Origin of the sequence: Leifsonia sp. P73, from assembly GCF_051059105.1 — a bacterium.
Lineage (GTDB): Bacteria > Actinomycetota > Actinomycetes > Actinomycetales > Microbacteriaceae > Leifsonia.
In genome coordinates, this window is record NZ_CP194931.1 from 2,069,213 (window position 1) to 2,125,614 (window position 56,402).

The 56,402-nt window shown below is 72.3% G+C and carries 52 protein-coding genes and 2 pseudogenes (2 of these 54 running past the window's edge); 37 read left to right on the forward strand and 17 right to left on the reverse strand.

From position 1 onward, the window contains the following. A protein-coding gene (locus tag ACQ86L_RS10505; protein WP_434318830.1) for a hypothetical protein crosses the window boundary here: on the forward strand, positions 1 to 220 show its 3' portion. It extends 89 nt beyond the left edge of the window; the window shows 220 of its 309 coding nt (coding positions 90-309); its start codon lies off the left edge, out of view; it ends in the stop codon at positions 218 to 220. Positions 221 to 255: 35 nt separating this feature from the next. Beyond that, entirely contained in the window at positions 256 to 789 is a 534-nt protein-coding gene (locus ACQ86L_RS10510; protein WP_434318831.1) for a MarR family winged helix-turn-helix transcriptional regulator, read from the forward strand. Positions 790 to 804: 15 nt separating this feature from the next. Here the strand turns inward: ACQ86L_RS10510 and ACQ86L_RS10515 are convergent, their stop codons facing one another. The 5 genes from ACQ86L_RS10515 to ACQ86L_RS10535 form a co-directional block, all read right to left on the reverse strand. Then, entirely contained in the window at positions 805 to 1,416 is a 612-nt protein-coding gene (locus ACQ86L_RS10515) for a uracil-DNA glycosylase (protein ID WP_434318832.1), read from the reverse strand. 27 nt (positions 1,417 to 1,443) lie between these two features. Next, entirely contained in the window at positions 1,444 to 2,055 is a 612-nt protein-coding gene (locus ACQ86L_RS10520; RefSeq protein WP_434318833.1) for a TIGR00645 family protein, read from the reverse strand. Between the two features lie 63 nt (positions 2,056 to 2,118). After that, positions 2,119 to 3,285, reverse strand: coding sequence for an alcohol dehydrogenase catalytic domain-containing protein (locus tag ACQ86L_RS10525; RefSeq protein WP_434318834.1), 1,167 nt, complete (start codon positions 3,283 to 3,285; stop codon positions 2,119 to 2,121). Next, positions 3,282 to 4,307 carry a phosphonatase-like hydrolase gene (locus tag ACQ86L_RS10530; RefSeq protein ID WP_434318835.1) on the reverse strand — a complete coding sequence of 342 codons (1,026 nt, stop codon included), beginning with the start codon at positions 4,305 to 4,307 and terminating at the stop codon, positions 3,282 to 3,284. The genes ACQ86L_RS10525 and ACQ86L_RS10530 overlap by 4 nt, the downstream gene beginning before the upstream one ends. A gap of 63 nt (positions 4,308 to 4,370) precedes the next feature. After that, positions 4,371 to 5,525, reverse strand: a complete 1,155-nt coding sequence (locus tag ACQ86L_RS10535; protein WP_434318836.1) for a TIGR03364 family FAD-dependent oxidoreductase — start codon at positions 5,523 to 5,525, stop codon at positions 4,371 to 4,373. A gap of 296 nt (positions 5,526 to 5,821) precedes the next feature. On the opposite strand from ACQ86L_RS10535, the gene ACQ86L_RS10540 reads away from it, so the two are divergent. The 9 genes from ACQ86L_RS10540 to purQ all read left to right on the forward strand — a co-directional run bounded on the left by ACQ86L_RS10540 (position 5,822) and on the right by purQ (position 13,170). Beyond that, positions 5,822 to 6,886 (forward strand): Vgb family protein, encoded by a 1,065-nt coding sequence (locus ACQ86L_RS10540; protein ID WP_434318837.1) that lies wholly within the window; start codon positions 5,822 to 5,824, stop codon positions 6,884 to 6,886. After that, the gene (locus ACQ86L_RS10545; RefSeq protein WP_434315348.1) at positions 6,772 to 8,001 is read left to right on the forward strand and encodes a cell wall-binding repeat-containing protein; all 1,230 of its coding nucleotides are present in this window, start codon (positions 6,772 to 6,774) and stop codon (positions 7,999 to 8,001) included. The genes ACQ86L_RS10540 and ACQ86L_RS10545 overlap by 115 nt, the downstream gene beginning before the upstream one ends. A gap of 88 nt (positions 8,002 to 8,089) precedes the next feature. Next, positions 8,090 to 8,950 (forward strand): tryptophan 2,3-dioxygenase, encoded by an 861-nt coding sequence (gene kynA / locus ACQ86L_RS10550; protein ID WP_434315349.1) that lies wholly within the window; start codon positions 8,090 to 8,092, stop codon positions 8,948 to 8,950. Next, complete coding sequence (locus tag ACQ86L_RS10555; protein ID WP_434315350.1) at positions 8,947 to 9,621, forward strand: hypothetical protein; 675 nt, start codon at positions 8,947 to 8,949, stop codon at positions 9,619 to 9,621. Before kynA ends, ACQ86L_RS10555 begins: the two co-directional genes overlap by 4 nt. After that, a complete protein-coding gene (locus ACQ86L_RS10560; RefSeq protein WP_434315351.1) occupies positions 9,618 to 9,995 on the forward strand; it encodes a hypothetical protein in 378 nt (125 codons plus the stop codon). Before ACQ86L_RS10555 ends, ACQ86L_RS10560 begins: the two co-directional genes overlap by 4 nt. Beyond that, complete coding sequence (locus ACQ86L_RS10565) at positions 9,992 to 11,329, forward strand: kynureninase (RefSeq protein WP_434315352.1); 1,338 nt, start codon at positions 9,992 to 9,994, stop codon at positions 11,327 to 11,329. Before ACQ86L_RS10560 ends, ACQ86L_RS10565 begins: the two co-directional genes overlap by 4 nt. After that, the gene (locus ACQ86L_RS10570) at positions 11,326 to 12,171 is read left to right on the forward strand and encodes a PaaX family transcriptional regulator (protein WP_434315353.1); all 846 of its coding nucleotides are present in this window, start codon (positions 11,326 to 11,328) and stop codon (positions 12,169 to 12,171) included. Before ACQ86L_RS10565 ends, ACQ86L_RS10570 begins: the two co-directional genes overlap by 4 nt. Before the next feature lie 43 nt (positions 12,172 to 12,214). Further along, entirely contained in the window at positions 12,215 to 12,472 is a 258-nt protein-coding gene (gene purS / locus ACQ86L_RS10575; protein WP_345833585.1) for a phosphoribosylformylglycinamidine synthase subunit PurS, read from the forward strand. After that, entirely contained in the window at positions 12,472 to 13,170 is a 699-nt protein-coding gene (gene purQ / locus ACQ86L_RS10580) for a phosphoribosylformylglycinamidine synthase subunit PurQ (protein WP_434315354.1), read from the forward strand. The genes purS and purQ overlap by 1 nt, the downstream gene beginning before the upstream one ends. 79 nt (positions 13,171 to 13,249) lie before the next feature. On the opposite strand, the gene ACQ86L_RS10585 is transcribed toward purQ, so the two are convergent. Further along, positions 13,250 to 14,041 (reverse strand): helix-turn-helix transcriptional regulator, encoded by a 792-nt coding sequence (locus ACQ86L_RS10585; protein WP_434315355.1) that lies wholly within the window; start codon positions 14,039 to 14,041, stop codon positions 13,250 to 13,252. A 76-nt stretch (positions 14,042 to 14,117) separates the two neighbouring features. Here ACQ86L_RS10585 and ilvD point away from each other — a divergent pair, with 76 nt between their 5' ends. Then, on the forward strand, positions 14,118 to 15,983 hold the full coding sequence (gene ilvD / locus ACQ86L_RS10590) for a dihydroxy-acid dehydratase (RefSeq protein WP_434315356.1): 1,866 nt from the start codon (positions 14,118 to 14,120) through the stop codon (positions 15,981 to 15,983). 72 nt (positions 15,984 to 16,055) lie between these two features. Here the strand turns inward: ilvD and ACQ86L_RS10595 are convergent, their stop codons facing one another. Continuing rightward, a complete protein-coding gene (locus ACQ86L_RS10595) occupies positions 16,056 to 16,442 on the reverse strand; it encodes a TfoX/Sxy family protein (protein ID WP_434315357.1) in 387 nt (128 codons plus the stop codon). A gap of 139 nt (positions 16,443 to 16,581) precedes the next feature. Here ACQ86L_RS10595 and purL point away from each other — a divergent pair, with 139 nt between their 5' ends. Continuing rightward, on the forward strand, positions 16,582 to 18,900 hold the full coding sequence (gene purL, locus ACQ86L_RS10600) for a phosphoribosylformylglycinamidine synthase subunit PurL (RefSeq protein WP_434315358.1): 2,319 nt from the start codon (positions 16,582 to 16,584) through the stop codon (positions 18,898 to 18,900). A 69-nt stretch (positions 18,901 to 18,969) separates the two neighbouring features. On the opposite strand, the gene ACQ86L_RS10605 is transcribed toward purL, so the two are convergent. After that, a complete protein-coding gene (locus ACQ86L_RS10605) occupies positions 18,970 to 19,875 on the reverse strand; it encodes a DMT family transporter (protein ID WP_434315359.1) in 906 nt (301 codons plus the stop codon). A 55-nt stretch (positions 19,876 to 19,930) separates the two neighbouring features. Continuing rightward, positions 19,931 to 22,051, reverse strand: coding sequence for a transglycosylase domain-containing protein (locus tag ACQ86L_RS10610; RefSeq protein WP_434315360.1), 2,121 nt, complete (start codon positions 22,049 to 22,051; stop codon positions 19,931 to 19,933). 180 nt (positions 22,052 to 22,231) lie between these two features. Here ACQ86L_RS10610 and ACQ86L_RS10615 point away from each other — a divergent pair, with 180 nt between their 5' ends. The 4 genes from ACQ86L_RS10615 to ACQ86L_RS10630 all read left to right on the forward strand — a co-directional run bounded on the left by ACQ86L_RS10615 (position 22,232) and on the right by ACQ86L_RS10630 (position 27,162). Next, positions 22,232 to 23,419, forward strand: coding sequence for an LLM class flavin-dependent oxidoreductase (locus tag ACQ86L_RS10615; protein WP_434315361.1), 1,188 nt, complete (start codon positions 22,232 to 22,234; stop codon positions 23,417 to 23,419). 38 nt (positions 23,420 to 23,457) lie between these two features. Beyond that, a complete protein-coding gene (locus ACQ86L_RS10620) occupies positions 23,458 to 24,153 on the forward strand; it encodes a CE1759 family FMN reductase (RefSeq protein WP_345833576.1) in 696 nt (231 codons plus the stop codon). A gap of 64 nt (positions 24,154 to 24,217) precedes the next feature. Then, complete coding sequence (locus ACQ86L_RS10625) at positions 24,218 to 25,606, forward strand: DUF2252 domain-containing protein (RefSeq protein WP_434315362.1); 1,389 nt, start codon at positions 24,218 to 24,220, stop codon at positions 25,604 to 25,606. 77 nt (positions 25,607 to 25,683) lie between these two features. Then, positions 25,684 to 27,162: a glycosyltransferase family 2 protein gene (locus tag ACQ86L_RS10630; RefSeq protein WP_434318879.1), complete on the forward strand. Its 1,479-nt coding sequence runs from the start codon at positions 25,684 to 25,686 to the stop codon at positions 27,160 to 27,162. Positions 27,163 to 27,186: 24 nt separating this feature from the next. On the opposite strand, the gene ACQ86L_RS10635 is transcribed toward ACQ86L_RS10630, so the two are convergent. Continuing rightward, the gene (locus ACQ86L_RS10635; RefSeq protein ID WP_382458030.1) at positions 27,187 to 27,606 is read right to left on the reverse strand and encodes an organic hydroperoxide resistance protein; all 420 of its coding nucleotides are present in this window, start codon (positions 27,604 to 27,606) and stop codon (positions 27,187 to 27,189) included. Between the two features lie 87 nt (positions 27,607 to 27,693). On the opposite strand from ACQ86L_RS10635, the gene ACQ86L_RS10640 reads away from it, so the two are divergent. Then, entirely contained in the window at positions 27,694 to 27,987 is a 294-nt protein-coding gene (locus tag ACQ86L_RS10640; RefSeq protein WP_434315363.1) for a hypothetical protein, read from the forward strand. Between the two features lie 19 nt (positions 27,988 to 28,006). Here the strand turns inward: ACQ86L_RS10640 and ACQ86L_RS10645 are convergent, their stop codons facing one another. Together ACQ86L_RS10645 and ACQ86L_RS10650 are read right to left on the reverse strand one after the other, a co-directional pair. After that, positions 28,007 to 28,930, reverse strand: a complete 924-nt coding sequence (locus tag ACQ86L_RS10645) for an SDR family NAD(P)-dependent oxidoreductase (protein WP_434315364.1) — start codon at positions 28,928 to 28,930, stop codon at positions 28,007 to 28,009. 4 nt (positions 28,931 to 28,934) lie between these two features. Further along, positions 28,935 to 29,248 (reverse strand): annotated as a pseudogene (locus ACQ86L_RS10650) (chorismate mutase). Positions 29,249 to 29,341: 93 nt separating this feature from the next. Here ACQ86L_RS10650 and ACQ86L_RS10655 point away from each other — a divergent pair. From ACQ86L_RS10655 to ACQ86L_RS10675, 5 genes are all read left to right on the forward strand, one after another. Further along, positions 29,342 to 29,782 (forward strand): SRPBCC family protein, encoded by a 441-nt coding sequence (locus tag ACQ86L_RS10655; RefSeq protein WP_434315365.1) that lies wholly within the window; start codon positions 29,342 to 29,344, stop codon positions 29,780 to 29,782. Further along, positions 29,779 to 30,219 carry a MarR family winged helix-turn-helix transcriptional regulator gene (locus ACQ86L_RS10660; RefSeq protein WP_434315366.1) on the forward strand — a complete coding sequence of 147 codons (441 nt, stop codon included), beginning with the start codon at positions 29,779 to 29,781 and terminating at the stop codon, positions 30,217 to 30,219. Before ACQ86L_RS10655 ends, ACQ86L_RS10660 begins: the two co-directional genes overlap by 4 nt. A gap of 42 nt (positions 30,220 to 30,261) precedes the next feature. Beyond that, positions 30,262 to 30,714 carry a GNAT family N-acetyltransferase gene (locus ACQ86L_RS10665; protein WP_434315367.1) on the forward strand — a complete coding sequence of 151 codons (453 nt, stop codon included), beginning with the start codon at positions 30,262 to 30,264 and terminating at the stop codon, positions 30,712 to 30,714. Positions 30,715 to 30,858: 144 nt separating this feature from the next. Next, positions 30,859 to 31,545 carry a sterol carrier protein domain-containing protein gene (locus ACQ86L_RS10670; protein ID WP_434315368.1) on the forward strand — a complete coding sequence of 229 codons (687 nt, stop codon included), beginning with the start codon at positions 30,859 to 30,861 and terminating at the stop codon, positions 31,543 to 31,545. A gap of 132 nt (positions 31,546 to 31,677) precedes the next feature. After that, on the forward strand, positions 31,678 to 32,913 hold the full coding sequence (locus ACQ86L_RS10675; RefSeq protein WP_434315369.1) for a Fic family protein: 1,236 nt from the start codon (positions 31,678 to 31,680) through the stop codon (positions 32,911 to 32,913). A gap of 13 nt (positions 32,914 to 32,926) precedes the next feature. On the opposite strand, the gene ACQ86L_RS10680 is transcribed toward ACQ86L_RS10675, so the two are convergent. Further along, complete coding sequence (locus ACQ86L_RS10680; RefSeq protein WP_345833568.1) at positions 32,927 to 34,213, reverse strand: adenylosuccinate synthase; 1,287 nt, start codon at positions 34,211 to 34,213, stop codon at positions 32,927 to 32,929. Positions 34,214 to 34,351: 138 nt separating this feature from the next. On the opposite strand from ACQ86L_RS10680, the gene ACQ86L_RS10685 reads away from it, so the two are divergent. The 7 genes from ACQ86L_RS10685 to ACQ86L_RS10715 all read left to right on the forward strand — a co-directional run bounded on the left by ACQ86L_RS10685 (position 34,352) and on the right by ACQ86L_RS10715 (position 43,915). Further along, on the forward strand, positions 34,352 to 37,282 hold the full coding sequence (locus ACQ86L_RS10685; RefSeq protein WP_434315370.1) for an MMPL family transporter: 2,931 nt from the start codon (positions 34,352 to 34,354) through the stop codon (positions 37,280 to 37,282). Positions 37,283 to 37,313: 31 nt separating this feature from the next. Further along, on the forward strand, positions 37,314 to 39,230 hold the full coding sequence (locus tag ACQ86L_RS10690) for a YhgE/Pip domain-containing protein (protein WP_434315371.1): 1,917 nt from the start codon (positions 37,314 to 37,316) through the stop codon (positions 39,228 to 39,230). A gap of 45 nt (positions 39,231 to 39,275) precedes the next feature. After that, positions 39,276 to 39,968, forward strand: a complete 693-nt coding sequence (locus ACQ86L_RS10695; RefSeq protein WP_434315372.1) for a TetR/AcrR family transcriptional regulator — start codon at positions 39,276 to 39,278, stop codon at positions 39,966 to 39,968. Then, entirely contained in the window at positions 39,965 to 40,648 is a 684-nt protein-coding gene (locus ACQ86L_RS10700) for a hypothetical protein (RefSeq protein ID WP_434315373.1), read from the forward strand. Before ACQ86L_RS10695 ends, ACQ86L_RS10700 begins: the two co-directional genes overlap by 4 nt. A gap of 34 nt (positions 40,649 to 40,682) precedes the next feature. Then, entirely contained in the window at positions 40,683 to 42,578 is a 1,896-nt protein-coding gene (locus ACQ86L_RS10705) for a YhgE/Pip family protein (RefSeq protein WP_434318880.1), read from the forward strand. A gap of 78 nt (positions 42,579 to 42,656) precedes the next feature. Then, on the forward strand, positions 42,657 to 43,502 hold the full coding sequence (locus tag ACQ86L_RS10710) for a metallophosphoesterase family protein (RefSeq protein ID WP_434315374.1): 846 nt from the start codon (positions 42,657 to 42,659) through the stop codon (positions 43,500 to 43,502). Further along, positions 43,499 to 43,915 (forward strand): DUF3052 family protein, encoded by a 417-nt coding sequence (locus ACQ86L_RS10715; protein WP_434315375.1) that lies wholly within the window; start codon positions 43,499 to 43,501, stop codon positions 43,913 to 43,915. Before ACQ86L_RS10710 ends, ACQ86L_RS10715 begins: the two co-directional genes overlap by 4 nt. Before the next feature lie 76 nt (positions 43,916 to 43,991). On the opposite strand, the gene ACQ86L_RS10720 is transcribed toward ACQ86L_RS10715, so the two are convergent. Then, the gene (locus ACQ86L_RS10720; protein WP_434315376.1) at positions 43,992 to 44,645 is read right to left on the reverse strand and encodes a TrmH family RNA methyltransferase; all 654 of its coding nucleotides are present in this window, start codon (positions 44,643 to 44,645) and stop codon (positions 43,992 to 43,994) included. A gap of 193 nt (positions 44,646 to 44,838) precedes the next feature. Here ACQ86L_RS10720 and ACQ86L_RS10725 point away from each other — a divergent pair, with 193 nt between their 5' ends. After that, entirely contained in the window at positions 44,839 to 45,639 is an 801-nt protein-coding gene (locus ACQ86L_RS10725; protein ID WP_434315377.1) for an HAD-IIA family hydrolase, read from the forward strand. A 13-nt stretch (positions 45,640 to 45,652) separates the two neighbouring features. On the opposite strand, the gene ACQ86L_RS10730 is transcribed toward ACQ86L_RS10725, so the two are convergent. Further along, entirely contained in the window at positions 45,653 to 49,000 is a 3,348-nt protein-coding gene (locus tag ACQ86L_RS10730; protein WP_434315378.1) for a hypothetical protein, read from the reverse strand. Continuing rightward, positions 49,000 to 49,548 carry an orotate phosphoribosyltransferase gene (gene pyrE / locus ACQ86L_RS10735; RefSeq protein ID WP_434315379.1) on the reverse strand — a complete coding sequence of 183 codons (549 nt, stop codon included), beginning with the start codon at positions 49,546 to 49,548 and terminating at the stop codon, positions 49,000 to 49,002. Before pyrE ends, ACQ86L_RS10730 begins: the two co-directional genes overlap by 1 nt. A 64-nt stretch (positions 49,549 to 49,612) precedes the next feature. On the opposite strand from pyrE, the gene ACQ86L_RS10740 reads away from it, so the two are divergent. Next, complete coding sequence (locus ACQ86L_RS10740; protein WP_434315380.1) at positions 49,613 to 50,458, forward strand: exodeoxyribonuclease III; 846 nt, start codon at positions 49,613 to 49,615, stop codon at positions 50,456 to 50,458. A 35-nt stretch (positions 50,459 to 50,493) separates the two neighbouring features. Here the strand turns inward: ACQ86L_RS10740 and ACQ86L_RS10745 are convergent, their stop codons facing one another. After that, a complete protein-coding gene (locus tag ACQ86L_RS10745) occupies positions 50,494 to 51,807 on the reverse strand; it encodes an acyltransferase family protein (RefSeq protein WP_434315381.1) in 1,314 nt (437 codons plus the stop codon). Between the two features lie 173 nt (positions 51,808 to 51,980). Between ACQ86L_RS10745 and ACQ86L_RS10750 the strand changes: the two are divergent. The 5 genes and pseudogenes from ACQ86L_RS10750 to ACQ86L_RS10770 all read left to right on the forward strand — a co-directional run. Next, positions 51,981 to 52,834, forward strand: a pseudogene (locus ACQ86L_RS10750) (ABC transporter ATP-binding protein). A gap of 106 nt (positions 52,835 to 52,940) precedes the next feature. After that, positions 52,941 to 53,972: an aliphatic sulfonate ABC transporter substrate-binding protein gene (locus ACQ86L_RS10755; protein ID WP_434315382.1), complete on the forward strand. Its 1,032-nt coding sequence runs from the start codon at positions 52,941 to 52,943 to the stop codon at positions 53,970 to 53,972. A 93-nt stretch (positions 53,973 to 54,065) separates the two neighbouring features. Then, positions 54,066 to 54,866 (forward strand): ABC transporter permease, encoded by an 801-nt coding sequence (locus ACQ86L_RS10760; protein ID WP_434318881.1) that lies wholly within the window; start codon positions 54,066 to 54,068, stop codon positions 54,864 to 54,866. 119 nt (positions 54,867 to 54,985) lie between these two features. After that, the gene (locus ACQ86L_RS10765) at positions 54,986 to 55,453 is read left to right on the forward strand and encodes an SRPBCC family protein (RefSeq protein WP_434315383.1); all 468 of its coding nucleotides are present in this window, start codon (positions 54,986 to 54,988) and stop codon (positions 55,451 to 55,453) included. A 96-nt stretch (positions 55,454 to 55,549) separates the two neighbouring features. Further along, on the forward strand, positions 55,550 to 56,402 hold the 5' portion of the coding sequence (locus tag ACQ86L_RS10770; protein WP_434315384.1) for a helix-turn-helix domain-containing protein. Its footprint extends 158 nt past the window's final position; 853 of the gene's 1,011 nt are visible here — the first part of the coding sequence; its start codon is at positions 55,550 to 55,552; its stop codon lies beyond the right edge, outside the window.

Sequence of the window (56,402 nt, forward strand, 5' to 3'; positions counted from 1 at the left end):
CAGGCGGGAGCCGTTCCTGCTGTCCTGGACCCCGAGCGACGCCGATCCCATCGGTCGCCACGCGATCTGGATCGACAACGCCATCCCGCTCCGCTACGAGTTCCTCTCCCCCACCCCTGAGCGGCTCGACGAGCAGTGGCTGAACACGCTCGCCGACCAGTCCTCGCGCGCGAGCGGCCTGTTCTTCTCCGCGCAGCCGGCCGAACCCGTCGCGGTCTGACACGCCCGCAGAGCCGCAGGATTATCATCGACAGCATGGCGACGGGCAGACCCGATTCCACTTCACCCGCGTCCGGAGACCCGGGCGTGGATCGTCGGCGCGCGCTGAAGGTCCTCGAAGGCCTCCGGAGCTACCTGGTCGCCGAGTCGGCGATGCAGCGCCGCTCCGAGAAGAGCATGAACCTCACGGTCAACGACATCTCGGCGCTCCGCTACCTGCTGCGCGCCCGGGAGCGCGGCATCGCTGTCGGACCCAAGGAGCTCGGCGACTACCTCGGCATCCAGAGCTCGTCGGTCACCGTGCTGCTCGACCGGCTGGAGAAGGCCGGCCACATCCGGCGCGAGCCCAGCCCGTTCGACCGCCGGGCGCTGATCATCGTGCCCGCGGTGCCTGTCGACGAGCTCCACCGTGCGATCCTCGGCGACGTCCGGGAGGAGCTGGTCAACGTAGCCGCGTCGCTGGACGACGACGAGTCCCGCACGGTCATCCGGTTCCTCGACCGGCTCCGCGACGCGATCGACAGCATCGACGACGTGACGGCGCAGGAGCACAACCGGCCCGGTCGCTGAGGCGCGCGGGAGCGCTCAGAGCCGCAGCGCCCGGTTCAGCTCGATGAGCTGTTCCGCGAAGAGGGCCGCCCCGCCCTGAGCGGGATGCCGGATCGCCGGCGCCTCCAGCCCTGCCGTCGCGATCGCGCCCTGCGCCTTCCTGCCCACCGCCACGACCGTCTCGATCTCCAGCGCGCGGATCAGCTCCAGCGCGACCGGCGCTCCCGCGCGCACTTCGGCGGGCCGCGGCGTGCGGTTGCTGTGCGGCGTGCCCGCGACGAACGGGTGCAGCGGGTAGACCGGCCACGACAACGGGACCGGGCCGCGCCAGTCCTGCAGCGTCGCCCAGACGACCCGACTGGAGGCCTCCCACGGCGCCTGCGGATGCGCGGGCAGCTCCAGCCCGGGCACCACCCCGGCCTCGGCCTCCCGCACCGAGACGAACGGGACGCCGGTCACCGTCATCCCGCGCCAGCCCGGCGCCTCGCCCAGCAGCAGGACCGACGCGTGCGGCATCGCGAAGTACCGTCGCAGGTTGCGCTCGCGGCGCCGGCCCTCCGGATCGTCGCCGTACAGGGCCTCGGCGTCGTCCGGCTCGGGAAGCGCGCGCAGCAGCTCGAAGAAGCGGGCTAACGGGTCGGCGGCCATGCCCCTACGATGCCACGGCCGCGGAGGTCAGTGCTCGGCGCGCACCCGCGGCTTCGACATCCGGTCGATGGCGGCGAGCGCGACGGCCGAGGCGATGAACACGCAGTGGATGACCACCTGCCAGAACACCCCGAGCGACGTGTAACGCTCCCCGTCGATCGACCCGCCGTTGGACGCGCCGAGGTCGCCGACGGCGATGAACGTCTTCAGCAGGTGGATGGAGGAGATGCCGATGATCGCCATCGCCAGCTTCACCTTGAGCACGTTGGCGTTGACGTGCGACAGCCACTCCGGCTGGTCGGGATGACCCTGCACGTTGACCCGGGAGACGAACGTCTCGTAGCCGCCGATGATGACCATGATCAGGAGGTTGGCGATCATCACGACGTCGATCAGCCCGAGCACGGCGAGCATGACGTACGCCTCGTCCACGTGGCTCGGGTCGGAGATCACCTTCTCGGTGAGGTGCCAGAGCTCCACGACGAAGACGTAGACGTACACCGCCTGGGCGACGATGAGCCCGAGATAGAGCGGCGCCTGCAGCCAGCGGCTCGAGAAGATCAGGGCGCTGATGGCGCGGCTGGGCGCGCGGGGAGGCGGCGCTGCGGGCGCGTGCGGGGCGACAGGGGTCTCGATCACGGGGGTCCTCACGGTCGCGCGGCTCCCAGGATAGACGCCGGAGATGTGAGAACGCTCAGGGAATCAGCTCGGCCGCACCGCCACCCGCGGGTGCCCGGTCGCCGTCAGCGCGGCATCCACCTCGGCGAGCGGGAAGACGGCGTCGACCTGCTCGGCGAAGGGGTACGTCGTGCCCACCTCCGCCAGGAAGCGGACCGCCTGCTCCAGGTGCCGCGGCGCGTAGTTGTGGACGCCGCGGACGGTGAGGAGGCGCCGGACGAGCTGCTCCGGAACGAGCGGCAGTTCCGGGCCGTCCGAGAGCGAGCCGGCCAGGACCAGGACGCCGCCGACGTCGACCACCGGCAGCAGCGACCGCACGGCGGACGGGTTGCCGGAGAACTCCAGGGCGATCGTGGGCGCGGCCGCCCGGCCGCCGGCCTTGGCCAGGGCCGCGGGCAGGCCGGCACGGGAGTCCGGCGCGGCACGCGGGTCGGCGACGGCGGCGGCGCCGAACAGGAGAGCCGCCTCCCGGCGCTCGCGGATCGGATCGCTGACGGCGACCTTCGCACCGGCCTCCGTCGCCATCGCGGACGCGGTCAGGCCGAGCATCCCGGCGCCGGTGATCAGCACGAGCGCGCCGTCGAGGGGGACGATCGCGGAGGCGGCCTCCAGCGCAGCGGCGACGGTCGCCGTCGTGCAGGACGCGGGCGCGAGCACGGCGGCGGGGAGCTCGTCCGGCGCCGCGACGATCGAGGTGCCGTCGAGGAGGTGCGTGTGCGTCGCGAAGCCGCCCGACAGCTCCCAGCCGCGCCGCATGCGCTCGTGACCGTACTTCTGGAGGTCGACGCACCGCTGCGGGAGGCCGCGGCGGCAGCGCGCGCAGCGTCCGCACGGCACGGCGACGGACCACACGACGCGCTCGCCGAGCGCGACGCGACGCCCGTCGGTCGTCTTCGCGCCGCCGCGGCCGAACGCGACGACGCGGCCGACCTGCTCGTGACCGAGCACGAGCGGCGTCGGCGCGATGCGGTGACCCAGCGCCGTGTGGATGTCCGAGCCGCACACCGTCGCCAGCTCGACCTCCACGAGCACGTCGCCCGGCGCGAGCCGCACGCCGGGGACGGCCACGGCCTCGTGCCGGTGGCCGACGCCCTGCCAGACCATCGCGGTCGCCGACGGGTACACGCTCACCCCCATCCCCAGGCTCGCGGGCGGCGCGACGACGCGCGGGGTCACTGCCTTGATCGTCACCGCCCGGTCTGCCCCTCCGGCTGGTCGGCTGCACGCAGGGCGGCCTTCGGCGCGGCGGGGATCGTGGCGGCCGCGTCGAGGTCGTCCTCCGCGTCGTCCTCGTCCAGGTCGTCCTCGTCGTCGGCGTCCTCGTCACGGGTGCGCCGGTCGTCCGCCTCCTCGGCGTCGAGGTCGTCGTCGAAGTCCAGCTCGTCCAGGTCGTCGAACTCGTCGTCCAGCTCGTCAGCGCGCTCCAGCTCGTCCAGGCCGAGCAGCTCGGCCAGGTCGGCGACGCCGGCGATGACCGCGTCCGCGCCCGCGGCGGTGAGGGTCCTCTCGTCGTGGGCGCCGGTCAGCACTCCGACGACGAGGCCGGCGCCGGCGGCGAGGCCGGACGTGATGTCGCTCGCGGTGTCCCCCACGACGACCATGCCCTCGACGCTCGACGCCCCGGTGCGCAGCAGCGCCGTGAGAGGGAGGTCGGGGTACGGGCGTCCGCGGCGGGCGTCCGACGCGCTCAGGGTGAGGTCGGCGAGGTCGCGCCAGCCGAGGGCATCCAGCACGGTGTCCTGCGTCGCGCGGGAGAACCCGGTGGTGAGCACGACGGCGACGCCGAGCGACCGGAGGCGCCGGATGAGGGCCTCGGCACCCGGCACCGGGCGGAGGCCCTGGTCGGCGGCGAGCTCGGCGTAGGCGGACTCGAAGACGGCGTTGGCGTGCTCGGCCTGGTCCTCGTCGTCGGCGAGCGCGCGGAAGACGGCGATCTTCGGCTGGCCCATCGTGTCGTGCGCGAACCGCCGGGCGCGGCGCTGCTCGTCGTCGGTGACGGCGAGGCCGGCCGCGTCGACGGCGCGGAGGAACGCGTGCTCGACCAGGCCGTCGTCCACGACGGTGGTGCCGGCGAGGTCGAGCACGACGAGCTCGAGGTCAGCGAGGTCGTCCGGGTCGTCGGCGTCGGCGGCGACGACGGTGGCCGCGTCGACGTCGGTGTCGATGATGGCGGCGTCGTCGAACTCGCTCGTGATGAGGCCTTCAGGAGACATGGTCGGTGCCTTTCTGTGCGGAGCTTCGGTGGGCGGCAGGGGTGCGGTCGGCGGTGTCGGGGATCAGCGTGTGCGCGCGGCGGCGGCGGTCAGCACTCCCGGCCCGGTGGCGAACAGCTCGTCCACCACGCGGTCGGCGAGCCCGAGCCCGGTGGTCATCCCGATGCCGGAGGTCACGGAGACGACCCGGACGGACGGCGCGGGGGACGACACGAGGAAGTCGTCGGCGGCGGACGCGTGGACGCCCTGCCAGCGCTCGATCACGCGCACCCGGCCGAGGCCGAACAACGCCCGCGCGCCGTCTAGCAGCAGCTCGAACGCGGTCTCCGACTGGAACGGCGGCACGTCGTCACCGCTCCGCCTGGCCGCTCCGAGCACGACAGAGCCGTCCGGCCGCTGCGCGAACACCTGGTCGATGTCGAACGCGGCGAGGTCCGGGCGCTCGGCGGCCAGCCGCTCCCGGAGGGCGTCGACGCCGGGGACGTGCGCGAACCCGGAGGCCCGCGTCAGGGATCGCCCGGCCAGCACCGGCGCCGTCAGGGGGCGGTCGAAGTCGGCCTCCACGAGCAGCATGTCGAGCCCGGTGCGCTGGATGCCGTGCGCCTCCGCAATGCCGGGGAACAGCCGGTCGACCTCGTGGTCGACGGCGACCACGACGGCATCCGCGGACACCCGGCCGCGCGACGTGTGCACCCGGCCCGTCTCGACGCCGGTCACGGTGGTGTGCCAGAAGAAGTCGACGCCGTGCGCGTCCAGCCAGCGCGCGATCGCCGGCGCGGCCTCCCGCGGGTCGACCTGGAGGTCGGCGGGGAAGAACGCGCCCCCGACCGCGGCGCCATCTGCCAGAGGGACGCGCTCGCGCACGTCGGCCGGGGTCAGCATCCGCACGTCGTGGCCGCCGCGGGTGTCGCGGAACTCCTCAAGCACGGCCAGCTCGTCTGGCGCCTGCGCGACGACGACGGTGCCGGCTTCGCTGAGCCAGAAGCCGGCCTCCACGGCGAGCGTCAGCCAGAGCTCGCGGCCGAGCTCGGCGTACGCCCTCGCCTCGCCCTCCTGGCCGGTGATGCAGAGGTGTCCGAAGCCGCGGACCGAGGACCCCTCCACGCTGGAGGCGCGATCCACGACGGCCACGGTCAGCCCTCGCCGCAGCGCCGCCACCGCATGCCCGAGCCCGACGATGCCTCCGCCGACGATCGCGAGGTCGTAGTGCCTGCCCATTCCCGTCTCCCGTCCGCAGGAAGTCCCTGCACGACGGTAGGAGCCGGCGACGACGGAGGCGGCAACTCCGGGTAGCCGAACGGTGAACGCGTGGTTGCGGATCGGCGATCCGTGAGAGTTCTGACAGACTCACCCCGGGCCGCCCCGCGGTGTCGCTAGGCTCTGGTCTGCCCCGACCGGTACCCGAGCGCGGGTGCCGGCGCCGACGCTCATCCCGACCTCGTGCGCTGCGCACGATCCCGTGCCTCGGGTGGAGTCGGGGGAGACCTATGCGTACCGTGCCGGATGGTCGGACGATGAAACGCTTCGGTGCGCGGGCGGGCGCGGTGGCTGTCGCCGCCGCAGCCGCCGTGTTCGTCACGGGCCTGGCGGCGCCGTCGGAGGCGGTGACCGCGACGCCGTCCACGGCAGCGGACCACGCGATCGCGTTGCCGGGGGCCCCGACGTCGTTCCGGACCACCGGTCCCGTCGCCGACGCCTCAGGGGACGTCTGGATGCTCGTGACCACGGGCGTCGAGGAAGTCCGCGCTGATGGCACCCTGGTAAGCTTCCCCACCACCGCCGGCCGGGTGGCCCAGGGCGGGCTCACCGTCGACACCGCAGGCGACGCCTGGTACATCGACACCGACAACCACGGGGCGTGGTACGTCAGCGAGGTGACTCCGGCGGGCGCGGTGCACGACAATCCCACACCCGTCGCGATCGGCACGCTCGTGAGCGGCCCTGACGGCACAGTGTGGCTGCTTGGAACGATGGGCGGCACGTTCGGTGGCGGCATCATGCGCTACTCGCCGTCCGGCGCGATCACCCAGTTCTCCTCGCCGCAGGTGGTGTCGCACGCCTTCCTGCCGGACGGCACCCTGTGGTTCGGCGGCGGATCGACGGTCGGATGGATCACCCCGACCCAGACCAGCACCGTGGTCGGAAGCGTCAGCGCGCCCGGCGTCAACTCGGGCATGGTGGTGGACGCGGGTGGCACCGTATGGTTCGGCGAGACAGGAGCGATCGGAGCGATCGCGCCCGACCACTCGGTCTCGAGCTACCCCGTCCCGGGCGGCAAGACCCCGACGTCGCTGGTCCTCGGCTCCGACGGAGACCCGTGGTTCACCGACACGGGAAGCGCCGGGGCCGCTGGCACCGCTCCGCTGGAGTACACCGTCCGCTCGGGCGCGCTCACGCCCGTGTCGTTCGGCCTCGGCAACGACGCCACGGTCGACGAGCCGCTCGTGGGTCCGGACGGACGCCTGTGGCTGTCGGCGCACGAGCAGGGCCAGACGTCCGGAACCTCCCCGTCGACCTGCTGCGGATCGCCACCGACGGAACGGTCACCCGCACGTCGGAGGCCGGCGACTACGCGCTGATGCTCAGCACCTCGCCGAGCGGGACGGTCTGGTTCCAGACTGCGAACTTCGGACCCACGCCTGCCTCCCAGCTCACGGGCGTCATCGCCGCGGACGGCAGCATGCAGACCCTGGCGAGCCAGTCGGGTCAGGAGTTCGGTGCGGTCTTCGACACGGCCGGGCGCGCGTGGGGCTACGACCCCTCCACGAACACGCTGCACGAGTACTGGCCCGTCGCGACCACGCGCGTGTCCGCCTCCGACCGGTTCGCGACGTCGGTCGCCGTCGCGCAGCGCGAGTACCCGAACACGGCCCCGACCGTGGTCGTCGCCTCCGGCATGAACTTCCCGGACGGCCTCTCGGCCGGACCGGTCGCCGCTGCGGACGGCGGCCCGCTGCTGCTGACCGGACCTACGGCCCTCCCCCAGGCCGTCTCCGCGGAGATCAGCCACCTCGCGCCGACCAGGATCCTGGTGATCGGCGGCCCCGCTGCCGTCTCCGACGACGTGGTGGCCCAGCTCAATGCGATCGCCCCGGTGACCCGGCTCTCCGGCGCCGACCGGTACGCGACGTCGCGCGCACTGGTGTCCTCCGCATTCGGGAGCGGCGCGGCGACGGTCTATGTCGCGACCGGCGCGAACTTCCCCGACGCCCTCTCGGCCGGCGGCGCCGCGGGCTCGCAGGGCGCTCCGCTGCTCCTGGTCGACGGCACGGCGTCGACCCTCGACGATGCGACGGCGCAGCTCCTCCAGAGCCTGCACGTGCAGCACATCGAGCTCGTCGGCGGGACCAGCGTGGTGTCGCCGGGTGTCGCTGCGGGACTCGGTGCGATCGCGCCGGTGGCGCGGCTCGCGGGCGCGGACCGGTACTCGACGGCCGTCGCCGTGAACCAGCAGGCGTACGCGGGCGCCCCGGCCGGCGCGTCGGTGCTCATCGCGACCGGCTCCAGCTTCCCCGACGCGCTTTCCGCGTCGGCCTGGGCGGCCGCGGCGAAGTCTCCGCTCTACGTCGCGGCTCCCGGGTGCGTGCCCCAGCCGGTGCTGGGCGCGATCGGGACGATGCAGGCGGGCGGCGTGAGCGTCGTCGGCGGCCCGAGCGCTCTCAGCGACGGCGTGCTCCGACTGACGAGCTGCTGATCGCGAAAGGCCGCTGATCGCGACGGGCCACTGACCACGGGGTCGGTGGCCCGTTGCACTTCTGTGACGATCGGCGCAGAATCGCAACATGACGTCGAACCAAAACACGCGCGAGTTCGATCCGGACATCGTCACGGACTTCCACGACCGCATGTCGTACGGGTCGTATCTCGACCTCGGCACCCTGCTCAGCGCCCAGAAGCCGGTGAGCGTGCCGGAGCACCACGACGAGCTGCTGTTCATCATCCAGCACCAGACCACCGAGCTCTGGCTGAAGCTCGTCCTGCACGAGCTGGAGTCGGCGCGCGACCTGCTGCGCGCCGACGAGCTGCAGCCGGCCCTCAAGCGGATCGCGCGCGTCAAGCACATCCAGAAGACGCTGACGGAGCAGTGGTCGGTGCTGGCGACGCTCACGCCGACCGAGTACGCCCAGTTCCGCGGCTTCCTCGGCAACTCGTCGGGGTTCCAGTCGTACCAGTACCGCGCGGTGGAGTTCGTCCTCGGCAACAAGAACCGGCGGATGCTGTCGGTCTTCCGCGACGACCCGGACGCGCTCGGGCTGCTCACCGAGTTGCTGGAGGCGCCGAGCGTGTACGACGAGTTCCTGCGCTACCTGGCGCGCGCCGGGCACGCCGTGCCGCAGGCGGTGCTCGACCGCGACGTCACGGAGGCCCACGTGTTCAGCCCGGAGCTGGTCCCGGTGTTCCGCGACATCTACGAGCACGCCTCGGAGCACTGGAGCGAGTACGAGGCGTGCGAGGAGTTCGTGGACCTGGAGGACAACTTCCAGCTCTGGCGGTTCCGCCACCTCAAGACCGTGCTGCGCACCATCGGCATGAAGACCGGCACCGGAGGCTCCACCGGCGTCAGCTTCCTGCAGAAGGCGCTGGACCTGACGTTCTTCCCCGAGCTGTTCGCCGTGCGGACGGAGATCGGGGCGCCGGAGTGAGCGACGCCCGCTCGCAGGGCCCCACCATCCGGGTGGACGCCGTCTGGAGCGGTGCGGGCTTCGACGGCCCGGCGACGTTCCACGTCGACGGCGAGCGCCTCGTGACCCCGCCCACCGACGACGGCGCGCCCATCCACGTGGGCGGCACGCTCTTCCCGTCGCTGACCGACCACCACACGCACCTCGGCCTCACCGACCCGGCCGCGCTCTTCGCCGGCGGCATCACGCACGCGGTCGACCTCGGCTGGATCCCGGGCGTCGCGGCCTCCTGGCTCACCGACCTCCCGGGCCGGCCCGCCGTCTCGATCGCGGGCGCGCTGATCACCGCCCCCGGCGGCTACCCGGTGGCGTCCGGCTGGGCGCCGGACGGCGCAGCGGAGGAGGTCGGCGGCCCACGTGAGGGCCGGGACGCGGTGCGGAGGCAGCTCATGATGGGAGCCTCCCGCATCAAAGTCGCCCTCAACAGCGACGCGGGCGAAACCGTGGACAACCCGACGCTGGCCGCGGTTGTGGAGGAATCCCACGCCGCCGGGCTCCCCGTCGTCGCGCACGTACAGGGCGCAGGCCAGACCGCCCGCGCCATCGCCGCAGGGGTGGACCAGCTCGCGCACACCCCTTCACCGAGCGGCTGGACGACGCGCTCGTCGCGGAGGCCGTCCGCCGCGCGATGACCTGGGTCAGCACCCTGGACATCCACGGCTGGGGCACCCGCACCGAGCACTACCGCATCGCCGTCGACAACCTCCGCCGGTTCGCCCTCGCCGGCGGACGCGTGCGGTACGGCACCGACCTCGGCAACGGCGACCTCCCCATCGGCGTGAACGCACGCGAGCTCGCCGCGCTGCAGGAGGCCGGGCTGACCGGAGCGGCTCTCGTGCGCACGATCGCGGGCGGCCCGACGGCCTCCCTCGGCCCTCGCGTCGCCTGGATCCCCACCCCGCCTCCCGCCGACGACGGCGACCTTCCCGTCTGGCTGGCCACCGCCCGCGGCGTCCGCATCCCCGACCTCCTCCCCTCCCGCCCGCTTCGACAGGACACCCCATGACCGACATCCCCGACGACCTCTTCGCCTACGACCCGCTCGACGACGAGGCCGCGGCGGCCGATGCCGACACCCTCGCCGGCGATCCCCTCGCCGCCGCCCGCGCCCTCGATGAGGCCGACCCGCTCGCCGCCTACCGCGACCGGTTCGTGGGCGTCAGCCCGATCGCCGGCGCCGACCTCGGCACAGCCTCGCCCGTCCTCGCGTACTTCGACGGCAACTCCCTCGGCCGCCCGGTCCGCGCGAGCGTCGAGCGCATCCAGCGGTTCCTCGTGGACGGATGGGGCGGCCGGCTGATCCGCGGCTGGGACGAGGAGTGGATGGAGCTGCCGTTCCGGATCGGCGACACGCTCGGCGAGACCGCGCTCGGCGCCGCGGCCGGGCAGGCGTTCATCGGCGACTCCACGACCGTGCTCCTCTACAAGCTGGCGCGCGCCGCCGTCGACTCGCTGCCGGAGCGCAGCGAGATCGTCCTCGACACCGACAACTTCCCGACCGACCGCTACGTGCTCGACGGCATCGCCCGCGAGCGCGGGCTCACGCTGGTGTGGATCGAGGCGGACACCGAGTCGGGCGTGACTCCCGAGCAGGTCGCGGCGGCGGTCGGACCGCGCACGGCGCTCGTCGTGCTCAGCCACGTCGCGTACCGCTCCGGGTTCCTCGCCGACGCCCGCACGATCACGCGCATCGTCCACGACGCGGGGGCGCTCGTGCTGTGGGACCTCTGCCACTCCGCCGGCTCGGTGCCCGTCGAGCTGGACGAGTGGGACGCCGACCTGGCCGTCGGCTGCACCTACAAGTACCTGAACGGCGGCCCGGGATCGCCCGCGTTCGGCTATGTCAACAGCCGCCTCCAGCGCCGGCTCGTGCAGCCGATCCAGGGCTGGATGGGCGTGCGCGACGTCTTCCTGATGGGGCCGGAGTACCAGCCCGCCGACGGGGTCCGCCGCTTCATCTCCGGCACGCCGCCGATCGTGGGGATGCTCGCCCTGCAGGACACCGTCGCGATGATCGCGGAGTGCGGGATCGACGCGGTGCGCGCCAAGTCGGTCGCGCTCACGACGTTCGCCGTCCGGCTCGCCGACACCTGGCTGACGCCGCTCGGCGTCACCCTCGCGAGCCCGCGCGACCCGTCCCAGCGCGGCGGCCACGTCACCCTCAGCCACCCGGCGATGCGTGAGGTCACCGCGCGGCTGTGGGAGCGCGACGTGATCCCCGACTACCGCGACCCGGACGGCCTCCGCATCGGGCTCTCGCCGCTGAGCACGAGCTTCGAGGAGGTCGCGGTCGGGCTGGCGGCGGTGCGGGATGTGCTGGGCGAGCTGATCACGGAATGAGCGGGGTGGAGGTGCGGGAGGACCTCGAAGCCAGCAGCGGCTCCGCCACCGCCGTGCTCCGCACCGTCGTCGGCAGCACCCTGCGGCCACTCGGCGGCTGGATGAGCGCCGCCGGAGCGGTGGAGCTGATGGCCGCCCTCGGGGTGCCGGCGACGACGGCGCGCTCCAGCCTGGCGCGGCTGTGCGCGCGGGGCGTGCTGGTCCGCGAGCCGCGGGACGGGGTCGCCGGCTACGCGCTCGACCCGGCCGCGGTGCCGATGCTGGAGCGCGGGGACGCGCGCATCTTCGGCGAGCGCGCCGCGCCGGCCTCCTGGTGCCTGGTGTCGTTCTCGTTCCCCGAGCACCAGCGCTCGCAGCGCCACCGGCTGCGTCGGGCGCTCGCCGCGCTCGGCTGCGGGACCGTCGCGGACGGACTGTGGATCGGGCCCGACGCCCTGGAGGCCGAGCTCGCGGAGGTCGCGCACGCCTTCGGAGCCGACCTGTTCACCGGCGCGCACCTGGCCGAGACCCCCGCCACGCCCGACCTCCCGTCCGCCCTCGCCCGCTGGTACGACCTCCCGGCCATCCGCACCCTCCACGAGGCCTTCCTCGACCGCTTCCAGTCGACGCCGACCCCGGCCGACGACCGCGACGCCTTCGCCCTGTGGATCCGCGTCCTGGACGAGTGGCGCGTCATCCCGTACCGCGACCCGGGCCTCCCCGCGGCCGCCCTCCCCGCCGACTGGCCGGGCGCCGCCTCCGCCGCCCTGTTCGCGCGCCTCGACGCCGCGCTCGCCGGCCGCGCGCTCGCCTTCGCCGCCCGGACCGCCCACGCGGACCGAGGGGCCTCCGCCCCACGGTAGAATCGCTGTGGCCCGGATGCGCGAGTGGAGCGGAGATCACCCTTTGTCGACGATCGTTGTGGAAGTCATGCCCAAGGCTGAGCTGCTCGACCCGCAGGGGAAGGCCGTCGCCGGCGCCCTCGCGCGCATCGGCAAAGGCGAGTTCTCGGGCGTCCGCGTCGGCAAGCGGTTCGAGCTGACCGTCGACGGCCCGATCGACGACGAGATCAAGGCCGCGGTCGCCGAGATCGCCTCCGAGATCCTCTCCAACTCGGTCATCGAGGACGTGGTGGGCATCCACTACCCGGGCGAGGACGCCTGATGCGCATCGGCGTCATCACCTTCCCCGGCTCGCTGGACGACCGGGACGCGCTGCGCGCCGTCCGCATGGCCGGCGCCGAGCCGGTCGCGCTCTGGCACGGCGACCACGACCTCCAGGGTGTGGACGCGCTCGTGCTCCCCGGCGGCTTCAGCTACGGAGACTACCTGCGCTGCGGCGCGATCGCCTCCCTCTCGCCGATCATGACCGAGGTCGTGGACGCCGCGGGCAAGGGGATGCCGGTGCTCGGCATCTGCAACGGCTTCCAGATGCTCGCCGAGGCGCACCTCGTCGCGGGCGGCCTGATCCGCAACGACCACGGCAACTTCATCCGCCGCGACCAGCATCTGATCGTCGAGAACGCGGACACCCCCTGGACCAACGGCTTCGAGCAGGGCCAGGAGATCGTCATCCCGCTGAAGAACGGCGAGGGCGGCTTCATCGCCTCGGCCGAGGAGCTGAAGCGGCTGGAGGGCGAGGGCCTCGTCGTCTTCCGCTACACCGGCGTGAACCCCAACGGCTCGCTGGACGACATCGCGGGCGTCCGCAACGAGCGCGGCAACGTGGTCGGCCTGATGCCGCACCCGGAGCACGCGGTCGAGGCGGGCTTCGGTCCCGACACGGCGGTGGCCATGCGCTCGGGTGTCGACGGGCTCACGTTCTTCACCAGCGTCATCCGCTCCACCCTCGTAGACGCGTAGCCGTCGCCGCAACCTCTTCCGGACTTCTGTACGCGACACGCCGTGTTCCGGCGTACACAACTCCGGAATCGATGGCTGGTCAGCCGAGCGCGGTGTAGACGACCACGCGGAGGGCAGGGTGGTCGGTCGGGGTGAGCTGGTGGTGCTCCAGCCGCACCTCTCCGTCGCGCGGATGCCGGAAGCGCCGCTCCCGCGAGGCGAACCCGCGGATGTCGTAGCGTTCCCAGGCCTCCCGGAACTCCGGGCTCGCCGTGCGCAGCCGCTCCACGAGCGCGCGCACCGCGGGGTCGCCCGCGCGCGTGCCCGTCTCGGCGCGGAACTCCGCCAGGAAGCGCGCGCTCGTCTCCTCCCAGTCCGGCAGCAGCTCGCGCACCGCCGGGTCGGTGTAGACGAGCCAGAGCAGGTTGCGGTCCTCGCGCGGCACGCGCGCGACGTTCGGGTACAGCCGGGTGTATGCCCGGTTCCAGCCGGCGATCCCCCAGTCCGGCGCGAGCGCGAAGGCCGGGTTGTCCCCGAGCGCGTCGAGCAGGCGCTGCACGTGGGCCGGGGCGTCCTCCACCAGCCGGGTGCGATCGGGCGCCGGGAGGCCGAAGCCGGCGAGCGACAGCAGGTACTCGTGCTCGGAGGACGACAGCCGCAGAGTGCGCGCGACCGCGTCGAGCACCGAGCGGGAGGGGTTGATCGGCCGGCCCTGTTCGAGCCAGGTGTACCAGGTGACGCTGACGCCGGAGAGGTAGGCGACCTCCTCGCGGCGCAGGCCCCGGTCACGCGACCTGCCGACCGGCGGGAGCCCGTAGTCGGCGCGCGGCGCCTGCTCGCGGCGGCTGCGCAGGAAGCGGCCCAGCTCCGCGCGTGCTCCCTCGGCGTCCACGTGTCGATACTAGTGCTCTCACTACTAGTAGTGACGCCGTCTTCCACCCCCGCCGGCACACCCGGAGCATGGGAGCATGCCCGCTCTCCGCTCCCGCACTGTCACCCACGGCCGCAACATGGCCGGCGCCCGCGCACTGCTGCGCGCCGCCGGCGTCGCCCGCGAGGACTTCGGCAAGCCGATCGTCGCCGTCGCGAACAGCTTCACCGAGTTCGTCCCCGGCCACACCCACCTCCAGCCGGTCGGCCGCATCGTGTCGCAGGCGGTCCAGGCCGCCGGCGGCATCCCGCGCGAGTTCAACACGATCGCGGTGGACGACGGCATCGCGATGGGCCACGGCGGGATGCTGTACTCGCTGCCGTCGCGCGAGCTGATCGCCGACTCGGTCGAGTACATGGTCAACGCGCACTGCGCCGACGCCCTGGTCTGCGTCTCCAACTGCGACAAGATCACGCCAGGGATGCTGCTGGCCGCGCTGCGGCTGAACATCCCGACCGTGTTCGTCTCCGGCGGCCCGATGGAGGGCGGCCGCACGGTGCTCGTGGACGGCACGGTCCGCAAGCTCGACCTCATCTCCGCGATGGCCGACTCGGCGAACGACGCCATCTCCGACGAGGACCTGCTGCGGGTCGAGGAGGCCGCCTGCCCGACCTGCGGCTCGTGCTCGGGCATGTTCACCGCCAACTCGATGAACTTCCTGGTCGAGGCGCTCGGCCTCGGCCTCCCCGGCAACGGCTCCACCCTCGCCACCCACACCGCGCGCCGGGCGCTCTACGAGAAGGCGGGCGCGACCGCCGTCGAGCTCGCGCACCGGTACTACGACGGCGAGGACGCGTCCGTGCTGCCCCGCTCGATCGCCACCCGGGAGGCCTTCGGCAACGCGATGGCGCTCGACATCGCGATGGGCGGCTCGACCAACACGATCCTGCACCTGCTCGCCGCCGCCCGCGAAGGCGGCATCGACTACGACCTGGACGACATCGACCGGCTGTCCCGCCGCGTCCCGTGCCTCAGCAAGGTCGCGCCGAACGGCGCGGCGCTGGTGGAGGACGTTCACCGGGCGGGCGGCGTCCCCGCACTGCTCGGCGAACTCGACCGCGCCGGACTGCTCGACCGCGGGGTGCACAGCATCCACGCGCCGTCGCTGGAGGAGTGGCTGGCGGACTGGGACATCCGCGGCGGCTCGGCGACGGCGGAGGCGATCGAGCTCTTCCACGCGGCCCCCGGCGGGGTGCGCTCGGCACAGGCGTCGTCGCAGTCCGAGCGCTGGGAGTCGCTGGACACCGACGGCGCGACCGGCGTGATCCGGGATGTCGCGCACGCGCACTCGGCGGACGGCGGCCTCGCCATCCTCCGCGGCAACCTCGCGCCGGACGGCTCGGTGGTGAAGACCGCGGGCGTGGACCCGAGCATCCTGGTCTTCTCCGGCCCGGCCGTGGTGGTCGAGTCGCAGGAGGAGGCGGTCGACGCCATCCTGACCAAGCGCGTGCAGGCCGGCGACGTGGTGGTCGTGCGCTACGAGGGTCCGCGCGGCGGGCCGGGGATGCAGGAGATGCTGTACCCGACCTCGTTCCTGAAGGGCCGGGGGCTCGGCGCGAAGTGCGCGCTCATCACGGACGGCCGGTTCTCCGGCGGGACCTCGGGCCTCTCGATCGGGCACGTCTCGCCCGAGGCGGCCGCGGGTGGCGCGATCGCACTGGTGGAGGACGGCGACACGATCACGATCGACGTCGCGGCGCGCAGCATCCGGCTGGAGGTCTCCGACGCCGAACTCGACGCGCGGCGGGAGGCGCTGGCATCGGGCCGCGGGTTCCGTCCGCTGGACCGGGAGCGGCCGGTGTCGGCGGCGCTGCGGGCGTACGCCGCGATGACGCTGTCCGCGGACCAGGGCGCGGCACGGGACGTCGACCAGCTCACCCGCGCGGCCGTCCCGACCGCATAGCCCAGCCGCCGAAGGGCACGTGAACGCCCCTAGAACGCGCTTTTAGGGGCGTTTACGTGCCCTTCGATCGCGTCAGTCCTTCGGGACCCGCGGCTTCGCCGGCTTGCGCGGCTTCTTCTCCTTCGGCGGCATCCGGCCGACCTGCTCCAGGGCGACGCCGATCCACTCGCGGAGGCGGTCGGGGTCGTCGCGCCAGGCGTCGGGGAGGGAGACGTAGCCGCCCATCGGGCGCTCGGCCGGGCCGTATGGTCCGGTACCGTCGATCGCCTGCAGCTCCTCCCGCACGGCGTCGTCGGGCAGGCGCACGCCGACGCTCTCGCCGAACAGCCCGGCGAACATGTTGCCGTTCACGAACGCGCCCAGGTTGGCGAACATCGGCTTGACCTCGACGCCGCGAGCGTCCGGCACCACCGAGCGGAACAGCTCCATCGTCTCCTGCGACGGTCGTGGGATCTGCATGGTCGTGCCTTTCGTCCGGCAGCGGTCTGTGCACAGCGGCACCCGTCCACATCCTGCCACCCGCCCGGGACAGCGTGCCCCTGAGCGCCGGTAGACTGGATTCCATCCCCCGCCACCGCCAGCAGCCTGGAGTGCCCGCGTGACCGACACCACCGTCCAGCATGTCGTCGACACCGTCGCGAACGCCGCCGCGACTCCGGAGAAGGAGCAGCCGTTCGCGGCGCTCGGCCTCAAGGAGGACGAGTACGCGCAGATCCGGGAGATCCTCGGCCGCCGCCCCACCTCGGGCGAGCTGGCGATGTACTCGGTGATGTGGTCGGAGCACTGCTCCTACAAGTCGTCCAAGATCTACCTGCGCCAGTTCGGCCAGAAGGTCTCGCCGGCGATGAAGAAGAACCTCATGGTCGGCATGGGCGAGAACGCGGGCGTCGTGGACGTCGGCGAGGGCTGGGCGGTCACCTTCAAGGTGGAGTCGCACAACCACCCGTCGTACATCGAGCCGTTCCAGGGCGCCGCGACCGGCGTCGGTGGCATCGTCCGCGACATCATCTCGATGGGCGCGCGCCCGGTCGCGGTCATGGACCAGCTCCGGTTCGGCCGCATCGACGACCCGGACACCGCGCGCGTCGTGCACGGCGTCGTCTCGGGCATCTCGTTCTACGGCAACTGCCTCGGCCTCCCGAACATCGGCGGCGAGACCTACTTCGACTCCGTGTACCAGGGCAACCCGCTGGTCAACGCGCTCTCGGTCGGCGTGCTGCGCCACGAGGACCTGCACCTCGCCAACGCGTCTGGCGCGGGCAACAAGGTCGTCCTGTTCGGCGCCCGCACCGGCGGCGACGGCATCGGCGGCGCGAGCATCCTGGCCTCCGACACGTTCTCCGAGGGCGGGCCGACCAAGCGCCCTGCCGTGCAGGTCGGCGACCCGTTCGCCGAGAAGGTGCTCATCGAGTGCTGCCTGGAGCTGTTCCGCGACAAGCTCGTGGAGGGCATCCAGGACCTCGGCGCCGCGGGCATCTCGTGCGCGACCAGCGAGCTCGCGTCCAACGGCGACGGCGGCATGTTCGTCGAGCTCGACAAGGTCCTGCTGCGCGACCCCACGCTCACGGCGGAGGAGATCCTCATGTCCGAGAGCCAGGAGCGCATGATGGCGGTCGTCAAGCCCGAGCTGCTCGACGCCTTCCTCGCCGTCACCGCCAAGTGGGATGTCGAGACCAGCGTGCTGGGCGAGGTCACCGAGACCGGCCGCCTCGTCATCAACTGGAAGGGCGAGGAGATCGTCAACGTCGACCCGCGCACCGTCGCCGTGGACGGCCCGGTGTACGAGCGCCCGGTCGCCTACCCGACCTGGATCGACGCCCTCCAGGCCGACACCGCCTCCGTCCTGGCGCGCCCGACGACCGGCGACGAGCTGCGCGAGCAGGTGCTCGCCCTCCTCGGCAGCGCCAACCTGGCCGACAAGAGCTGGATCACCGACCAGTACGACTACTTCGTGGGCGGCAACACCGCCCTCTCCTTCCCGGACGACTCCGGCATGATCCGCGTGGACGAGGAGAGCGGCCTCGGCTTCGCCATCGCGACCGACGCCAACGGCAGGTACTGCCAGCTCGACCCCAAGCAGGGCGCCAAGCTGGCGCTCGCGGAGGCCTACCGCAACGTGGCGGCCTCCGGCGCGGTGCCCGCCGCGGTCACCGACTGCCTGAACTTCGGCAGCCCGGAGAACCCCGAGGTCATGTGGCAGTTCTCGCAGGCGGTGGAGGGCCTCTCCGACGCCTGCCTGGAGCTGGAGGTCCCGGTCACCGGCGGCAACGTGTCGTTCTACAACCAGACCGGTGACACCCCGATCTTCCCGACCCCCGTCGTCGGCGTGCTCGGCGTGATCGACGACGTCGCCCGCCGCATCCCCGCCGGCTGGCAGGACGAGGGCGAGAACATCTACCTGCTCGGCATCACCCGCGAGGAGCTCGACGGCTCCGCGTGGGCCGGCACGATCCACGGCCACCTCGGCGGCCGCCCGCCCGCGGTCGACCTCGCGGCGGAGCGCACCCTGGCCGAGACGCTGCACGCGGCCTCGGTCGAGGGCCTCGTCTCGTCGGCGCACGACCTCGCGGACGGCGGCCTCGCCCAGGCGCTGGCCGAGAGCGTGATGCGCTTCGGCGTCGGCGCCCGCGTCTGGCTCGGCGAGGTGCAGGAGCGCGACGGCGTGGACGCCGCGACCGCGCTGTTCAGCGAGTCCACCGCCCGCGTCATCGTCTCGGTTCCGCGTGAGGACGACGTGAAGTTCCGCGGGCTCTGCGAGGGACGCGGCGTGCCGCTGCTCCGCATCGGCGTCACCGACGCCGAGGTCGGCGCCCAGCCCGTGCTGGAGGTGCAGGACCTCTTCACCGTCGGGATCGAGGAACTGCGCGGCGTCCACCGCTCCACGCTCCCCGAGCACTTCGGCCCGACGGTCGCGTAGCCGCGATCCAACTGACAGAACACGCCGCCTCGGCTTCGTCCCAGGCGGCGTGTTCTGTCAGTTCGTTCGTCAGTCGGCGACGAGCTCGGCCTGGCGGCGGGTGAAGAGGCGCACGCGCTGCTGGGTCAGCAGGATGCCGCACAGCACGATGGCGGCGCCGACGGGCTCGTTCCAGCTCAGGTGCTCGCCGAGCACCAGGATGCCGAGCGCGACGCCGACCACCGGCGTCACGTAGGTCACGCCCGACGTCGCCGTGGGTCCCCACGCGCGCAGCACGTTCATGTTCCAGATGTAGACCACGCCCGTCCCGAGCGCGCCCAGCGCCAGCAGGCTGAGCAGCACCGGCCAGCTGAACACGATGGGCGACAGCGCCACGACCGGTGTCAGCAGCAGCATGATCACGGCCGCGAGCCCGATGTTGAGGAACGCGACCGACGTCGCCGGGATGTCCCGGTGGCTGATGAACCTCCGGATGTACCCGAAGCTGAAGCCGTAGCAGGTGACGGCGCCGAGGCACGCGAGCTGCCCCCACACACTCCCCGACAGCGCCGCGATCGACCACGGGCCGACCACGACGACCACACCGACGACGCCCACGAGCACGCCGAGCACCTGGTCCCGGTTGAGCTTCTCGACCCGGAACGCGGCGGTCGCGAGGATCGCGGTCGTGATCGGGGTGACCGCGTTGTAGATGCTGGCGAGGCTGGAGGACACGTACTGCTCGGCCCACGCGAACAGCAGGTACGGCACGACGCAGTAGGTGACCGCCACGACCGCGAAGTGCAGGTAGACGATCGGCTGCTTCGGGAGCCGGCTGCGCGTGACGAGCACGATGACCCCGAGGGTCAGCGCCCCGAACACGAGCCGCGCCCACGCCACCTGCCCGAACGAGACGCCCTCCAGCGCCACCTTCATGAACAGGAAGCTGGCGCCCCAGACGAGACCCATGGCGACGAACTGCAGAGCGACCTTCACTCGTCGAGGCTACTGCCCGCCACCGACGCCGACCGGCGGAAATCGGACGCGGCGGCTAGTCCCTCACGGGACGCCCGGTCGCCTCGGGGAAGCCCTCCCCCGGATGCACGGTGTTCGCGGCCGTCATGTACTGCTTCCAGACCCGGTGGCGGAGCTGGTCGGCTTGGATGCCGCCGACCTTGGTCCGCCGCAGCGACACGTCGCCGGTCACGTTGCCGACCCAGACCGCGGTGGTCAGGCGAGTGGTGGAGCCCACGAACCAGGTGTCCTTCTCGGAGTCGGTCGTGCCGGTCTTCCCGAACACAGGGACACCGTCGTTCGGGTTCGACGCCGATCCCGTGCCGCCGCGCGTGACGCTCTGAAGCGCGGACGCCATCGTCGCGGCGACCTCCGGGCTCACGGCCTCCGAGCAGGAGGACGCCGGCACAGGGACCTCGGCGCCGTCCGGCGCGACGATGCGGTCGATCGCGATCGGGGCGCAGTAGACGCCCTCGTTCGCGATCCCCGCGAAGGCGGCGGCCATCCGCACCGGCGCGACTTCATTGGTGCCGAGGACATCGGAGACGAAGGAGGTCAGCGGCTTGCCGTCGGCGCGCTTCACGCCGAAGGCCTCCGCCGTCTTGCGGATCTCGCACTGGTCGAGTTTCTGCGCCATCGAGAAGTAGGCGCCGTTCACCGAGCCCGCGGTCGCCGCGCGCACTGAGATGTTCCCCGGCTTCTGGCCGCCGTCGTTCTTCGGGGAGTACGTGCCGGAGCCCGATCCCTGGCAGGAGTCCTTGAAGGACGACAGGTTGAGCGCGCGCGAATCGCCGTTCACGACGTCGTTGAGCGAGCGCCCGTCCTTCAGCCACTCGGCCAGGGTGAAGACCTTGTACGTCGAACCGGCCTGGAAGCCGTTCGACCCGCCGTAGTCGAAGTCGGTGCTGTAGTTCACGGCTGTGTTCTCCGGCGACGTCTCGTCCGGGTCGGCGTTGAAGTCCTTGTTCTGTGCCATCGCGAGGATGCGGCCGGTGCCAGGCTCCACCGTGACCAGCGACGAGCCGAGGTCGAGGACCTCCGTCGCGTGCGGCACGTAGGCGTCGACGGCCGCGACGGCGGACGCCTGGAGGTCGAGGTCGAGGGTCGTATAGATGTCGTAGCCGCCCCGCTTGAAGCTGCTGTACGTCGGGTCCGTGGCGTCCGGCAGGATCTTCTCGTTCTCGATCACGCGCTGCACGTAGTCGCAGAAGAAGCCGGCGCCGAGTGGGTTCGCGGTGACGCAGCCGGTGGACGGCGGTGTGATGTTCGGCTCGATCGGGGCGGCGACCGCCTCGTCGTGCTGCGCCTGGGTGATCCTCTTCTCCTCCAGCATGGCGGCGAGGACGTCGTTGTCGCGGCGGAACCTGTTGTCGCCGATGTTGTCCGGGTCGTCGATGCGGAGGTCGTTGGGCGCGTTGACCGTCGCGACGAGGGCGGCGGCCTGGGCGAGCGTCAGCTCTGCCGCCGTCACGCCGAAGTAGTACTCGGCGGCGGCCTCGATGCCGTACACGGAGCCCCCGAAGTGCGCGATGTTGAGGTAGCCCAGCAGGATCTGGTCCTTCGGGAGCGACTTCTCGAGCCCGATGGCCAGGCGCATCTCGCGAAGCTTCCTGTCCATGCTGGTCTTGGTGGCCTCCTTATAGGCGGCCGTGCGCTTGTCCTTGTCGCGGATCGCCTCCGCACGCTGCATCAGGATGTTCTTGACGTACTGCATCGTGATGGTCGACGCCCCGGAGCCCACCGTGCCGGACGACGCGTTGCCGATCGCGGCCCGCAGTGCGGACGGGATGTCGACGCCGCCGTGCGTGTAGAACCGCGGGTCCTCGGTGGCGGTCAGCGCGTCCTTGACGAACGGGGAGATGTCATCCCAGCCCACGTTCTTGCGGTTCTGCTCGTAGACCGACGCCAGCAGCACCGGCGTGCCGTCGCGGTCCTTCGCGTAGATGTCGGTCGTCTGCGCGAGCGCGTCCACGGTCAGCGCCTCGGGCATCGTCTCGAAGAGATGGATGCCGGTCTCCGTCGCGACCCCCGCGACGGCGACCACCGGCGCCACCATCGCGCTGACCAGCACCCCGGCCATCATCACGCTGAGCCCGACGAAGGCCGCCGCGGACGCACCGCGACGACGTGAACGATTCGATTCTTCCTGCTCCCCCATAGCAGCCAGCTTGCCCGATCCAACTGAGAAAAGCCTGGCGTGTGATATACGCCTCACCGCGATCCTGGCTCGCTTCCGTCCGATGCGCCATGCTGGTCCCACCCGCCGGGAATACTTCCAGCTCGGCGTCGTTATATGCGTTTGCATAGATACGGCGAGAACGAACCTGAGGAGCCAGCAATGCAGTACGGAATCTTCTCCGTCAGCGACATCACCCGCGACCCGGTCTCGGGCGAGACCCCGAGCGAGGCGGAGCGCATCGACGCGATCGTGAAGATCGCCACGCACGCGGAGGAGGTCGGCCTGGATGTCTTCGCGATCGGCGAGCACCACAACCCGCCGTTCTTCTCCTCGTCGCCCACCACCCTGCTCGCGCACATCGCCGCCCTCACCGAGCGGCTGATCGTGACGACCTCCACCACCCTGATCACCACGAACGACCCGGTGCGCCTCGCCGAGGAGTACGCGATGCTGCAGCACCTGTCGAAGGGCCGCATGGACCTCATGCTCGGGCGCGGCAACACCGGCCCGGTGTACCCGTGGTTCGGCCAGGACATCCGCCAGAGCCTGCCGCTCGCGCTCGAGAACTACAACCTGCTGCACCGGCTGTGGCACGAGGACGTCGTGGACTGGGAGGGCAAGTTCCGCACGCCGCTGCAGGGCTTCACCTCCACCCCGCGCCCGCTCGACGACGTGCCCCCGTTCGTCTGGCACGGCAGCATCCGCACCCCGGAGATCGCCGAGCAGGCCGCGTACTACGGCAACGGCTTCTTCGCGAACAACATCTTCTGGCCGAAGGAGCACTACCAGCGCCTGATCGCCTTCTACCGCGAGCGCTTCGAGCACTACGGCCACGGCACCGCCAAGCAGGCGATCGTCGGGCTCGGCGGCCAGGCCTACATCGCGAAGACCTCGCAGGAGGCCAAGAAGGAGTTCCGCCCCTACTTCAACGAGGCCCCGGTCTACGGCAACGGCCCGACGATGGAGGAGTTCACCGAGGCGACCCCGCTGACCGTGGGCAGCCCGCAGGAGGTCATCGACAAGACGCTGACCTTCCGCGAGTGGGCCGGCGACTACCAGCGCCAGCTGTTCCTGATGGACCACGCCGGCCTGCCGCTGAAGACGGTGCTGAAGCAGCTCGACCTGCTCGGCGAGGAGGTCATCCCCGTGCTCCGCAAGGAGACCGAGGCCCGCAAGGACCCGGAGACCCCCGAGGCGCCCACGCACGCGTCGCTCGTCGCGGCCAAGTACGGCGACGCCGCGCCGCGCCAGCCGCGCCCGAACGCCAACCGCGGCGACAACGTGACCGGCGCCTCCCCCTACCAGGACTCCTCCGAGGAGTTCCAGGCGGACTACCCGGCGCTCTGAGCGACCGGTTCACGCTTCGATTGCGAGAGAAGGACACCATGACCAGCACCGACCAGCGCCCGTTCCGGGTGGTCGTCGTCAACGCGGGCGTCAGCGACCCGTCGTCCACCAAGATGCTCGCCGACCGCCTCGCCCTGCGCGTGGAGGCCGCCGCCCAGCGCGACGGCCACACGGTCGAGACGCAGAACCTCGACCTGCGGGAACTGCTCCCCGAGTTGTCCGGCGCGCTCGCGTCCGGCCACCTCGGCCCGCGCTTCACAGCGGCCATCGAGGCGCTCGCGGCGGCGGACGGCATCATCGCGACCGCGCCGGTCTACAAGGCGGGCCCGAGCGGGCTGTTCAGCTCGTTCTTCCAGGTGCTCGACAACGACCTCCTGATCGCGAAGCCGGTCATCCTCGGCGCGACCGCCGGGACGGCCAGGCACGCGCTGGTCGTCGACGAGCAGATGCGCTCGATGTTCGCCTACCTGCGGACGATGACCGCGCCGACCTCGGTCTTCGCTTCGACCGAGGACTGGCAGGACAACTCCCTCGGCAAGCGGATCGACCGCGCGGCGCGCGAGCTGGTCGTCCTCATGGAGACCGGCGTGGAGGCCCGCATCAAGGACACGTCGTGGAACAGCTACCAGCACGAGTTCGGCTCGGCCGGCGGCAACGAGCTGGGGATCGACCTCGGCTCCGATCTGATGCGGCTGGCGGCCGGCGGGACTCTCGGAGGCCCGGCGCGGAGCTGACGCAGCGGCGGTCGCTCCTCCCTCTAGGCTTGTGCCACGCACGACCGATGGGAGGGGCGCCGCCGTGACTGCCGTAGAGGGCCATCTCCGTTTCGATCACGACGCTCTCCGAAGCGCGGCCGACCTCCACCAGGCCGGCAAGGACGCCCGGTCGCGGGTGCCGCGCGGCGTGCACGGCGAGTACTCGCCCGCGACCGGCCGCGACCCGGTCGGCATCCTCAAGCGGCAGCACGAGCACCGCGTCGCCGAGCTGATCCCGCTGCGGCTGGAGCGGATGACCGCGAACCCGTTCGCCTTCTACCGGGGATCGGCGGCCATCCAGGCGGCGGACCTTGCGAACGCTCCGCGGACCGGCGTCGACGTGACGATCTGCGGCGACGCGCACGTCGCCAACTTCGGGATCTACGCGTCACCGGAGCGCACTCTGGTCTTCGACCTCAACGACTTCGACGAGTCCGCCTACGGCCCGTGGGAGTGGGACCTGAAGCGCTTCCTCACCAGCGTGGTGCTGGCAGCGCGCCAGCGCGGGTTCCCCGACCCGAAGGTCAAGGCCGTCACGCTGGAGGCCGCCGCCGCCTACCGCACCGCCCTGCGGCAGATGACCGGGCTCGGCGTCCTGGAGCGCTACTACCTCCGCGCCGATGTGAGCAGGGGCCGGCGTGCCTCGTCGTCGCAGCGGGTGATCGACCGCGCGGTCGAAGCGGCGGCTCGGCGCACCTCCGCACGGGTCGCGCGCAAGATCATGCGTCGCGCGGCGGACGGCGCGATGACGATCGTCGAGGACCCGCCCGTGCTCGCGCATGTCCCGGACGCCGCAGAGCAGAACGTGCTCGAGATCATCCGCGCCTACCTCGAAACGGTCCCCGCGGACATCGCGGTCCTGCTGTCGCAGTACGTCGCGACGGATGCGGCCCGCCGCGTCGTCGGCGTCGGCAGTGTGGGAACGCGCTGCTACATCATCGTCCTGACCGGGCCGGCCGGTGAGCCGTTGGTGCTCCAGGTGAAGGAGGCGACCGAGTCCGTCGCGGTCGAGTTCGGCGGTGCGACCGCCGGACGTGCCCCGGCGTTCGACGACCGCGCGCACCGTGATGAGCACGGTCATCGCGTCGTCGCCAACCAGCGGGTCCTGCAAGCGGTCAGCGATCCGTTCCTCGGGTACGTGAACGCGGGCGGCCACGCGTACTACGTCCGGCAGTTCCGCGATCAGAACGTCTCGATCGAGACCGAGACGCTCGGCTTCCGGCCGTTCGCCGACTACATCGATGCGTGCGCCACCGTGCTCGCACGTGCCCACGCGCAGTCCCCGGCCGCATCGTTCATCGCCGGCTACCTCGGCAGCGGTGCGGCGTTCGACACGGCCGTGGTCGAGTGGGCCTTCTCGTACGCCGACCAGGCCCACGCGGACTACCTGACGGTGCGCCAGGCCGTCGAGGACGGCGAGTTCGCCGCATAGACACCGGAGGCCTGCAGGGGCAGAACCGCCGAGTATTCTGATCGGAGACGAAGGGGAGCGGCGTGGACGTGCTGGGCGTGCTGGAGTGGATCGGCGTCGTCGTCTGCCTGATCCTGGCGCTGACCGGGCTCGTCCCCGTGATCGCGGCAGCGGCGACGTTCGTCGTCATCCCGTTCCACGCCTGGATCAACCACTACAAGAAGGCCGCGCCCTACCTCCCGCGCGTCGCCATCGTCGTGCCGGCCTGGAACGAGGGCGCGGTGATCGGCGCCTCCATCGACCGGTTGATGAGCCTCGACTACCCGAAGGACGCGCTGCGGATCTACGTGGTGGACGACGCGAGCACCGACGACACCCCCGTCGTCGTGCGCGCCCGCGCCGAGCAGTATCCGGGCAGCGTGTTCCTGCTGCGCCGGGACCAGGGCGGCCAGGGCAAGGCGCACACCCTCAACCACGGCATCGAGCGCATCCTGGCCGAGGACTGGATGGAGGCGCTCCTCATCATGGACGCCGACGTCATCTACCTGCCCGACTCGCTGCGGCGGATGACCCGGCACCTGGCCGACCCCGAAGTCGGCGCCGTGTCGGCGTACATCCGCGAGGGCAGCCGCGACCGCAACTACCTCACCAAGTTCGTCAGTGTGGAGTACGTGCTCTCGCAGCCCGCGGCCCGGCGCGCGCAGAACGTGCTCGGCGCGCAGGCCTGCCTCGCCGGCGGCGCCCAGCTCCACACCCGGGAGAACCTGGTCGCCATCGGCGGCCGCGTGGACACCTCCACGCTCGCCGAGGACACCATCACCACCTTCGAGACGCAGCTCCACGGCAAGAAGGTCGTGTTCGAGCCGCACGCGCACGTCCTGGCCGAGGAGCCGCGCGCGGTCGACGCGCTCTGGAAGCAGCGGCTGCGGTGGGCGCGCGGCAACGTGTCGGTCACCTCGCGCTACTCGAAGGTCTGGTTCCGTCCCTCTCGCGAGCATCACCTCGGCGCGTGGACGTTCGGCATCGTCTGGTTCAGCCTGTGGCTGCTGCCGCTGATCATGGTCACCTCGGCCATCGGGCTCGCCGGGCTGCTCTTCCTGCAGAACGAGCTGGCTGCGACCGTCTTCCGCGTCCTCTGGATCTCGGCGTCGCTCGCCTACCTGTTCGTGCTCATCCTCGGCTCGCTCACGGACGCGAAGACGAGTCGCAAGGAGCTCGGCCACATCCTGCTGTTCCCCGGCATCATCAACATGCTCGTGATGATCACGGCGCTGTTCCCGCCGATCACCCTGGTCTGGCTGCCCGGCCTGTTCGGGATCACGCTGAGCACCGAGGCGCTGTTCATCCTGACGCTCGCGATCTACATCTGGATCCCGTTCTCGATGGTCGCCGCCTGGCTCGCCCGGCGGGCGGAGCGCACGCGCGCGGGACGCTGGCTGGCGCCCACGCTCATCTACCTGGCGGGATACGGGTCGCTGCTCTGCGCGATCACGTTCGACTCCTACCTCAAGGAGCTGGCCGGCGCCGAGGCGCGCTGGGACAAGACCGAGAAGGTCGGGCGGGTCGCGGCGGGCTGACGCCGCGACCGGAGCGGGACGCGGTCAGTCGACCAGCGTCAGCTTGACCGGAACGTTGCCGCGCGTCGCGTTGGAGTAGGGGCAGACGTGGTGGGCCTTCTCCATCGTCTCCTCCGCCGTCTCCCGGCCGAGGCGCGGGATGTAGACGTCCAGCTCGACCGTGAGGCCGTAGCCGCCCGCGCCGTTGTCGCCGATGCCCACGCTCGCCGAGACGGCGGAGTCGGACGTGTCCAGCTTGTGCGCGCGGCCCACCGCGTGGATGGCGCTCAGGAAGCACGCCGCGAAACCGGCCGCGAAGAGCTGTTCGGGGTTGGTGCCCTCGCCCGAGCCGCCGAGCTCGCGCGGCGGGCGGGTGTCCAGGTCGAGCAGGTCGTCCTCGCTGCGGACGTGGCCGTCGCGACCGCCTCCGGAGGCGTGCGCGATGGCGGTGTAGGCGATGTCCATGAGCACAGCCCAGTCGACCGGACTGAGCGTCCGCTGGGAGCGCGCCCAGGATACTGATGTACAGGGATTCGGGTAGCGTTGCGTGCGATGAGAGTGCACGGCCTGACGCAGACCACCGAGACCCGCGACCTGACCGCCGAGGCGGACGACGCCGAGACCGCACGCGCGCTCGTGGAGGAGCAGGTGCCGGACGGGTTCGAGCTGCTGCAGGTGCACAACGCGATGCCCCGCGGCGGGCGCGTGATCGCGACCGCGGTCATCCGGGCGTCGGCGACGCAGCTCATCGAGGCGGACGGGGCCGACTATCCGGCCGCGCGTGACGCCCTTCGCGCCAAGGTCCCGGAGGGGCAGCGGCTGCTCTCCATCGTGGTCGACGACTGAAGCGCGAACCGTCCGCCCGTCAGCGGACCGTGAACTCCTGACCCGACGCGGCCTCCAGCAGCGGCCACAGTCGCGCCCCGGTCCGCGGCGAGCGTGACGACCGCGTCGCCCGGCCGGCCGCCGGGGCGCCCTTGGTGAGCCCGGCAGGTCCGAGGTAGCCGTCGGCGGTCAGCGTCGGGTCGAGCACAGCACGCACCGGCACCCACGCACCGTGGTCCTTGCCCTGCGTCCACGCCGCCTGGAGGTTGTCGGCGAAGCGCTTGGCCCGGCTCGGCTGGTTGACGCCGTGGACGCCGGGCGTGCGGCCGGAGGTCGAGTAGCCGGGGTGCACGACCAGGCTGGTCACCGCGCTGCCGGCGGCCCGGAGCCGGCGCTCCAACTCGAACCCGAACACCTGCGCGGCGATCTTCGAACCGGAGTACGCCCGCCACGACGTGTACGACCGTTCGAGCTGGAGGTCGTCCAGTCGGAGCGTTCCCAGCCGGCTCGCGAGCGACCCGAGCGAGACGATCCGCGCGCCCTCGCCGCGCTCCAGGGCGGGCAACGCGCGGGCGACGAGGCGGAAGTGGCCGAGCACGTTCGTGGAGAGGACCAGCTCGTTGCCGTAGCGGTCGGTGCGGCGCTCGCGCGGCGGGTGCACCATCCCCGCGTTGAGCACGAGGGCGTCCACCCGCTCGCGTTCGAGCAGGGCGTCGGCCAGGGCGTCGATGGAGGCGTGATCCGTCAGGTCGAGCGGGGTGGCCTCCACCCTTGCGCCGCGGACACGCCGGCGGATCGCCGCGACGGCGGCCTCCGCTCGCTCCTGGTCCCGGCAGGCGAGCACAACACGGGCGCCGGCCCGGGCGAGCTGCTCACCCGTGAAGTAGCCCACGCCGGCGTTGCCGCCGGTGATGACGACAGTCGTGCCGTGGGCGTCGGGGAGCTCCGCGGGGTCCCAGGCCACCGCCCTAACGGCCGTTCTCGGAGGCGATGCGCTCGTGGTGGTGGATGACCTCCGCCACGATGAAATTGAGGAACTTCTCGGCGAACGCGGGATCGAGATGGCTCTCCTCGGCGAGCACCCGGAGGCGCTGGATCTGCTCGCGCTCACGCTCAGGGTCGGCCGGGGGAGGCCGTGCTCGGCCTTCAGAGCGCCGACCTGCTGGGTGAACTTGAACCGCTCGGCGAGCATGTGGATGACGGCCGCGTCGATGTTGTCGATGCTCTGCCGGATGCTCCGCAGCCGCTCCAGCGCCTGCACGGTCGACTCGTTCTCAGCCATGCTCCGACCCTACCGGGCGGAGGGTTGCGGGAACGACGATCCGGGTTTACTCTATGCATAGATTATCTACACGCAGAGCAAAGGAGACACCTCATGTGGACCACCCAGGAGACCGCCGTCACCACGCTCCCCCGCGACCGGGTCTGGGAGGCCGTCCGCGACCTCCACACCGGGACGCTGAGCTACGACGGCGCCGACCGGTTCGAGCTCCACGGGCCGTTCGCCGTCGGCACCGAGCTCACGGTGACGCCCGCCGGGCAGGACCCCATCCGCTCCCGCATCGACGTGCTGGAGGAGGGTCGCGTCTACGCCGACGTGACCGATGTGGGCGACGTGCGGCTGACCTTCCGCTACGACCTGGAGGACGACGCCGCGGGCACGCTCGTGCGGTACTCGCTCACGATCGACGGCGCCGCAGCCGACGCGGTCGCCCCCGAGCTGGGCCCGCAGATCAGCGCCGACTTCCCCGAATCGCTCGCCGCCCTGCTGGCCGAGGCGGAGCGCCGGGCGGAACAGAGCAGACTGGACGCATGACGGACTTCCCCGAGGGCCCGGCGACCAGCCCGGGCTTCCTCCTCTGGCACGCCACGCTCCGCTGGCAGCGCGCGATGGTGGAGGCGCTGCGGCCGCACGACCTCACGCACGCGCAGTTCGTGCTGCTGGCCTCCGTGTGGTGGCTGAACGGGCAGTCCGAGAGCCCGAGCCAGGCGCGGCTGTCCGAGCAGACCGGGTCCGATCCGCGGATGACCTCGGAGGTCGTGCGGCGGCTGGTCGCCAAAGGGCTGCTGGAGCGCACGCCGGACCCGGCGGACAGCCGCGCGAAGGTGCTGCGCGTGACGGCTTCGGGTGCCGCGGAAGCGGAGGCGGCCATCGGGTCGGTGGAGGCTGCGGACGCGGCGTTCTTCACGTCGGCGCTGGAGGCCGCGCCGGGCGCGCTGCTGCCGGTGCTGCACGCGATGGCCGGGCGCTGACGGTCCTATTCGCCCGTCACACCGCCCCGATACGGTGGAGCCATGACCCAGACGCACCTCACGGCACCCCTGGACGAGCGCTCGGCGGCGGACCTGGCGGAGGCCGGCCTCCGGCTCGCCCTGGTCGACCTCGCCGACACCGCCGCTCTCGACGCGTGGATCGTCGCTGACATGCGCGGCTTTCACGGGCGCCGGCCGTCGGCGGAGGTCCTGGAGGAGGCGCGGACGAACTTCGGCGGGCGGCGCACGACCGCCGTCTACGACGAGCGCGTCAGCACGCCGGTCGGCACGGTCAACTCCTGGGTCGCGCCGCTCACCGTCCCGGGCGGCGGCAGCCTCGACTCCTGGGCGATCAGCTCCGTCACGGTCGCGCCGACCCACCGCCGCCGGGGAGTCGCGACCGCGCTGCTCGGGGCGGAGCTGCGCACGGCGCACGCGCTCGGCGTCCCCGCCGCCATCCTCACCGTCTCGGAGTCCACGATCTACGGGCGCTAGGGTTTCGGGCCGGCCACGTTCGCGACCGGCTGGAGCGTCGACGCCAAGCGGGTCCGCTGGACCGGCGCCCCGACTCCCGGACTGCTCTCGTTCACCACGCCCGACGAGTACCGCGAGACCGGCCGCGCCGTCCTCGCCGAGGCCATGGCCTCCCGCCCGGGCGAGATCGGCCTCGAACCGTACCTCGCCGACCGCCTCCTCGGTCCGCTGAAGGGCGACGACGACGCGGCGCGGTACCTCCTGGTGCGCTACGACTCCCCGGACGGGCGGCCGGAGGGCTTCGTCAGCTACGTGGTGCGTGGGGGTGAGGAGGACTTCTCCCGGCACGTCGTGGAGGTGAACTACCTGGCGGCCGCGACCGACGCCGCGCTCACGGCCCTCTGGCGCTACCTCCTCGAACTGGACCTCGTCGCCGAGGTGAAGGCCTGGACGCGTGGCGTGGACGAGCCGGTGCAGCTTCTCGTGCAGGACATCCGCGGCGCACGCATCACGAGCGTGCAGGACCATCTCTGGGTGCGCATCCTGGACGTCGCGGCGACGCTCACCGCCCGCCGCTACGAGAGCGACGGCGACCTCGTCCTGGAGGTGACCGACGCGCTCGCCTTCGCCGATGGCCGCTACCGGCTGATCGTGGAGGACGGCGAGGCGCGCGTGGAGTCGACCACCGACGCCCCGGACGTCACCCTGCCGGTCGAGACGCTCGGCAGCGTCTACCTCGGGCACGACCTGGCGCGCGGGCTGGCGCTGGCTGGTCGCCTCCACGGCGACGCGGAGGCGCTCGACCGGTTGTTCCGGACGGCGGTGCCGCCGCGGCTCAGTACGTGGTTCTGAGGGGTAGGGAGGCCGGAATAGCGCGGTCGTTATTCCGGGTTGCGGGGTGAAAACCGGAATAGCGCTCGCTTATTCCAGGTTGTGGTGCTTGAATCGGAATAACGACGTCACTATTCCGGGATCGGGGGCACGATGGGCGATGCGAGCGATTGGGCTTCGCACGGCGTCGAGACCGTTCCGTGGCGCAGCCGGAGCGGGCGCGGCTCGCGCGCCGACCGGACGCTCACGTCCGTCGATGCGACCATCCCGCCGTTCATCGCCGACCGGGTGTACGCCGGAGACCCGTCCGTCCAGGTCGCCCAGGAGTCCGCCATCCGCGCCCTCACCGCGCTCGACGCCGACACCGGCCCGGGAGTCGGCGCGATCTCCGCCTTCCTGATCCGCACCGAGTCGATCGCCTCGTCCAAGATCGAGCACATCGAGGCCACCCCCGAGGACTTCGCCCGCGCGCTCGCCGGTGTCCGGGCGAACACGAGCGCCACTGCGATGGTCTCGGCGTCGCGCGCCATCATGCGGATGATCGACGACGCCGGGACTACTGGGCGCATCACGCTCGAGGCGATGCTCGACGCGCACAGGACGCTGCTCGCCGACGACCCGAGCGAGGCGCACTACGCCGGCCGGGCCCGCGACATGCAGAACTGGATCGGCGGCAGCGACTTCTCGCCGATCGACGCCGATCACGTCCCGCCTACCCCCGAGCGGGTCCTCCCGCTCCTCCACGACCTCGTCGCCTTCGCGAACCGCGACGACATCCCGGTCATCGCGCAGGCTGCGATCGCCCACGCGCAGTTCGAGTCGATCCACCCGTTCACCGACGGCAACGGGCGCATCGGCCGGGCACTGATCGGCGCGATCTACCGCCGCCGGGGCATGACATCCGTCACGACGCCACCGATCGCGTCCGCACTCGCCGCCGACCAGGACGGCTACTTCGACCTCCTGACCGCGTACCGCCGCGGGGCAGCGACGCCGATCGTCCGCGAGCTCGCCGACGCCACCAGGATCGCGGCCGAGGAGGCGCTGGAGTCCGTTCGCGTCATCCGCGCACTCCCCGACGAGTGGACGGCCGCGCTCTCACCGCGACCGGGCAGTGCCCTGGCGGCGGTCGTCGACGGCCTGCTGGACACCCCGGTGTTCGACGCCGAGTCGGTCGAGGCCCGGATCGGACGGTCGACCTCCGCCACTTACGAGGCGCTGGAGCGCGTGGAGAACGCGGGGATCACGCTTCGCATCACGAACCGTCAGCGGAACCGCGTCTGGGCCGTCACCACGATCATCGACGAGCTCGGATCGCTCGACTGGCGGATCGCCGCACGGGCACGCCGGCGCAGCGACCCGGAGCTCCAGGCGCTGCTCGGCGCCTGACCGCCCCGCGCCCCTAGTCCACCAGGTCGTGCCGCACGACGATCTCGTCGCGGGCCGGCCCGACGCCGATCGCCGAGATGCGGGCCCCGGAGATGGCCTCCAGGGCGAGCACGTAGTCCTGCGCGTTCTTCGGGAGGTCCTCGAACGTGCGGGCGCCGCTGATGTCCTCGGTCCAGCCGGGGAACTCCTCGTAGATCGGCACCGCGTGGTGGAAGTCGGTCTGCGAGGACGGGACCTCGTCGTGGCGCACGCCGTCGACGTCGTAGGCGACGCAGACCGGGATGCGCTCGATCCCGGTGAGGGTGTCGAGCTTGGTGAGGACGAAGTCCGTGACGCCGTTGATGCGGGCCGTGTAGCGCGCGACGGGCGCGTCGTACCAGCCGGTGCGGCGCGGGCGGCCGGTCGTCGTGCCGAACTCGAAGCCGCGCTCGCGGAGGAACTCGCCCCACTCGTCGAACAGCTCGGTCGGGAACGGGCCCGCGCCGACGCGCGTCGTGTACGCCTTCACGATGCCGATCACGCGGTCGATGCGGTTGGGCCCGATGCCCGAGCCGGTCGCGGCGCCGCCGGACGTGGAGCTGGAGGAGGTGACGAACGGGTAGGTGCCGTGGTCGACGTCCAGCATCGTGGCCTGGCCGCCCTCGAAGAGCACGTACTTGCCGTCCTCCAGAGCCTGGTGCAGCAGCAGCGACGAGTCGACCACCATCGGCCGCAGCCGCTCGGCGTAGCTCAGCAGCTCCTCTACGACCTCGTCCACGCCGATGGCGCGGCGGTTGTAGACCTTCACAAGCAGGTGGTTCTTCTGGTCGAGGGCGCCCTCCACCTTCTGCCGCAGGATGTTCTCGTCGAAGAGGTCCTGGATGCGGATGCCGACCCGGTTGATCTTGTCGGCGTAGGTCGGGCCGATGCCGCGGCCGGTCGTGCCGATCTGGCGCTTGCCGAGGAAGCGCTCCGTCACCTTGTCGATGGTGCGGTGGTACTGCGTGATCACGTGCGCGTTGGAGCTGACCTTGAGGCGGGACACGTCGACACCGCGCGCGATCAGTCCGTCGAGCTCCTGGAACAGCACTTCGAGGTCCACGACGACGCCGTTGGCGATGACGGGCGTGACGCCCTCGGTCAGGATGCCGGAGGGGAGCAGGTGCAGCGCGTACTTCTCGTCGCCGACGACGACTGTGTGGCCGGCGTTGTTGCCTCCGTTGAACTTGACGACGTAGTCGATGCGGCTGCCGAGCAGGTCGGTGGCTTTGCCTTTGCCTTCGTCGCCCCACTGGGCGCCGATGATCACGATCGCGGGCACGTTTCGTCCTCTCGATGGTCGGGAGCGCGTCGGCGCCTCGCGGACGACCGTCGCACTCGATCCTATCGCGACGGGTTTTGCCGGGCCGCCGAGGGCGGGCATTGTCTCGAAGCTGAGCAACGCTCTACATTGGCCCCGATGTCGTCCCTCCTGTACCTGCTGGGCCGCGCCGCCTTCCGGGCGCGGAGACGTGTGCTGGTCATCTGGCTCGCAGCGCTGGTGCTGTTGCTCGGCGGGGCGGCGCTCCTGAGCAACGGGACCGACAACACGTTCAGCATCCCCGGGACCGAGTCTCAGGAGGCGCAGGACGCCCTCGCGCGCACCTTCCCGCAGGTCAGCGGCACGTCCGCGCAGCTCGTCGCGGTCGCGCCCACGGGGACGGACGTGCACGATCCGGCGTTCCAGTCCGCGGTGGAGTCGTCGGCGGCGGCGATCGCCAAGATCCCGCAGGTCACGTCCGCGTCCTCCCCGTACAGCGGGCCGTCGACGGGCAACATCGCGGCGGACGGCTCGGCCGTCATCGTGCCCATCCAGCTCTCGGTCGCGCAGACCGCAGTGCTGCCGTCGACGTCCGACGCGATCCAGAAGGCGGGCAGCGACCTGGAGGCCGCCCTTCCGAAGGGGTCACAGGTCGCGGTCGGCGGCCAGCTCTTCTCGCAGACGGTCGCCGGGATCAGCGTGACCGAGCTGCTCGGCATCGTCGTCGCGTTCGCGGTGCTGATCGCGACCTTCGCGTCGGTGATCGCGGCGAGCCTCCCGCTCATCACGGCGCTGCTCGGAGCCGGGCTGTCGCTGTCGCTGATCTTCGCCGCGACGCACTGGCTGACCATCGCCTCCACGACGCCGCTCTTGGCGCTGATGCTGGGCCTGGCGGTGGGGATCGACTACGCGCTGTTCATCATCTCCCGCCACCAGGAGCAGCTGAAACACGGGATGACGCCGGAGGAATCCGCCGCCCGCGCGGTCGCGACGGCGGGGTCGGCGGTGGTGTTCGCGGCGGTCACGGTGATCATCGCGCTGGTGGGGCTGAGCGTGGCGGGGATCCCGTTCCTCACGACCATGGGGGTCGCTGCGGCGCTCGCGGTGACGATCGCGGTGCTCATCTCGATGACGCTGACGCCGGCGCTGCTGGGGTTCGCGGGGATGCGGGTGGTGGCGAAGCGGTTCCGGGCCCCTGCGGCGAAGACCGCACCTCCTGTCACCCACCCCGTCGCGGGCTTCTGGGTGCGCCTGGTCACCCGCATCCCGATCCTGACCGTGGTGCTCGTCGTCGCTCTGCTGGGCCTGGTCGCGCTCCCGGCGGCCACCCTCCGGCTCGCTCTGCCGGACGCCGGCTCGCTCGACGAGCACGAGCCGGCCCGGATCGCCTACGACCTGATCGGCGAGCACTTCGGCCCGGGCTACAACGGCCCGCTCATCGCGACCGGCTCCGTCATCGGCAGCACCGACCCGGTCGGGCTGATGAACGACCTCGGCGCCGAGTTGAAGACGGTGCCCGGGGTCGCGGCGGTCCCGCTCTCCACGCCGAACGAGTCCGGCGACACGGGCATCGCACAGGTGGTCCCGACCGGCGCTCCCGACTCGGCGGCGACGCAGGAGCTCGTCGCGAAGCTGCGCTCGATGCACGACCACTTCCAGCGCGAGTACGGGATCGACCTCTCCATCACCGGGTACACGGCGGCGGGGATCGACATCTCGTCCCGGCTCGGCGGTGCGCTGCTGCCGTTCGCCCTCCTCGTCGTCGGTCTGTCGCTGGTACTGCTGGCGATCGTGTTCCGGTCGATCGTGGTGCCGGTGACGGCCGCGCTCGGTTACCTGCTCAGCATCGGCGCGGCGTTCGGCGTGACCAGCCTGGTGTTCATGAGCGGCCGGCTCGCGGGGCCGCTGGGCGTCGCGCACGTCGGCTCGGTGATCAGCTTCATGCCGATCATCGTCATGGGCGTGCTGTTCGGGCTGGCGATGGACTACGAGGTGTTCCTGGCGAGCCGGATGCGGGAGGAGCACATCCTCGGCGCGGCCACGAAGGACTCCGTGCACAAGGGCTTCCAGGGGTCGGCGAAGGTGGTCACGGCCGCGGCGGTCATCATGTTCGCGGTGTTCGCGGCGTTCATCCCGGGCGGTGACGCACAGATCCAGCCGATCGCGCTCGGCCTCGCGGTCGGGGTCGCGGTGGACGCGTTCGTCGTCCGGATGACGCTCATCCCGGCCGTGCTGGTGCTGTTCGGGAGGGCGACGTGGTGGATGCCGCGCTCGTGGGACCGCGCGCTGCCGGTGCTCGACATCGAAGGCGAGGGCGTGCAGGCGGAGCTCGACGCGGCCGGGTGGCCTGCGCCTGGGACGGTGTACGCGCTGGCGGCGGACGGCGCGCGGGCCGGAGGGTCGGGGGCGCTCGACGCGCTGGTCCCGCCGGGCGGGGCGATCGTGGTCACCGGGCCGGGGCACACGGCGCTCGCGCTGGCGATCGCCGGGCGCGCGCCGCTGACGGCGGGACGGATCAAGGTGGACGGGCTGCTCCTGCCGGTGCGTCGGTCGTCGGTGCGGGCGCGCGCGGGCGTCGCGCGGCTGGGCCGGGCGGCGGACCCGGTGACGGCGGTGCGGGATGCGGCGGAGGGGCGGCCGGCGGTGGTCGTGGTGGACGGGGCAGAGGCCGTGGTCGGGGAGGAGCGGCAGCGGCTCGCGGAGGAGCTGCAGCGGGTGGCGGACGCGGGGGTCGCGGTGGTGCTGGCGGCGACGGCACCGGAGGGGTCGCGGAGTTGCTGCCGGTCGTGGCGGGGGTGCCGGCCACCGCCGAAGCACCCGCCCTCGACGCGTCCAGCTTCGAAGCTCCCTCCGCCGACGCGCCGATCCCGGAAGCACCCATCGCCGACGCGAGCACCCCAGACTCCCCCACCGTGGAAGGAGCCGCCACCGAAGCACCCGCCACGGAAGCACCCACCCAGGAAGCACCCGCCGCGGAAGCACCCACCGCCGAGGCAACCATCGCCCACCCCGACCCCGACCCCGCCCATCCCCGCCACGCCCAGCCCCAGCCCCCCACCCCCGACGAGCGCGGCGACTACGCCTCGCTGACTCGCACCTTCCCTCCTGACGGGAGCGCACCATGACCGATCCATCTGCCGGCCGGGCGCCGTTCGGCGCGCGCGCCGGGACCGAGCGCACGCGCGTGATCACCCTGGTCGGGCTCGCTCTCGCGCCGCTGCTGGTGGTGACGGTGCTCGGCTGGGGGCTGTTCTCGCCCGTCCAGCACCTCGACCGGGTGACCGCGGCGGTCGTCAACAATGACACCCCGGTGACCCAGAACGGCAAGACCATCCCGCTCGGGCGGCAGTTCGCCGGGTCGCTCATCGCGGGGACCTCCACGGTGTCCGCCTCCGGGAGCACCACCCCGACCGAGGCGCCGCCGTCCACCGACGCCACCGACTTCACGTGGGTGCTGACCAACGACAAGGACGCGGCCTCCGGACTGGCGAGCGGTCAGTATGCGGCGGTGCTCACCATCCCTTCGTCGTTCTCGGCGGACGCGACCTCGATCGGAGGCGCCGCAGCGAGCGCGAAGCAGGCGAAGGTGACCGTGCAGACCAGTCCGGCGTCGGCGCTGGTCGATCCTGCTCTGGCCGCGGCGGTCACGCAGGCGGCGACGGCCGCACTCGACCGGCAGCTCACCATCCAGTACCTCCAGAACGTGTACGCGGGCTTCAACACGATCGACCAGCAGATCGGGTCGGCTGCGTCGGGTGCGGCCTCCCTCTCGTCCGGCGCGGCCACGCTGGCGCAGGGGACGCAGTCGCTGGCGAGCGGAGCGGCCACCCTCGCGTCGGGCACCCAGTCGCTGGATGCCGGCGCCCAGTCGCTCGCATCCGGGCTCGACACCCTGAGCGCCACGACGCAGCCGCTTCCGGCGCAGACCCAGCAGCTCGCGGCCGGGTCCGCGACGCTCGCGGGCGTGGCGGACCAGGCGTCGGCGGGGGTGGGCTCCGCGACCGACCAGTTCGCGCAGGTGGTCGCGCAGCTCTGCGCGACGGGTCCGGCCGTGCTGTGCGCGCGGGCCACGGCCGCCCTCGGCACGCTGCAGCAGGCGAACAGCGGGCTGGCGGCCTTCGCGCAGGGCTCGGACGCCGTCGCGTCCGGCAATGCCGCCCTGGCGAGCGCGATGCCCTCGCTGGTCGACGGGATCGACGCCTCCGCCTCGGGAGCGGCGCAGGTCGCCTCCGGAGCGGCGCAGACGGCCTCCGGCGCAGCGTCGGTGAGTTCGGGCGCCGCGTCGGCCGCGACCGGTGCGGAGCAGACGGCGCAGGGCGCGGCCCAACTCGCCTCGGGCCTGGCGCAGGCGACCCAGTCCATCCCGACCTACAGCGACAGCGACATGACGACGCTGTCCGCGGTCGCCGCGCAACCCGTGGTCGCGGTCCAGAAGGCTCCGCCGACGGGGGTCGGGACGCTCCCGCTCTACGCGGTCCTCGCGCTCTGGCTCGGCGGGATGGTGACCGCGCTCGCCCGGCGGGCCGTGCCGTCCCGGAGGCTGCTCACGACGACACCCTCGGCGTCGATCGCGTTGCGGTCGGCAGGGATCGTGGCGCTCGTCGGGGCGGCGCAGGGTGTCGTGGTCGCGGGTGCCGTGCAGTTCGGGCTCGGCCTGCGGCCGGACGTGTGGCTCGGCTTCGCGCTGGCGGCGGCGTTCATCGGGGCGGTGTTCGGCGTGCTCAACCAGGCGCTGGCGGCGGCGTTCGGGGGTGTCGGCCGCCTGGTGGCGCTGGTGGTGGGGATCGTGGCGCTGACCGCCGGACTGTCCTCGACCGTGCCGGCGGCGCTGACGTCCCTCGCGGCCTCCCTGCCGACCACGCCGGCGCTGGCGATGCTGCGCGCGGCGGCGAGTGAGGACGTGGGGGCGGCGTTCGGCGCGTCCGGGCCGCTGTTCGTGTACGCGGTCGGGGCGCTCGCGCTGACGCTGGCGGCGGTCGCGACGCGGCGCAGCGTTCGGCTGCCGAAGGTCGCGGGAGGGCGGGCGGTCGCGGCCTGAGCGCTTAAGTTGCACACTCGTGTGCAAGAAGAGTACGATCGTCGTATGCCCACCACCCCTGCGCCCGACTCCGGCGCGCCCACCCGCGCGCCCCGCCGCGACGCGGCCGCGAACCGGGAGGCCCTCCTGGTCGCCGCCGCCGCCGCGCTCAACGAGGACATCGACGCCTCCCTGGAGGCCATCGCGGCCCGCGCGGGGCTCAGCCGGCGCGCGGTCTACGGCCACTTCGCCAACCGCGACGAGCTGCTGATCGACGTCTTCACCCGCGGAGCCGCCCGCCTGGCCGCGCTGCTCGACCCGGTGTCGCATCCCGACACCCGCGTGGAGATCGCACTGTTCGGCGCGACGCTCTGGGCCGAGGTGGAGCACATCCGGGTCAGCGCCGCCCTCGCCGTGCGCGGGCCGCACCGGGAACTGGTCGGCAGCGCGCTCGACCCGGCCCGCGAGCGGCTGCGCGACACAGTGGGCCGCGGGATGGCGGACGGCACGATCCGCACCGACCTGGACCGGGAGACGGTGACGCGGCTCATCGAGCACGCGGCCGTGTCGGTGCTGGACGAGGCGACGCGCGCGAAGCTCACCCACCGCGACGGGCACCGGCTGGTCATCCTGGCCGCGCTGTCCGCCGCGGGCATGGGCTGGCGGGAGGCCGGCGAGCTGCTGGCGGGGACGCCGGAGCTGGCGTTCGACGCGGTGCAGGGTGCGTCGCAGGCCAGCACGGAGGCGACCAGCCGATGAAGATCACCCTCGACTCCGTCGCCAAGGGGCCGCGCGACGCCGCCCTCCCCGCGACCTCCGTCAGCTTCGAGACCGGACGGGCCACGCTGTCCCGCGCCGAGACCGAGCAGCGGCCGACCGTGCTCGGGCTGATCGCGTCCGGGCGGATGCGACCCGACTCCGGCACCGTCACGATCGACGGCCGCGCCGACTCCGGGGCCATGCGCCGGCGCATCGCGCTGGTCGACGCCCCCGACGTCTGCGAGCCGGCGCCCGACGTGACCGTGGCCGGGATCGTCGCGGAGGAGCTGATGTTCGCCGGCCTCGCCTCCCACCCGCTCGCCGTGCGCCGGCGGCTGGCCGAGCTGGGCGCCGCCGAGTACGCGCGGTACGCGATCGGGACCGTGCCGCCGACCGTGCGCATCCGCCTCCTCACCGAGCTGGCGCTCCTCCGCGCGGGCGTGGAGGGCGTCGTGATCGTCTCCCCGACCGCCACGGCGGCGACCCCGTGGAGTGGTGGCGGTTCGCGCGCGAGCTCGCCGGGCGCGGCATCGCGGTGCTCGTCGTCGCTGGCGACGCCTCCGCCGCGGCGATCGCGGCGTCCGCGCTCGTGTCGCGGCAGTTCGGCGGCGACGACGACGCACCTCAGACCTTTGACGAAGACCCGGCGCGGGACGACACCGACGAACTCCCTGACCTGATCGTGACCGAGCCGTCCGTGGAGAACGCATGAAGATCCGCATCCCCCAGATGATCGCGGCGGAGTTCCGCCGCCTGACCGCCAGCCCGATGTCCATCGTGGCGCTCATCGCTCTGATGTGCGTCCCCGTGCTCTACGGCGGCCTCTACCTCTGGGCCAACCAGAACCCGTACGCGAACCTCGACCGCATCCCCGCGGCGATCGTCGTGGACGACACCGGCACGACCGTCGACGGGAAGACCGTGAACTACGGCGACCAGGTCGCCGACCAGCTCATCCAGGACGGCTCGTTCCAGTGGCACCGGGTCGCGTCCGGCTCGGCCTCGGCGGGGGTGGACGACTCGAAGTACGACTTCAGCATCACCTTCCCGTCCGACTTCTCCACGGCGCTCGCCTCGGCCTCCGGAACGTCGCCGCAGCGCGCGATCGTCACGCTGACGACCAACGACACCAACAGCTACCTCGCGTCCACGATCGGGACGCAGGCGGCGGAGAAGATCCGCACCTCCATCGTCAAGCAGGTGAACGAGGAGGCCGCCCAGCGGTTCCTGCTCGGCCTCGCCGACATCCGCTCCAGCCTGGTGAAGGCGCAGGACGGCGCGGCCCAGCTCGTGGACGGCAGCGCCAGCGCGCAGAGCGGCGCCTCGCAGCTCGCCGACGGGACCGCCCAGCTCGCCGCCGGCTCGCAGACGCTCGCGAGCAAGCTCGGCGACCTCTCCTCCGGCGCGGCGCAGGTGCGCGACGGGGCGGCGCAGGTCAGCGCGGGCGCCGCCCAGGTGTCGGCGGGCAACGACCAGCTCGCCGCGAAGGCGACCCAGGCGAGTCAGGCCGCGGCACAGCTCGCCGTCCAGGCGCCCGCCGCGGGGCAGCAGCTCATCGCGCAACTCCAGGCGGCGCACGTCGACCCGGCCGTGATCGCGCAGGTGGAGGCCGGCCTCAGCGGCATCGACCAGAAGGTCCAGGCCGGCAACACGCAGATCCAGTCCGCCGTCGGCCAGGTGAACCAGCTCGCCGCGGGTTCGGACCAGGTCGCGGCGGGGGCGGCGCAGGTGTCGTCGGGCGCGTCGCAGGTGGCCGACGGGGCGTCCCAGGCGCAGGCCGGGGCCGCGCAGCTCGCGAGCGGCGCCTCCACGGCGGCGACCGGCTCGGCGCAGCTCCGCGACGGACTCACGACCCTGCACGACGGCACGACCCAGCTTCACGACGGGCTGACGAAGGGCGTGGCGCAGATCCCGGACAACTCGCCCGCCCTGCAGAAGAAGCAGGCGTCGACGATCGCCGACCCGGTGAACCTGAAGAACGACTCCGTCACCTCGGCCGGCACCTACGGCGCGGGACTGGCGCCGTTCTTCGTCGCGCTCGCGGGGTGGATCGGCATCTACGCGCTGTTCCTGATCATCAAGCCGGTGTCCCGGCGGGCGATCACCGCCCTCCACTCGCCGGTGAAGATCACGCTCGCGGGCTGGCTCACGCCAGGCCTGCTCGGCGCGGTCCAGATGATCGGGCTGTTCGCGATCGTGTCGGGGGCGCTCGGCTTCGGCATCCACAACCCGCTCGGCATGTTCGGGATGATGGCGCTGGCGTCGGTGACGTTCGCGGCGATCATCCTCGCGCTCAACGTCTGGCTGGGCAGTGTCGGGCAGTTCCTCGGGCTCGTGCTCATGGTGCTCCAGCTCGTCACGGCGGGAGGCACGTTCCCGTGGCAGACACTGCCCGGGCCGCTCGCGGCACTCCACCACGTGCTGCCGATGTCGTATGCCGTGGACGGCATCCGCCAGCTGATGTATGGCGGCAACCCCGCGACGGCGTGGGCGGACGCGGGCGTGCTCGCGGTGTGGATGCTGATCGCGCTGCTCGTGTCGGCGGTCGGCGTGACGCGGATGACGCACTTCCGGACGCTGCGTGACCTGCGCCCGTCGCTGATCGGCTGAGGCGCGCCACGGCGGGGGCGTCGGCGCGAGGCGGGGCGCCTGCGCGAGGCGTCGGCGCCCGGCGCTAGGGTGGGCGGCGTGACCGATCGACTCCGGATCCTCCACCTCAGCGACACCCACCTCTACGGCGACGGCCGCCTGCAGTACGGGCTGGTCGACACGCTGGCCGCGCTCGATCGCGTCCTCGCTCGGGCCGGGGAACTGGAGGCGGCGGACCTGGTGGTGGCGTCGGGCGACCTGTCCGACGACGGGAGCGCAGCCTCGTACCGACTGCTGCGGGAGCGGCTGGAGCCGTGGGCGGCGGAGCGCGGCGCGGCGGTCGCGTACGCGATGGGGAACCACGACCTCCCCGACGCCTTCGAGGAGGTGCTCGGCGAGCGGGAGCGGGTCTTCTCTGTCGGGGGTTTCCGGGTCGTGACCGTGGACACGACCGTCGCCAGGGCGGGCTACGGACTGGTCGGCGAGGAGCGGCTCGATCGGCTCCGGAGGGTGCTCGCCTCGCCGAGCGCGAACGGGACGGTCGTGGTGCTGCACCATCCGCCGGTCCCGCCCACGACCGGGTTGTTCGAGACGCTGCGGCTGGTCGACCCCGACCCGCTGCTGGACATATGCTCGGCGGGGGATGTGCGGCTGATCCTGGCCGGCCACTACCATCACGCGCTCGTCACCCCGGCGGGCGAACGCGGCATCCCGGTCGTCGTGGCGCCGGCCGTCGCCAATACGACGGACGTGCTCTGGCCGCCGCCGCGCGAGCGGGCCGAGCGGGGGGCCGGGTTCGCCCTGGTGGAGCTGTCCGGTGAGGGGACGGTGCGTGCCCACTTCGTGCGTGCGCCCGCCGACGACGACGGCGACACGGTCTACGACCTCGACGCGGATGCGATCGCGCGGATCGCGGCGGACGCGGGCTGGAAGGGCGAGGCATGAGCGCCGGCTCCGGCTACTCGGGCACGCCGCTCTGGAAGAAGCTCGGGCTGAAGCCGGGGATGCGCGCGCAGCTCCTGCACGCCGACCCGGGCTGGGCGGTGCCCGTGGAGGACGGCCCGGTGGACGTCGAGTGGCTTGCGCCCTCCTCGGTCGAGCCGGCCGGGCTGATCGTCGCGTTCTACCGGGAGGCCGCCGACTACGTCGCCGAGCTCGACGCGCTGGCGCCGCGCATCCACCCGGCCGGGATGATCTGGGCGGCCTGGCCGCGGAAGGCCGCCGGCCACGTCAGCGACCTCGACGAGAACCTCATCCGCGACACCGCGCTCGCCCGCGGCCTCGTGGACGTCAAAGTCGCCGCGATCTCCCACGACTGGTCCGCCCTCAAACTCGTCCACCGCCGCGCCAACCGCTGACCGCAGCCATCTCTCCCGGAGTTGTGTACGCCCCAGCACGGCGTGTTGCGTGCATAACTCCGGAACTGATGAGTGGTCAGGCGAAGGGGACGTGCTGGAGGATCCAGGCGTGCATGGCGACTGCGGCCGCGGCGGAGGCGTTGATGGAGCGGGTGGAGCCGAACTGGGAGATCTCCACGACGACGTCGGCGGCCTCGAGAGCGGCGTCGGAGAGGCCGGGGCCCTCCTGGCCGAACAGCAGCACGCACTCGCGGGGCAGCGCGTACGTCTCGATCAGCACCGAGCCCGGCACGTTGTCGACGGCCACGATCGGGAGGCCGGCCTCCCGCGCCCAGGCGACGAACGCCGCCACGTCGTCGTGGTGGGCGACGTGCTGGTAGCGGTCGGTCACCATCGCGCCGCGCTTGTTCCAGCGACGCCGGCCGATGATGTGCACGGTGTCGGCCGCGAACGCGTTGGCGCTGCGCACGATCGAGCCGATGTTCATGTCGTGCTGCCAGTTCTCGATCGCGACGTGGAACGGGTGGCGGTGCTGGTCCAGGTCGGCGACCACGGCCTCCATGCGCCAGTAGCGGTAGCGGTCGATCACGTTGCGGGTGTCGCCGTGGCGCAGCAGCTCGGGATCGTAACGGTCGTCGGTCGGCCACTCACCGGGCCAGGGGCCGACGCCGTGCGTGGTCAGCTCGGCGGACGGCGGGAGGTCGCTCGGCTGCGGGGTCTCGGGACTCACCGACTCAGAGTAACGGGACCAGCATCACGGCATCCCGACAGCCGCCCGAAACCCTCCCGCAACCCCCGGGTAATATGCAGCGCACGGGCACAGTACGTCACTCCGACAGCGGAGCGAAAAGAGGCCCGAAACCCTCCTGCAACCCCCGGGCAATATGCTGGGGACGTCACTTCACCATCGGAAGGGGTCCTGCGTGGCGCGACGCGACGAGATCGAATGCTGGCTGACCGACATGGACGGCGTCCTCGTCCACGAGAACTCCGCGCTCCCCGGCGCCTCCGCGCTGATCCAGCAGTGGCGCGACCAGGGCACGCCCTTCCTGGTGCTCACCAACAACTCGATCTACACCCCGCGCGACCTCGCGGCCCGGCTGCGCGCCTCCGGCCTCGACGTGCCGGAGGAGTCGATCTGGACCTCCGCGCTGGCGACGGCCGACTTCCTGAAGTCGCAGAAGCCCGGAGGCAGCGCCTACGTCATCGGCGAGGCCGGACTCACCACCGCCCTGCACGAGGCGGGCTTCATCATGACCGACACCAACCCGGACTACGTGGTCGTCGGCGAGACCCGCAGCTACTCGTTCGACGCCATCACGAAGGCCGTCCGCCTGATCGGCGCCGGGGCGCGTTTCATCGCGACCAACCCGGACGCCACCGGCCCGAGCGCCGAAGGCCCGCTGCCGGCGACGGGCGCGGTCACGGCGATGATCACCAAGGCGACCGGCGGCATGGAGCCGTACGTGGTGGGCAAGCCCAACCCGATGATGTTCCGCTCCGCGCTCAACCGCATCGGCGCGCACTCCGAGAACACGGCGATGATCGGCGACCGGATGGACACGGACGTCGTCGCCGGGATCGAGGCCGGCCTCCACACCATCCTCGTGCTGACCGGGATCAGCGACCAGGCCGAGATCGACCGCTACCCGTTCCGCCCAGACGAGATCCTGTCGGGCGTCAAGGAGCTGGTCGAGCCGGCGCCGGTCGAGTCGGACCTCTGAGCCGGCGCGGCCGTCAGCCGGTCGGACCGGGCCCCGCCACCGACGACGTCAGCGGCTGGCCGCTGGAGCGGTTCGCGAAGCAGTAGTAGGACCGCTGCCCGCTCTTCCACTGCGCCTCGGTCGCCGGGAACGCGCCCTGGACCTGGAGGTCGGGGTACGCGGCGGCGGCGTTCAGGTCGATCACGCCGGTGGCCGTGCACAGCGTGTTGATCTGCTGCGCCAGCGCGTCGGTGCCCGGGTAGGGCGCGGCGGGGTCGGCGGAGATGAGGTTCGTGTAGACGAGCTGGGCGGAGTGCCCGGCCGTGCAATCCACGACGGTGAAGGTCTCCGCCCACGGACCTGTGTACGGCTGGACGCACTCGCCGCCGCCGAGCGTGTCCCACGCGTGGGTGCCGGGCCCGACCGCCGCTGCGGGCTTCGGGCTGACCGTGGGGGTCGGTGTGGGCGTCGGCGTCGGGGTCCGCGATGGGGTCGCGGACGCCGAGGTTTTGGGGGTGCCGGCGGACGCGCCGAACAGCGACGGGAGGCGGGTGCCGAGCGCGAACAGGCCGACCAGGACGAGCAGGACCGCGAGGACGCCGAGGATCAGGAAGAGGCGGCGGTTGATGGGGGGTCGCGGGGACGCGGGAGGGGCGGGGGGTGTTGGTGGGGTGGAGGTGGGGGGCGACGCGGGAGCGGCCCCGGCGGTAGCGGCGTCTGCCGCAGGGGCAGCGGCGGCAGCGGCGCCGGCGGCAGCGGCGCCGGCGGCAGCGGCGCCAGCGGCAGCCGAATCAGAACCGGACGTCGGCTGAGCGTCGCTGGGCGGAGTCGTGTCTCGGGCCGCCGCGGCGGCGTCGAATGCGACGGTCGGCGTGTCCAGGGCGTCGAAGGCCACCGTCGGCGTCAGGAGGGCGTCGAATCCGCCCGTCCCGGAGCCGACCTGCGGACCCTCCAGCCCGGCCGACGGCTCGTCGAATGCGAACCCTGCGGAGTCCTGTGAGGCCGGGGTGGCGGGATGGCCTGCGGCTTCGTGCCGCGGCAGTGCGTCGGACTCCGGCTGAGCCTCCGGCTGCTGTTCGGCCGCGAGCTCGGGAAAGAGGATGGCGTCGATCCCCAGGGCGGAGGCGGGGAGCAGCCCGTCGGCCCCGCCCGGCGCCGGCGCGTGGTCGGCCGACTGCGAGGGCTCACCCGAGGGAGCGGGCGCATCGAGTCCGCTGGACTCGCCGAACGGGGACGGCTCGGTGAAGGGTGACGGCTGCGCACGCTCAGTCTCAGGCGCCTGATCGAGTGGCGCAGGCAGAGCCTGGTCGGCGGCTTCGGCGGCTTCGGCGGACGAGGCGAGGCCGGGGGCCGCGGCGGCCGGGCGCTGGGCGTGGTCGGCGCCGTCGCGGGCGTCCTCGGGCTCTTCGTCACGGCTGAAGTCGCCGAAGAGCGCGGCGATGCCGTCCTGCTCCTCGTCGGCGTCCGGCTCGTTTGCGGCTTCAGACGAGGGAAGGTCGGCACCCACCGGTGTCGAGTCGGGGACGGGCGCGAAGACCTCCGGCCCGGCCGCCGAGGCCGCAGCGAGCGCTTCCGCGTCGAACGGGCTGGTCGCGGGAGACGGCGGCGCGCCGAGGACCGCCTCGGTCTGGGCGGCCCCGTCGTAGGCGGCCGGCGCGGCGCCCGGTTCCACGAGGGGAGGCGGGGTCGGAGCGACATCGCGGGATTCGCCGGCACCGCCGGCCGCCGCCCAGGCGCGTGCTTGCGCCTCGGCCTCGGCACGCGCTGCTGCGGCCTGTTCCTCGTCACGGGCGCGCTGGGAGGCCTCGGCCTGTGCCTGGGCTTCGGCCTGCGCTTGCGCGGCCTGAGCCTGTGCGGCAGCTTCAGCCTGTGCGGCAGCTTCAGCCTGTGCGGCGGCCTCGGCCCGCGCCTGCGCGGCGGCCTGCGCCTGCGCGGCAGCTTCAGCCTGCGCGGCAGCTTCAGCCTGCGAGGCGGCCTGCGCCTGCGCCGCGGCCTGCGCCTGCACCTGCGCCTCGGCCTGAGCCTGCACCTGCGCCTCGGCTATCGCCTGCGCCTGGGCATCCGTTTCGGCCTGCTCCTCCACCTGCGCCTGTGCGCCCGCGTCAGCCTGCGCCTGAGCGTCGGCTTCGGCCTGGAGCGCGTCCTTGCGTGTCAGCGGAGCCGCCTGGATCGGGATGATGCCCGTGGTGTCCCCGAGCAGCGGACGCGGAGCAGGGCGCTCCTCCTCGAACATCCCGAGCAGGGCCGCCAGCCCGTGGCCCTCGATGGGGCCGGTCGGGGTGGGGTCGGACGCCGCGGGCGCGGTGGCGGTGGGCTCGGCAGCGCTCGGGTCGAACGCTGCAGGCTCGGACACAGCCGGTCCGGAGGCCACGACGTCGGAGGCTGCGGGTTCGGGGGCTGCGGGTTCGGGGGCTGCGGGCTCGTGGGTGGCGAAGCCGGGGACGGCCTGGTCCGCGGCGGTCGGCTCCAGAACGTCCTCGGGACCGGAGAAGCGGTCGCCGACCTCGGGAGGCTGCGGCATGCGGAGCGCGGCCACGAAGCCGCTCGGCTCGAATGGCTGAGTCGGCGGCGCGGCGGTGGGCGGGGCCGGCTCGCTCGGCGCGGCGGGCGGCTCCGGCGTCGCGGCAAGCGACTGCTCGGGCGTCACGGCGGGCGTCCCCAGCACCGGGACTACCGGCTCCAGCGGTGTCGCGGCGGTCGGCTCCGGCATCGCGCCCGGCACGGGCGCCGCCGCAGAAGTCGGCTCCGCCCCGGACTCCGGGGCCGCCGGGGTGACCGGGGTCGGCTGCGAGGGGGTCGGCTCCACGAAGTTGGAGCGGCGGACGGGAGGAGCGTCGTCGCCGGCGTCCTCGTCCACAGCGGCCCCGTCCTCGCCGAACAGGGATGGCTCACCAGGCTCCGGGCTGTCGCGGGACGTCAGGTTCCAGGTGAAGCCGGGGACGGTCGGGGCGATGGGCGGCGCCTCGGGGACCCGGGCGGCGCTCTCGTCGGCGGTGGGCTCGGGAGCGGCCGGCTCTCGGAGGAGGTCCTCGAACGGGGACGCGGGCGCAGGAGCGGACGGGGCGGGCGCGGCAGGCTCAGCCGGGGGCACGGGTTCGTCGGCGGCCGGACTCTCCGCGGTGAACGGCCAGAGCGACGTGGAATCGGCAGGCTCGGCCGGCGCCGCGGGCTCCACCGGGGACGCGGCGGGCTCGGGCGACGCAGGCGCAGCATCCGGGGACGCAGACTCCGGCTCACCCTCGGCACCCGCCGCCCGCGGCCGGGTCAACGGCCGCCCGCCGCTGAGCTGTGCGAGGAACCACTCCGAGCTCCCCACCTCCGGCTCGGTCGGCTGCTCCGGGCCCGGCTCCTCCCCCGCCGGGGGTTCGCGGTGTTCCGCCACTACGCCAGCCCCAGATCCTCGAGGCCGATGGCGGCGAAGTACGGGTAGCCGGCCGACTCGATGACCTCGCGCGCACCCGTGTCGCGGTCGACGACCACGGCGACGCCGGCGATCTCGGCGCCGACCTTCTCCAGGGCCTCGATGGCCTTCAGCGGGGAGCCTCCGGTGGTGGACGTGTCCTCCAGGACGATCACACGCTTGCCTTCGAGGTCCGGGCCCTCGACCTGCTTGCCGCGGCCGTGGTCCTTCGGCTCCTTGCGGACGACGAACGCGTCGTACGCGAGCCCGCGGGCCGCTCCCTGGTGGAGGATCGCGGCGGCGACGGGGTCGGCGCCCATCGTCATCCCGCCGACCGCGACCACGTCCGGCACGTCCGCGATCAGGTCGATCATGACCTGGCCGATCAGCGGCGCGACCCGGTGATCGAGGCTCACCTTGCGCAGGTCGACGTAGTAGGTGGCCTTCTTTCCGCTGGTCAGCGTGAAGTCCCCGTGGAAGACCGCCTCGGCGGAGATGAAGTCGATGAGCTGCTGTCGTGCGTCCGTCACGTCTGACATTCTACGGTTAACCCGTTCCGGCAAGCAGGTCGGCGGTCCCCGATACGATCGGGGCATGCGCGTCGCCACCTGGAATGTGAACTCCATCCGCACCCGAGTCGCCCGGGTGGTGGACTGGATGGTCCGGGAGGACGTGGACGTCCTGGCCATGCAGGAGATCAAGTGCAAGCCGGAGCAGTTCCCCTACGAGGCGTTCGAGGCGGCCGGGTACGAGGTCGTCCTGCACGGCCTCAACCAGTGGAACGGCGTCGCGATCGCCGCCCGGCTGCCGATCGAGGACGTCGAGATCGGCTTCCCCGATATGCCCGGGTTCCTGAAGGACCACGACGGCCCCGACCTCCCCAAGGAGGCCCGCGCGATCGGCGCGACGGTCGACGGGGTGCGGCTGTGGAGCCTGTACGTCCCGAACGGCCGCTCCCTCGACGACCCGCACTACGTCTACAAGCTGGACTGGCTGGCCGCCCTCGCGGCGGACACGCAGCGCTGGCTGACCGAGAACCCCGGCCAGCAGCTCGCGCTGATGGGCGACTGGAACGTCGCGCCGCTGGACTCCGACGTCGGCGACCCGAGCCTGATCCCCGGCGCATCCACGCACATCTCGCCTCCGGAGCGCACGGCGTTCGCCGCGTTCGAGAAGGCCGGCCTGACGGATGTCGTGCGGCCGATCGTGCCGGACGGCTACACGTACTGGGACTACAAGCAGCTCCGCTTCCCGCGCAACGAGGGGCTGCGGATCGACTTCATCCTCGGCTCTCCGACGTTCGCCGACCGGGTGACGGACGCGAGCATCCACCGCAACGAGCGCAAGGGCGACGCACCGAGCGACCACGTGCCCGTGCTGGTCGACCTGGCGGAGGTCGCGACGGAGGAGGACGACGACGACCGGCCGATGATCTGGTGAGCTCGACGCGCTGATCGCGCGGGGTGCTGCTCGCACTATCCGCGGCGGTCCGATCCTCCTCCACGCGTGGTTCGTCCGGTGGCGACGCGGTCCGGGCGGATGAGGATCAGGGCCGAGGAGTAGAGGCTGAGGCCGAACAGGGCGAGCGTCGGGTCGAGGCCGTGGATCAGGATGACGAACGGCGGGACGAACGCGAGCAACGTCGCCAGCTGCACGCGCCAGGCGGGCGCCCGTCGCTCGGTGGCGGTGAGCGGGCGCGGACCCCGCTCGAACCGGGCGACGGCGAGCGAGAGCAGCAGCACCAGCGCGAACGCGGCGACCAGGACGAGCGGGCGGCTCGCCCACCAGTCCACGCTGCCGGGGGCGGGATGCCATCCCGGGACCAAAAGGCAGACTGCGGTGATCGCGATGATGCAGGTCAGGTGCCAAAGGTAGACGGTCATCAGCCGGCTGCCGACCACGAACGTGAGCGCGCGAGCCGGCCGAGTGCGCATCAGCGCGGTCAGCGCCGGGTGCACCAGGACGAGCCCGCAGAGCTGGACGATCGCGAGCAGGCCGATGGCGAACACGGCCGGGTACTGGTTGGCGAGCATGTCCGGTGAGTACACACCACCGGCGACGCCCGCGACGGTGAGGGAGGCGGCAGCGGCGGCCAGCGCGAGGAGCCACCGGCGCCGCATCCGGAAGAAGACGCCGTCGGCGTAGAGGAAACCGAGCTGCTGCGCGAACAGCCAGACGAACGCCAGGTTGATCAGGCCGACCATCGCGACGCCGGTGCCGAGCCGGAACAGGTCGACGGCGGTGGCCGCGCCGGCGAGACCGACCAGGGTGTGCCAGGGCGCGCGCTCGTGCAGCCGGATCATCAGAGGCGCCGCCCACTGGCACAGCAGGAACGCGGCCAGGAACCAGAGCGGCGTCCCGACGCCGGCCGCCACCCCGGCGATGACGTCCTCCGGTGCGCCGAGCCCGCGCGCGCCCCACAGCGCGACGGTGAAGAAGACGAAGACCGGCAGGGTCGGGCGCACGAGCCGGATGAGCCGGGCGTGGAGGAAGTCGGCGCCGTCGCCGCCCCGCGCGCGCAGGGAGCGCCAGCCGGTGATGGCGGCGAAGCCGCCGAGCGCGAAGAACAGCGGCATCACCTGGCCGAAGACGGACACGGCGGCGAACCAGGGCTGCTCGGTGAGCGGCTTGGAGATCTCCAGCGCGCCGTCCGCGCCGAAACCGACGCCGACCATCAGCAGATGGGCGGTGACGACGACGAGCACGCAGCACACGCGGACGAGATCGACGGCGAGGTCGCGGCGGGTGAGGTCGATGGAGGGGCGCGGGGTGCTGGTGGCCAGGCTCATATTTCCAATCCCAATGCAAGACGTTGATTCACACTAGGGATCGGGGAGAGGGTGGGGGAACCGTGCTGGCACGTAAGAAAGCGGCATGCGGCCCACCTCGCAAAACTGTTCGTTACGCCGCATTGCGCACCCGCGAGCAGCCGCTGGGCCGCTGTCGATAGCGTCGAGGGACCATGCCATCCGCCTCCTTCGCGTCCACGTTCTCCGTCGACTTCGTCGGGGTCGGGCGGGCGTTCGCCGGGCCTCGGCGGCGCGGGGCCGCTCCCGCCGCGAGGACCGTGCTGCGGGATGTGTCGCTGAGCGTCGCGGCCGGGGAGGTCGTCGCGATCCTGGGCGCCAGCGGGTGCGGCAAGTCGACGCTCCTTCGCATCGCGGGCGGCCTCGACTCGCCCACGGCCGGGGCCGCGCTGATCGACGGGTCGCCCGTCGCGGGGATCGACGGGCGGTGCGCCGTCGGCTTCCAGGAGCCGCGGCTGCTGCCGTGGCGGTCGCTCGCCGACAACGTCGCCCTCGGGCTGCCGCGTGGGCTCGACCGGGCCGACGGGCGCGAGCGGGTCGGGAGGCTGCTGGAGCTCGTGGGGCTGGAGGCGTCGGCCTCGCTGCGGCCGCGGGAGGTCTCCGGGGGATGGCGCAGCGCGCCTCCCTCGCGCGGGCCCTGGCCCGGAACCCGGGAGTCCTGCTGCTGGACGAGCCGTTCGGGGCGCTCGACGCGCTCACCCGGCTGCGGATGCAGGACCTGCTCCTCGACGTCCACGCCGCGAATCCCGCCACCATCCTCCTCGTCACGCACGACGTCGACGAGGCGCTTCAGCTCGCCGACCGCGTCATCCTGCTGGGCCGCGAGGACGGCCGTGACGGCGCGACCATCCGTCGCGTCGTCACGGTCCCCGGCGCACGGCCGCGCGACCGGGGTTCCGCAGCGCTCGCCGAGCTCCGGGCCGAACTGCTCGACGGGCTCGGGATCGACCGGCACGGGAGGGCGCTGGACGACCATCAGTCCTCCACAATCCCGGTCTTCCCCTACTGATTCCACAGATTCACCGGATCGCGTCCGGTCCGTCCGCGCATCCGGAAGGCTCGAACCACAGCGCGAGCCGCCACCCAGGCATCACCAGACACGAGAGGCACCCAGCATGCACCGCAGACCCACGATCGTCACCGCCGTCGCCGCGCTCACCGCGGCGGCCGCCCTCCTGCTCTCCGGCTGCGTCGCCGGGGAGGGCGCGGCCTCCGGCTCCACCGCCGGGGTCACGAAGGGCGGGACGCTCAACATCGACTTCGCGACCTACAACCCGCTCAGCCTGGTCATCAAGAAGGAGGGCTGGCTGGAGAAGGCGCTCAAGAAGCAGGACATCACGGTGAACTGGGTGCAGTCGGCGGGGTCCAACAAGGCCAATGAAGCGCTCCGCTCCGGCGCGATCGACGTCGGCTCCACGGCGGGCTCCGCCGCACTGCTCGCCCGCGCCAACGGGTCTGCGATCAAGACGATCGACATCTTCTCGCAGCCCGAGTGGTCGGCGCTCGTGGTCGGCCCGGACTCCCCGATCACGTCGGTGACGGAGCTCAAGGGCAAGCAGATCGCGGCGACCAAGGGCACCGACCCCTACTTCTTCCTGCTGCAGGCGCTGGAGGCCAACGGGCTGTCGGCGAGCGACGTCACCATCCAGAACCTCCAGCACGCCGACGGCTGGGCAGCGCTGCAGAACGGCTCGGTGCAGGCCTGGAGCGGGCTCGACCCGATCATGGCGAACGCCCAGAAGGCCGGGGCGAAGCTGATCTACCGGAACGTGAAGTTCAACACCTACGGATTCCTCAACGCGACGGAGTCCTTCCTCTCCTCGAAGCCGGACGTCGCGCAGACGGTCGTGGACACCTACGAGTACGCGCGCGCCTGGGCGCTGAAGCACCCGGACGAGACGGCGAAGATCCTCGCGGACGTCGCCGGCATCGACCCGACGGTGGCGACCACGGTCATCACCGAGCGCACCAACCTGGGCGTCTCGAACGTCCCCGGCCCGGCGCAGCTCGCGGTGCTGAAGAAGGTCGGCCCGATCTTCGTGGAGTCCGGCGACGTGCGCACGCAGGCCGACATCGACAAGGCACTCGGCAGCCTCCTCGACCCGACCTTCGCGAAGAAGGCCGACCCGAGCGCGATCGGCGGTTGAGCGCGGGATGACGTACCAGAACGCGCCGGACGGGGACGGCCCGCTGATCGTGGTCGGCGGGCCAGGGGCGGCACCTCCGTCGCGCGCCAGACACTGCGAGACGCGTCGCCGCGGGAGGCGTCGCCGCGCGTGCCGTTCCTCTCGCGCCGTTCGGTGCGGGTGGTCGGCGGCGCGCTGATCCCGGTCGCGCTGCTCCTCGTCTGGCAGGTCGCCTCCACCTCCGGTGCGTTCTCCTCCTCCCAGCTCCCGACGCCCGCGATGGTCGTGCAGGCCGGCGTCGACCTCGCGCAACGCGGCCTGCTCGGCCTCTACATCGCGATCTCGACGCAGCGCGTCCTCATCGGCTTCGCGTTCGGCGCGGCGCTCGGGCTGCTTTTCGGCGCGATCGTCGGTCTGTCGCGGCTCGGCGACATCCTGTTCAGCCCGACGCTCGGCGCGATCAGGGCGGTGCCGTCGCTGGCGTGGGTGCCGTTGCTGATCCTGTGGTTCAGGATCGGCGAGGACTCCAAGATCATCCTGATCGCGATCGGCGCGTTCTTCCCGGTCTACACGACCGTCGCCGCCGCCCTCCGGCACGTCGACCGGCAGCTCGTGGAGGCCGGGCGCGCGTTCGGCCTCGGCGGCGTGCGGCTGTTCACGACCGTGCAGCTGCCGTCCGTGCTGCCGTCGGTGGTGTCGGGTCTGCGGCTCGCGCTCGCCCAGGCGTGGCTGTTCCTCGTCGCCGCGGAGTTGATCGCCTCCTCGATGGGGCTCGGCTTCCTGCTCAGCGACTCGCAGAACAACGGGCGCACCGACCGGCTCTTCCTCGCGATCATCCTGCTCGCGATCCTCGGCAAGCTGACCGACTCCCTGGTCGGGCTGTTCGAGCGGTGGGCGAACCGCCGCTGGGGATGACCCCGCCGGGCCCGCCACCCTCTCACCATCCCGGCGGACTGTCGACCCCCTCGCGCGCTCCCCCGATCCCGCCTAGCGTCGGCGCCGAATCCGCACGCATCGAGGAAAGGAATCGGCCCATGACCGCAGTGACCGAGAGCATCGACGTGAACGTCCCCGTCACCACCGCCTACAACCAGTGGACGCAGTTCGAGAGCTTCCCGCACTTCCTCGACCAGGTGGAGGACATCCGCCAGGTCGACGCCACCACGAACCACTGGCGCGTGAAGATCGGCGGCGTGACCCGGGAGTTCGACACGGTGATCACCGAGCAGCACCCGGACGAGCGGGTGGCCTGGAAGAGCGTGGCCGGCGACGTCGTCCACGCGGGCGTCGTCACGTTCCACCACCTCTCCGCGGACAGCACGCGCGTCACCGTGCAGTTCGACTGGCAGCCCGGCGACGCGCTGGAGAAGGTCGGCGCGGCGCTCGGCGTGGACGACCACGCCGTCAAGAAGGACCTGCGCAACTTCAAGGAGTTCATCGAGGCGCAGCCCGCGGAGACGGGGGCCTGGCGCGAGGACGTCGACCGGGGAGGCCTCGGCTGACCCCTGCACGGCTCTGCTAGGTTCTCTCCCCAGGAATGTCATATCTCACGGCGGGCGATCGTCGGGAGACCGGGAGCGAGAGAACGGACCGCCGCCATGAAGCCTGGGGAGGATCCGCCGGATCGGCGATTCGCGCGGGTGCTCATGGACTACGACGACACGCGCCGCAGGTTCAGCGAGACGACGGTCCCGTTGCTCTGCGCGACCACGGAGTCGCAGACCTTCCGCATGGGGGCGAGCGGCGCGCTCGTCGGCGGCATCGCGCTCAACGCCATCAGCGGCTCACGGCACACGGTCGAACAGCCCGACCAGCGGGGCGGGAGCGAAATCGGGGCCTACACGATGATCCACGTCCAGCTCACCGGCGAAAGCACGCTGGAGCAGGACGGCCGTGCAACCTCGGTGCGGGCCGGCGACATCACCGCGTACACCGCCGAGCGGCCGTTTCTGCTCGACCACGGCGGGGAGAGCCTCATCGTGCGCATCCCGCACCGCGCGCTGTCGGTGCCCGCGAGCACCGTGGACGACGTGGTGGCCGTGCGGTTCGAGCGGGAGCGTCCCCTCGTCGGCATCGTCCATCCGCTCGCCGTGCAGCTCGGCCGCACCGCCCACCGGCTGGAGGGCGGCGCGGGCCGGCGCCTGGTCGAGGGCGCCGTCGGGATGCTCGGCGCCGTCGTGGTGGAGACGCTGCAGGATCGCGAGAGCGGCGCAAGGGCGTCCCAGCTCGACCAGGTCATCGAGTACATCGAGGTGAACCTCTCCCGGCCCGACCTCTCGGTGGCGGAGATCGCGAGCGCCAACTTCATGTCGGTGCGCAAGCTCCACGCGCTCTTCGGGGAGCATGACAGCACCGTCGCCGCCTGGGTGCGGGCGCGGCGCCTGGAGCGCTGCCGGAGCGACCTGGCCGACTCGGAGTTCGGCGGTCTCCGGATCGCCGAGGTCGCCGCAC

Bases quoted from the DNA above. Each gene is read 5' to 3' on its own strand.
- ACQ86L_RS10510 (WP_434318831.1), top strand. From the start codon at position 256: ATGGCGACGGGCAGACCCGATTCCACTTCACCCGCGTCCGGAGACCCG.
- ACQ86L_RS10515 (WP_434318832.1), bottom strand. From the start codon at position 1,416: ATGGCCGCCGACCCGTTAGCCCGCTTCTTCGAGCTGCTGCGCGCGCTT.
- ACQ86L_RS10530 (WP_434318835.1), bottom strand. From the start codon at position 4,307: ATGTCTCCTGAAGGCCTCATCACGAGCGAGTTCGACGACGCCGCCATC.
- ACQ86L_RS10535 (WP_434318836.1), bottom strand. From the start codon at position 5,525: ATGGGCAGGCACTACGACCTCGCGATCGTCGGCGGAGGCATCGTCGGG.
- ACQ86L_RS10540 (WP_434318837.1), top strand. From the start codon at position 5,822: ATGAAACGCTTCGGTGCGCGGGCGGGCGCGGTGGCTGTCGCCGCCGCA.
- kynA (WP_434315349.1), top strand. From the start codon at position 8,090: ATGACGTCGAACCAAAACACGCGCGAGTTCGATCCGGACATCGTCACG.
- ACQ86L_RS10560 (WP_434315351.1), top strand. From the start codon at position 9,618: ATGACCTGGGTCAGCACCCTGGACATCCACGGCTGGGGCACCCGCACC.
- ACQ86L_RS10565 (WP_434315352.1), top strand. From the start codon at position 9,992: ATGACCGACATCCCCGACGACCTCTTCGCCTACGACCCGCTCGACGAC.
- ACQ86L_RS10570 (WP_434315353.1), top strand. From the start codon at position 11,326: ATGAGCGGGGTGGAGGTGCGGGAGGACCTCGAAGCCAGCAGCGGCTCC.
- purQ (WP_434315354.1), top strand. From the start codon at position 12,472: ATGCGCATCGGCGTCATCACCTTCCCCGGCTCGCTGGACGACCGGGAC.
- ilvD (WP_434315356.1), top strand. From the start codon at position 14,118: ATGCCCGCTCTCCGCTCCCGCACTGTCACCCACGGCCGCAACATGGCC.
- ACQ86L_RS10595 (WP_434315357.1), bottom strand. From the start codon at position 16,442: ATGCAGATCCCACGACCGTCGCAGGAGACGATGGAGCTGTTCCGCTCG.
- ACQ86L_RS10610 (WP_434315360.1), bottom strand. From the start codon at position 22,051: ATGGGGGAGCAGGAAGAATCGAATCGTTCACGTCGTCGCGGTGCGTCC.
- ACQ86L_RS10615 (WP_434315361.1), top strand. From the start codon at position 22,232: ATGCAGTACGGAATCTTCTCCGTCAGCGACATCACCCGCGACCCGGTC.
- ACQ86L_RS10620 (WP_345833576.1), top strand. From the start codon at position 23,458: ATGACCAGCACCGACCAGCGCCCGTTCCGGGTGGTCGTCGTCAACGCG.
- ACQ86L_RS10635 (WP_382458030.1), bottom strand. From the start codon at position 27,606: ATGGACATCGCCTACACCGCCATCGCGCACGCCTCCGGAGGCGGTCGC.
- ACQ86L_RS10640 (WP_434315363.1), top strand. From the start codon at position 27,694: ATGAGAGTGCACGGCCTGACGCAGACCACCGAGACCCGCGACCTGACC.
- ACQ86L_RS10655 (WP_434315365.1), top strand. From the start codon at position 29,342: ATGTGGACCACCCAGGAGACCGCCGTCACCACGCTCCCCCGCGACCGG.
- ACQ86L_RS10660 (WP_434315366.1), top strand. From the start codon at position 29,779: ATGACGGACTTCCCCGAGGGCCCGGCGACCAGCCCGGGCTTCCTCCTC.
- ACQ86L_RS10665 (WP_434315367.1), top strand. From the start codon at position 30,262: ATGACCCAGACGCACCTCACGGCACCCCTGGACGAGCGCTCGGCGGCG.
- ACQ86L_RS10670 (WP_434315368.1), top strand. From the start codon at position 30,859: ATGGCCTCCCGCCCGGGCGAGATCGGCCTCGAACCGTACCTCGCCGAC.
- ACQ86L_RS10675 (WP_434315369.1), top strand. From the start codon at position 31,678: ATGGGCGATGCGAGCGATTGGGCTTCGCACGGCGTCGAGACCGTTCCG.
- ACQ86L_RS10685 (WP_434315370.1), top strand. From the start codon at position 34,352: ATGTCGTCCCTCCTGTACCTGCTGGGCCGCGCCGCCTTCCGGGCGCGG.
- ACQ86L_RS10690 (WP_434315371.1), top strand. From the start codon at position 37,314: ATGACCGATCCATCTGCCGGCCGGGCGCCGTTCGGCGCGCGCGCCGGG.
- ACQ86L_RS10695 (WP_434315372.1), top strand. From the start codon at position 39,276: ATGCCCACCACCCCTGCGCCCGACTCCGGCGCGCCCACCCGCGCGCCC.
- ACQ86L_RS10700 (WP_434315373.1), top strand. From the start codon at position 39,965: ATGAAGATCACCCTCGACTCCGTCGCCAAGGGGCCGCGCGACGCCGCC.
- ACQ86L_RS10715 (WP_434315375.1), top strand. From the start codon at position 43,499: ATGAGCGCCGGCTCCGGCTACTCGGGCACGCCGCTCTGGAAGAAGCTC.
- ACQ86L_RS10740 (WP_434315380.1), top strand. From the start codon at position 49,613: ATGCGCGTCGCCACCTGGAATGTGAACTCCATCCGCACCCGAGTCGCC.
- ACQ86L_RS10745 (WP_434315381.1), bottom strand. From the start codon at position 51,807: ATGAGCCTGGCCACCAGCACCCCGCGCCCCTCCATCGACCTCACCCGC.
- ACQ86L_RS10755 (WP_434315382.1), top strand. From the start codon at position 52,941: ATGCACCGCAGACCCACGATCGTCACCGCCGTCGCCGCGCTCACCGCG.
- ACQ86L_RS10765 (WP_434315383.1), top strand. From the start codon at position 54,986: ATGACCGCAGTGACCGAGAGCATCGACGTGAACGTCCCCGTCACCACC.